Origin of the sequence: Rhizobium herbae (assembly GCF_017873135.1) — a bacterium.
In the GTDB taxonomy this organism is placed as follows: Bacteria; Pseudomonadota; Alphaproteobacteria; order Rhizobiales; family Rhizobiaceae; genus Pararhizobium; species Pararhizobium herbae.
The window spans coordinates 1-57,375 of the sequence record NZ_JAGGJV010000007.1; the positions used below are offsets into that span (position 1 = coordinate 1).

51 protein-coding genes and 2 pseudogenes (1 of these 53 only partly in view) are annotated in these 57,375 nt (G+C 59.7%); 23 read left to right on the forward strand and 30 right to left on the reverse strand.

All coding sequences use genetic code 11. The features are described from left to right. Positions 1-397: 397 nt before the first annotated feature. From J2Z75_RS29280 to J2Z75_RS18940, 6 genes and pseudogenes are all read right to left on the reverse strand, one after another. Positions 398-1,039, reverse strand: a pseudogene (locus J2Z75_RS29280) (DDE-type integrase/transposase/recombinase); the annotation flags it as partial. A 70-nt stretch (positions 1,040-1,109) separates the two neighbouring features. Continuing rightward, entirely contained in the window at positions 1,110-1,880 is a 771-nt protein-coding gene (locus tag J2Z75_RS18920; protein ID WP_209854620.1) for an ABC transporter permease, read from the reverse strand. A 4-nt stretch (positions 1,881-1,884) separates the two neighbouring features. Further along, on the reverse strand, positions 1,885-2,682 hold the full coding sequence (locus J2Z75_RS18925; RefSeq protein ID WP_234937446.1) for an ABC transporter ATP-binding protein: 798 nt from the start codon (positions 2,680-2,682) through the stop codon (positions 1,885-1,887). Continuing rightward, entirely contained in the window at positions 2,675-3,721 is a 1,047-nt protein-coding gene (locus J2Z75_RS18930; RefSeq protein WP_209854340.1) for an ABC transporter substrate-binding protein, read from the reverse strand. Before J2Z75_RS18930 ends, J2Z75_RS18925 begins: the two co-directional genes overlap by 8 nt. Positions 3,722-3,771: 50 nt before the next feature. After that, positions 3,772-4,212: a VOC family protein gene (locus J2Z75_RS18935; protein ID WP_209854341.1), complete on the reverse strand. Its 441-nt coding sequence runs from the start codon at positions 4,210-4,212 to the stop codon at positions 3,772-3,774. Between the two features lie 104 nt (positions 4,213-4,316). Next, the gene (locus tag J2Z75_RS18940) at positions 4,317-5,180 is read right to left on the reverse strand and encodes a helix-turn-helix transcriptional regulator (RefSeq protein ID WP_209854342.1); all 864 of its coding nucleotides are present in this window, start codon (positions 5,178-5,180) and stop codon (positions 4,317-4,319) included. A 75-nt stretch (positions 5,181-5,255) separates the two neighbouring features. Between J2Z75_RS18940 and J2Z75_RS18945 the strand changes: the two are divergent. Then, positions 5,256-5,438, forward strand: a pseudogene (locus tag J2Z75_RS18945) (transposase); the annotation flags it as partial. Between the two features lie 217 nt (positions 5,439-5,655). Here the strand turns inward: J2Z75_RS18945 and J2Z75_RS18950 are convergent. The 12 genes from J2Z75_RS18950 to J2Z75_RS19005 form a co-directional block, all read right to left on the reverse strand. After that, a complete protein-coding gene (locus tag J2Z75_RS18950; protein WP_209854343.1) occupies positions 5,656-7,221 on the reverse strand; it encodes an amidohydrolase family protein in 1,566 nt (521 codons plus the stop codon). Beyond that, entirely contained in the window at positions 7,218-8,267 is a 1,050-nt protein-coding gene (locus J2Z75_RS18955) for a questin oxidase family protein (protein ID WP_209854344.1), read from the reverse strand. Before J2Z75_RS18955 ends, J2Z75_RS18950 begins: the two co-directional genes overlap by 4 nt. Positions 8,268-8,350: 83 nt before the next feature. Beyond that, complete coding sequence (locus tag J2Z75_RS18960) at positions 8,351-8,833, reverse strand: nucleoside deaminase (RefSeq protein WP_209854345.1); 483 nt, start codon at positions 8,831-8,833, stop codon at positions 8,351-8,353. Next, entirely contained in the window at positions 8,823-10,511 is a 1,689-nt protein-coding gene (locus tag J2Z75_RS18965; RefSeq protein ID WP_209854346.1) for a CocE/NonD family hydrolase, read from the reverse strand. The genes J2Z75_RS18960 and J2Z75_RS18965 overlap by 11 nt, the downstream gene beginning before the upstream one ends. A gap of 3 nt (positions 10,512-10,514) precedes the next feature. After that, positions 10,515-11,333, reverse strand: a complete 819-nt coding sequence (locus J2Z75_RS18970; RefSeq protein WP_209854347.1) for a creatininase family protein — start codon at positions 11,331-11,333, stop codon at positions 10,515-10,517. Continuing rightward, on the reverse strand, positions 11,330-12,844 hold the full coding sequence (locus J2Z75_RS18975; protein ID WP_209854348.1) for an NAD(P)-binding domain-containing protein: 1,515 nt from the start codon (positions 12,842-12,844) through the stop codon (positions 11,330-11,332). Before J2Z75_RS18975 ends, J2Z75_RS18970 begins: the two co-directional genes overlap by 4 nt. Next, positions 12,841-13,638: an ABC transporter permease gene (locus tag J2Z75_RS18980; protein WP_209854349.1), complete on the reverse strand. Its 798-nt coding sequence runs from the start codon at positions 13,636-13,638 to the stop codon at positions 12,841-12,843. Before J2Z75_RS18980 ends, J2Z75_RS18975 begins: the two co-directional genes overlap by 4 nt. Then, positions 13,635-14,513, reverse strand: a complete 879-nt coding sequence (locus J2Z75_RS18985) for an ABC transporter permease (protein WP_209854350.1) — start codon at positions 14,511-14,513, stop codon at positions 13,635-13,637. Before J2Z75_RS18985 ends, J2Z75_RS18980 begins: the two co-directional genes overlap by 4 nt. Then, positions 14,513-15,598, reverse strand: coding sequence for an ABC transporter ATP-binding protein (locus J2Z75_RS18990; RefSeq protein ID WP_209854351.1), 1,086 nt, complete (start codon positions 15,596-15,598; stop codon positions 14,513-14,515). Before J2Z75_RS18990 ends, J2Z75_RS18985 begins: the two co-directional genes overlap by 1 nt. A gap of 2 nt (positions 15,599-15,600) precedes the next feature. Beyond that, positions 15,601-16,683 carry an ABC transporter substrate-binding protein gene (locus J2Z75_RS18995; RefSeq protein WP_234937447.1) on the reverse strand — a complete coding sequence of 361 codons (1,083 nt, stop codon included), beginning with the start codon at positions 16,681-16,683 and terminating at the stop codon, positions 15,601-15,603. Between the two features lie 139 nt (positions 16,684-16,822). Beyond that, positions 16,823-17,863: a LysR family transcriptional regulator gene (locus J2Z75_RS19000; RefSeq protein ID WP_209854352.1), complete on the reverse strand. Its 1,041-nt coding sequence runs from the start codon at positions 17,861-17,863 to the stop codon at positions 16,823-16,825. Positions 17,864-18,113: 250 nt separating this feature from the next. Next, on the reverse strand, positions 18,114-19,670 hold the full coding sequence (locus J2Z75_RS19005) for a gamma-glutamyltransferase family protein (RefSeq protein WP_209854623.1): 1,557 nt from the start codon (positions 19,668-19,670) through the stop codon (positions 18,114-18,116). A gap of 134 nt (positions 19,671-19,804) precedes the next feature. Here J2Z75_RS19005 and J2Z75_RS19010 point away from each other — a divergent pair, with 134 nt between their 5' ends. Then, complete coding sequence (locus J2Z75_RS19010) at positions 19,805-21,043, forward strand: amidohydrolase family protein (RefSeq protein ID WP_209854353.1); 1,239 nt, start codon at positions 19,805-19,807, stop codon at positions 21,041-21,043. On the opposite strand, the gene J2Z75_RS19015 is transcribed toward J2Z75_RS19010, so the two are convergent. Continuing rightward, positions 21,028-21,189: a hypothetical protein gene (locus tag J2Z75_RS19015; RefSeq protein WP_209854354.1), complete on the reverse strand. Its 162-nt coding sequence runs from the start codon at positions 21,187-21,189 to the stop codon at positions 21,028-21,030. The two genes, J2Z75_RS19010 and J2Z75_RS19015, sit on opposite strands and share 16 nt — an antisense overlap. A 208-nt stretch (positions 21,190-21,397) precedes the next feature. Beyond that, positions 21,398-22,312 (reverse strand): LysR family transcriptional regulator, encoded by a 915-nt coding sequence (locus tag J2Z75_RS19020; protein ID WP_209854355.1) that lies wholly within the window; start codon positions 22,310-22,312, stop codon positions 21,398-21,400. 172 nt (positions 22,313-22,484) lie between these two features. On the opposite strand from J2Z75_RS19020, the gene J2Z75_RS19025 reads away from it, so the two are divergent. From J2Z75_RS19025 to J2Z75_RS19060, 8 genes are all read left to right on the forward strand, one after another. Further along, positions 22,485-23,159, forward strand: coding sequence for a 4-carboxy-4-hydroxy-2-oxoadipate aldolase/oxaloacetate decarboxylase (locus J2Z75_RS19025; protein WP_209854356.1), 675 nt, complete (start codon positions 22,485-22,487; stop codon positions 23,157-23,159). A gap of 279 nt (positions 23,160-23,438) precedes the next feature. Then, a complete protein-coding gene (locus J2Z75_RS19030; protein ID WP_209854357.1) occupies positions 23,439-23,885 on the forward strand; it encodes an acetyl-CoA carboxylase biotin carboxyl carrier protein in 447 nt (148 codons plus the stop codon). Continuing rightward, a complete protein-coding gene (locus J2Z75_RS19035; RefSeq protein WP_209854358.1) occupies positions 23,885-25,276 on the forward strand; it encodes an acetyl-CoA carboxylase biotin carboxylase subunit in 1,392 nt (463 codons plus the stop codon). The genes J2Z75_RS19030 and J2Z75_RS19035 overlap by 1 nt, the downstream gene beginning before the upstream one ends. Then, positions 25,273-25,701: an acetyl-CoA carboxylase gene (locus J2Z75_RS19040; RefSeq protein WP_209854359.1), complete on the forward strand. Its 429-nt coding sequence runs from the start codon at positions 25,273-25,275 to the stop codon at positions 25,699-25,701. Before J2Z75_RS19035 ends, J2Z75_RS19040 begins: the two co-directional genes overlap by 4 nt. Positions 25,702-25,709: 8 nt before the next feature. Further along, the gene (gene pxpB / locus J2Z75_RS19045; protein ID WP_209854360.1) at positions 25,710-26,417 is read left to right on the forward strand and encodes a 5-oxoprolinase subunit PxpB; all 708 of its coding nucleotides are present in this window, start codon (positions 25,710-25,712) and stop codon (positions 26,415-26,417) included. Continuing rightward, positions 26,414-27,409 (forward strand): 5-oxoprolinase subunit C family protein, encoded by a 996-nt coding sequence (locus J2Z75_RS19050; protein ID WP_209854361.1) that lies wholly within the window; start codon positions 26,414-26,416, stop codon positions 27,407-27,409. Before pxpB ends, J2Z75_RS19050 begins: the two co-directional genes overlap by 4 nt. Positions 27,410-27,435: 26 nt before the next feature. Further along, positions 27,436-28,203 (forward strand): 5-oxoprolinase subunit PxpA, encoded by a 768-nt coding sequence (locus J2Z75_RS19055; protein WP_209854362.1) that lies wholly within the window; start codon positions 27,436-27,438, stop codon positions 28,201-28,203. 48 nt (positions 28,204-28,251) lie between these two features. Beyond that, complete coding sequence (locus J2Z75_RS19060; protein ID WP_209854363.1) at positions 28,252-29,454, forward strand: pyridoxal phosphate-dependent aminotransferase; 1,203 nt, start codon at positions 28,252-28,254, stop codon at positions 29,452-29,454. 10 nt (positions 29,455-29,464) lie between these two features. Here the strand turns inward: J2Z75_RS19060 and nac are convergent, their stop codons facing one another. Beyond that, complete coding sequence (nac, locus tag J2Z75_RS19065; protein ID WP_209854364.1) at positions 29,465-30,379, reverse strand: nitrogen assimilation transcriptional regulator NAC; 915 nt, start codon at positions 30,377-30,379, stop codon at positions 29,465-29,467. Positions 30,380-30,634: 255 nt separating this feature from the next. Here nac and J2Z75_RS19070 point away from each other — a divergent pair, with 255 nt between their 5' ends. From J2Z75_RS19070 to J2Z75_RS19090, 5 genes are read left to right on the forward strand one after another with little or no spacing between them, the layout of a single operon-like run. Then, positions 30,635-31,429: an SDR family oxidoreductase gene (locus J2Z75_RS19070; protein ID WP_209854365.1), complete on the forward strand. Its 795-nt coding sequence runs from the start codon at positions 30,635-30,637 to the stop codon at positions 31,427-31,429. Beyond that, complete coding sequence (locus tag J2Z75_RS19075) at positions 31,426-32,133, forward strand: amino acid ABC transporter permease (RefSeq protein WP_209854366.1); 708 nt, start codon at positions 31,426-31,428, stop codon at positions 32,131-32,133. The genes J2Z75_RS19070 and J2Z75_RS19075 overlap by 4 nt, the downstream gene beginning before the upstream one ends. Continuing rightward, a complete protein-coding gene (locus J2Z75_RS19080; protein ID WP_209854367.1) occupies positions 32,130-32,888 on the forward strand; it encodes an amino acid ABC transporter permease in 759 nt (252 codons plus the stop codon). The genes J2Z75_RS19075 and J2Z75_RS19080 overlap by 4 nt, the downstream gene beginning before the upstream one ends. Beyond that, the gene (locus J2Z75_RS19085; protein WP_209854368.1) at positions 32,885-33,649 is read left to right on the forward strand and encodes an amino acid ABC transporter ATP-binding protein; all 765 of its coding nucleotides are present in this window, start codon (positions 32,885-32,887) and stop codon (positions 33,647-33,649) included. The genes J2Z75_RS19080 and J2Z75_RS19085 overlap by 4 nt, the downstream gene beginning before the upstream one ends. Positions 33,650-33,677: 28 nt before the next feature. Next, positions 33,678-34,514 carry an ABC transporter substrate-binding protein gene (locus J2Z75_RS19090; protein ID WP_209854369.1) on the forward strand — a complete coding sequence of 279 codons (837 nt, stop codon included), beginning with the start codon at positions 33,678-33,680 and terminating at the stop codon, positions 34,512-34,514. Between the two features lie 437 nt (positions 34,515-34,951). Here J2Z75_RS19090 and J2Z75_RS19095 read toward each other — a convergent pair whose 3' ends face one another. After that, entirely contained in the window at positions 34,952-36,295 is a 1,344-nt protein-coding gene (locus J2Z75_RS19095) for an LLM class flavin-dependent oxidoreductase (protein WP_209854370.1), read from the reverse strand. A gap of 820 nt (positions 36,296-37,115) precedes the next feature. On the opposite strand from J2Z75_RS19095, the gene J2Z75_RS19100 reads away from it, so the two are divergent. The 3 genes from J2Z75_RS19100 to J2Z75_RS19110 all read left to right on the forward strand — a co-directional run bounded on the left by J2Z75_RS19100 (position 37,116) and on the right by J2Z75_RS19110 (position 41,560). Further along, positions 37,116-39,197 carry a carboxy terminal-processing peptidase gene (locus J2Z75_RS19100; protein ID WP_209854371.1) on the forward strand — a complete coding sequence of 694 codons (2,082 nt, stop codon included), beginning with the start codon at positions 37,116-37,118 and terminating at the stop codon, positions 39,195-39,197. Between the two features lie 344 nt (positions 39,198-39,541). Then, positions 39,542-39,757: a hypothetical protein gene (locus tag J2Z75_RS19105; protein WP_209854372.1), complete on the forward strand. Its 216-nt coding sequence runs from the start codon at positions 39,542-39,544 to the stop codon at positions 39,755-39,757. Positions 39,758-40,075: 318 nt separating this feature from the next. After that, positions 40,076-41,560: a glucosamine inositolphosphorylceramide transferase family protein gene (locus J2Z75_RS19110; protein ID WP_209854373.1), complete on the forward strand. Its 1,485-nt coding sequence runs from the start codon at positions 40,076-40,078 to the stop codon at positions 41,558-41,560. On the opposite strand, the gene J2Z75_RS19115 is transcribed toward J2Z75_RS19110, so the two are convergent. Together J2Z75_RS19115 and J2Z75_RS19120 are read right to left on the reverse strand one after the other, a co-directional pair. After that, positions 41,546-42,640 (reverse strand): glycosyltransferase family 4 protein, encoded by a 1,095-nt coding sequence (locus J2Z75_RS19115; protein WP_209854374.1) that lies wholly within the window; start codon positions 42,638-42,640, stop codon positions 41,546-41,548. The genes J2Z75_RS19110 and J2Z75_RS19115 overlap by 15 nt on opposite strands. Positions 42,641-42,650: 10 nt before the next feature. Beyond that, a complete protein-coding gene (locus J2Z75_RS19120; protein ID WP_209854375.1) occupies positions 42,651-44,048 on the reverse strand; it encodes a lipopolysaccharide biosynthesis protein in 1,398 nt (465 codons plus the stop codon). A 231-nt stretch (positions 44,049-44,279) separates the two neighbouring features. On the opposite strand from J2Z75_RS19120, the gene J2Z75_RS19125 reads away from it, so the two are divergent. The 3 genes from J2Z75_RS19125 (at position 44,280) to J2Z75_RS19135 (ending at position 49,156) form a co-directional block, all read left to right on the forward strand. Further along, on the forward strand, positions 44,280-46,430 hold the full coding sequence (locus J2Z75_RS19125; protein WP_209854376.1) for a GumC family protein: 2,151 nt from the start codon (positions 44,280-44,282) through the stop codon (positions 46,428-46,430). A gap of 95 nt (positions 46,431-46,525) precedes the next feature. After that, a complete protein-coding gene (locus J2Z75_RS19130) occupies positions 46,526-47,572 on the forward strand; it encodes a glycoside hydrolase family 5 protein (protein WP_234937448.1) in 1,047 nt (348 codons plus the stop codon). A gap of 60 nt (positions 47,573-47,632) precedes the next feature. Next, positions 47,633-49,156: a hypothetical protein gene (locus J2Z75_RS19135; protein WP_209854377.1), complete on the forward strand. Its 1,524-nt coding sequence runs from the start codon at positions 47,633-47,635 to the stop codon at positions 49,154-49,156. 143 nt (positions 49,157-49,299) lie between these two features. Here J2Z75_RS19135 and J2Z75_RS19140 read toward each other — a convergent pair whose 3' ends face one another. The 3 genes from J2Z75_RS19140 to J2Z75_RS19150 all read right to left on the reverse strand — a co-directional run bounded on the left by J2Z75_RS19140 (position 49,300) and on the right by J2Z75_RS19150 (position 52,533). Further along, positions 49,300-50,184 (reverse strand): hypothetical protein, encoded by an 885-nt coding sequence (locus J2Z75_RS19140; protein ID WP_234937449.1) that lies wholly within the window; start codon positions 50,182-50,184, stop codon positions 49,300-49,302. Between the two features lie 202 nt (positions 50,185-50,386). Continuing rightward, entirely contained in the window at positions 50,387-51,598 is a 1,212-nt protein-coding gene (locus J2Z75_RS19145) for an FAD-dependent oxidoreductase (protein WP_209854378.1), read from the reverse strand. After that, the gene (locus J2Z75_RS19150; RefSeq protein ID WP_234937450.1) at positions 51,595-52,533 is read right to left on the reverse strand and encodes a WecB/TagA/CpsF family glycosyltransferase; all 939 of its coding nucleotides are present in this window, start codon (positions 52,531-52,533) and stop codon (positions 51,595-51,597) included. Before J2Z75_RS19150 ends, J2Z75_RS19145 begins: the two co-directional genes overlap by 4 nt. A gap of 253 nt (positions 52,534-52,786) precedes the next feature. Here J2Z75_RS19150 and J2Z75_RS19155 point away from each other — a divergent pair, with 253 nt between their 5' ends. Continuing rightward, positions 52,787-53,158, forward strand: a complete 372-nt coding sequence (locus J2Z75_RS19155) for a hypothetical protein (RefSeq protein WP_209854379.1) — start codon at positions 52,787-52,789, stop codon at positions 53,156-53,158. 227 nt (positions 53,159-53,385) lie between these two features. On the opposite strand, the gene J2Z75_RS19160 is transcribed toward J2Z75_RS19155, so the two are convergent. Then, complete coding sequence (locus J2Z75_RS19160) at positions 53,386-54,219, reverse strand: helix-turn-helix domain-containing protein (protein WP_209854627.1); 834 nt, start codon at positions 54,217-54,219, stop codon at positions 53,386-53,388. 290 nt (positions 54,220-54,509) lie between these two features. Between J2Z75_RS19160 and J2Z75_RS19165 the strand changes: the two genes are divergently transcribed. Beyond that, complete coding sequence (locus J2Z75_RS19165) at positions 54,510-55,415, forward strand: helix-turn-helix transcriptional regulator (protein WP_327791275.1); 906 nt, start codon at positions 54,510-54,512, stop codon at positions 55,413-55,415. 161 nt (positions 55,416-55,576) lie between these two features. Here the strand turns inward: J2Z75_RS19165 and J2Z75_RS19170 are convergent, their stop codons facing one another. Further along, entirely contained in the window at positions 55,577-56,413 is an 837-nt protein-coding gene (locus J2Z75_RS19170; protein WP_327791281.1) for an alpha/beta fold hydrolase, read from the reverse strand. Between the two features lie 305 nt (positions 56,414-56,718). Beyond that, a protein-coding gene (locus J2Z75_RS19175; protein WP_209854381.1) for an MFS transporter crosses the window boundary here: on the reverse strand, positions 56,719-57,375 show its 3' end. The gene runs 945 nt beyond the window's last position; only the last 657 of its 1,602 coding nucleotides appear in the window; its start codon lies off the right edge, out of view — the gene reads right to left on this strand; it ends in the stop codon at positions 56,719-56,721.

The window sequence follows — 57,375 nt, forward strand, 5'->3', positions numbered from 1 at the left end:
GCGGCGCGGTGTTTACGATATCGGAACCGTTATCGTGGAAGAATGCGGCTCGGTCGGCGGCGTGGTTTTTGGAGTCGGTGATTTCGGCCATTGTCACAGTCAACAGCATAATGACCGATAAGGCAAGATTATCGTTCGTTTTTCATTTCCGACGAGCGGTGCGATTAATCCGATTTTATAGCCCATAACCGCACGGCCTGGTCTATGCTGTCATCCATGGCGTCGGTCGCGCTCATCACGGAACCAAACTCGACGTGGTCGTCTCGCCTTCCGGCCTGGGCGTTATCGCGTAGCCGAACCATCACCGAAGTCGACGCGGCATTAGCCGCCGGTATTGCGCTGAAATCGCTCTGAGAGCGAAGTTTGGACCGCCGGACATTTGAGTTTGCGGCTCCGATCACGCTGACGGGCTGGTTGCGCCACCGGGATTATGCATGGCAATCGGGACGTTATATCCGATTGCCGAGTGAGGACGATCCTCGTTGTAGCATCGACGCCAAGTCTCCAACTTTTCGCGTGCATCCGCAAGGGTCATGAACCAAAGCGTGTTCAGTCACCACCGCCAACAGCTTGCGGTTGAAATCCTCGATGAAGCCGTGGTCCGTCGGCTCCCGGCCGAAAGAAGTCCAGCGTAACATTGTTGGCATAGGCCCACAGGTTCAAGTCGCGGGAGATGAATTCGCTGCCGTTATCGATCCTGAACGTCCTGGGATAGGCGATCTCCTTGCAGATGCGTTCCAGCGTCCGGACGAGATCCTCACCGTAGTCGGTAAACCGTGCGTCGGTGGCTGGGCAGTAGCGGGAATGGGTATCCGCCACGGTCAGGATGCGCAGTTTCTTGCCGGTTGCGAGCTGGTCGTGGACAAAGTCCATAGCCCATCCGTCGTTCGGGCCGGCTGCAATCTGGCAATCATCCCTGAGCTTTGCCTCCTCCCGACGTTTGGGGGCGCGACTGAAGACCTAACTCGCTGTAAATCCTACGCGTCTTCTTCATGTTGATCCTCCATCCGTCACGACACACGTGGACATGCACGCGCCGCCTTTCGCTGATTGCGAGGCAATCACCTTACGGCCAGGGGATATTCCATCCGCAAAACGATCCACCTGGTTCAATTTCCCTGTGGCAAAAGTCGATGAAAGATTTGTTCAATCTGGGTAACGACCGTGAAAAACGTAATGCCGGATAAGGATGCCAGCAGCACGGCAGCGAACAGCTTCTCCGCCTGATAGTTGAATGTCGATTGGATAATTACGGCCCCAAGGCCCTGGTTGGACCCGATCCATTCGCCGACGATCGCGCCGATGATGCATGTGGTCGCGGAGATGCGCAGCGAGGCGAACAGGAGAGGGATCGACCGCGGAGCGCGCAAGCGCCAGAAGGTTTCCCAGTGGCTGGCCGACAATACGTGCATCAACTCCAGCTCGTTGACCGTTGCCAGTTGCAGACCGCGCGCCATGTTGACCAAGGTCGGAAAGAAACAGAGTAGAGCCGCGATGATCACCTTTGGCAACATACCGAGGCCGAAGATGAGGATGATGATTGGCGCCAGCGCGAGCACCGGGATCGTGTTGAACAACAGCACGACCGGAAAATAAGCCGCGCGGAAGCGCCGGCTGTATACGAAAACGATGGCCATCAGGACGGCGAAAGCATTACCGAGCAGAAAGCCCAGCACGGCTTCGAGCCACGTCGGAACTGCATTCTGCAACAGGAAGCGCCATTCCGTTGCGAAGGTGCGAAGCACTGCGGCCGGCGTCGGCACGATATAGGCGGGAACCCCAAGTGCCGGTACCAGCCATTGCCAGGCGGCCAACAGGGATAGCGCGCCGATCACCGGCAGGATCATCGTTTCGGCGGTTGACAGTCGATGCTGAAGCATCCGGTCAGGCTCCCCCGACCCGCAGCAGTTGGCGTAACTTCGCTGCTGTTTCCTGAACGTCAGGACCTTCGCGGCGAGGGGCACCATTGTCGTCCTTCAACGACGCAAGGTCGATCAAAGCTTGAACGCGACCGGGATTCGCAGCGAGTACCAGTACCCGCCCGCCGAGATAGATGGCTTCGCTGATGCTGTGCGTCACGAAAAGCACAGTTGTTCTCGTTTCGCGCCATATCGCCAGGAGTTCATCATTCAGACGGTCGCGTGTGATTTCGTCGAGCGCGCCGAAGGGTTCGTCCATCAGCAGGACATCTGGTTCACATTGTAGCGCACGTGCGATCGAGACCCTCTGGCGCTGCCCACCGGAGAGTTGGTGTGGGTAGCGATCGCCAAGTTGGGAGAGACCGACGAGATCGAGCCAATGATCCGTTCTCGGATTAACCGATCGTGAAACGCTTCCTTTTCCCACTTGAAGCGGTAGCGCAATGTTTTGTCTGGCTGTGCGCCAAGGCAGCAAGGTTGGCTCCTGGAAAACGAAAGCGACTTCCCGGCGCTGACGTGCCTCCGATACCGCCTTTCCGAGTACCCAAAGATGCCCGGCGATCGGCGGAAGCAGGTCCGCCACGGCACGCAGGAAAGTCGACTTGCCACAGCCGGACGGACCGAGGATCGTTAGGAATTCGCCTTTTTCAACAGTCAGATCGACATCGGAGAGAACTCGGACGGGCTTTCCGGATCCCGCATATCCAAGGGACAATCCCTCCGCTTTGATGGCCAGCGTTCCCCCCAACGTATCCTCACCCAATCTTCGGACGGTCCGCAGCCGTCATCTCCAGGATTTCCGTTGAATAGCAGTCTTCCAATTTCGGAGCACCGGATTTGAATTGACCGATTTTGTCATAGACCGAAATCTGCTCGCCGATGGCTGCGGGATCGAAGGCACCCCAACCATCCTTGCCGGTCATGGCGTCAAAGCTGAGAGACAGGATCCGCGGTGCCGTCTTCAGTTCGACCACAAGGTCGAGTTGCGGATAGGCCTTCACCGCAAGTTTGACTGCTTCTTCCGGGTGTTCGTATGTCCATGCCCATCCCTTTGCGATGGCACGCAAAGTCTTTGCCAGCGTATCGGAATGGTTTTGCAACGCGTCGTCAGTGGCGAAATAGACGTTGGCGTAAGACGGCAGCCCGGTGTCCTTCATCATCAGGTCTATGCGATCCGGACCGATCACCGATAGAGCCTGCGTGTTGGTAATCCAGCCTGTGACGGCGTCGACCTGCCCTGTGGTCAAAGGGGTCATATCGAAGCCGATATTTGTAATGGTCAGGCTTGAAGGATCGATATTGTTCTTGAGAAGGATGGCGTCCAGAACATAACGTGCCGTTGGCTGGATTCCGATCCGCTTGCCGACCATGTCGTGAACCGTGCGGATGGGAGCCTTTGGCACAGAATAGAAGGCAAAAGGCGCCATACGGAATCCACAAGCAAAAATCTTGATCGGAACGCCCGAAGCCCTGGCGAGAAGGAGCTGAGCGGAGTCCGAAAACTGGCCCGCCTGCGCCTGCCCGGTTACCACCGGTGGTACAGTCGCGGAATTGGGGCCACCGGGGGAAAATTCGACGTCGAGCCCCTCGGCTTGAAACAGCCCCTGCGTGGCCGCAACGATGTCACCGATTTGCCCATTGCTCATCAGCCAATCGTACTTGATGACGACCTTTGCGGTGTCCGCGTTCGAATTGTTAGGGGTGAATATCCCAATCCCGGCTGTCGCTGCAGCGAGTGCGTAGGCACCGCCTTTCAAAACCGTGCGCCTGTCTAAGTTTGTATTTTTTTCGCGTTGTTTCATCGCTTTGCCTTCCCCCTTTTCTGTTTCAGATGGCGTGAGGTTGGGACATGTCACTCGTCCGGATCGATGTCCCCGATCGGGCCGCCGTCAGACCACGCGTAAAGTTCCCAGAGGTTGTCGTCCGGATCGGCGAAATAGCAGCATCGCGCGTTCCAGCTGTATTCCTGTGGCTCTGCCAGAAAAATTACGCCGACTTTCTTCAGCTGTGCATAAGCGGCATCGACGTGGTCCGGCGAGGGGAGTTCAATCGCCGCACAGGCCTTGTGCACACCGGGGGACGCCCGGCGTCCGGAAATCCCCGTATGCTCGGCAATATGACCGATCTCCCAAAGCGCCAAGGTGATACCGGCTCCCTTGAAATCGGCAAAGCCTGGAGCGCGGCGACGCGGTTTGAAGCCAAGGCGATCGACGTAGAAAGCAGAGGCTTTTTCGACATCCTCAACCAGAAAGCAGATATCGGTGATTGGATTGGTTTGTGCGAATGCCGTCATATAAACTCTCCTGTGCGAAGGAATTTACCGACGACAGACCCGCGAAGATTTCAAATTCTTGCGGTGCTCTTACGCAAAGCTGCTGATTTCGGCGCACGCCACGATCATATGCGCACCGAGTGCCGGTACTCCTTCGGCGTCACGCCCATGAGACGACGAAAGACACTGGAAAAATGGGCCTGGCTGGAGAACCCTGTCGCATAGGCGATACTGGAGAGCGTTTCCTTCCCATCGGCGAGATACAGGCGCGCCCGTTCGATCCTGCGCACAAGAATGAAGCGGTGCGGGGCCATGCCGGCGGCTTTTTTGAACTCTCTGCTGAAATGAAAAGGGCTCATATGCGCCACACCGGCCAATTCTTCGACGCTGAGATCAGCCCGTCCCAGGAGATTCTCGATATGGTCGATCACGCGCCTGAGGTTTTCTGACGTCATGCGGTGGCCGATGAGCGCGGGCGCTGCACCCAAAAGCCTCACGACACAGCAGGCGAGGGCCATCCCGAGATGCTCGACCAGCAATGGATCGCTGCGCTCTTTTTGCTCGACGGCGAGAACAAGGGACAGGGCGACCTGCAATGTCGTCGGGTCCGTTATCGCGCTGAGCGCATCGCCCGCCAAATGCTCCGGATCGAAATCTCCATTGACGAGGCTGCTATAAACATTGGGCGATTGGAAGATGGAGATATAATCGGCCTCGTCACCATCGACTTCGAGGGCAATGCCTGCGGGCTGAAAGCCCAGGGTGAACGGCGCTCTTTTGACCTTGCGAAAGCTTCCTGTGCCAAATCGATAGGCATATCTGTTGTGGGCTGTGCGGTTGATGGAGATGCGATGGAGCGAACCTCTGGACACCATCTCGCCCGCAGAACTGCGGTACGTCTCGACGATCATATCCCTTTGAATGAAGGCCCGATAGTTTTCAAGCGATGGCCGGCTTATTGAAAAAATCTGCGGATCGATGTCGAGCATGTGCGTTCTCCATGAAAGAGAGAAGCAAGTTTCACGCCAAGCCCCATGACCTGAGCGGGGTTTACAGCGGACCACAGGGCCAGGGGCTTCGAGGTCCTGCCGCGTCGCTGGGTTGTGGAGTGCACCTTCGCAGGGCTTGGCAGATGCCGACGCTTGGCGAAGGATTGGGAAAAATCCGTCATATCAGGCGAAGCCTGGATCATTATCGCCCACATCCGCCTCCTGACACGACACTTGGCAAGGTATGGATATTGTTGAAACCCCTTCGAATCAGACTCTTACATGGGTGCCGCGGCCCTGATGTCACCATCGAAAGTTGTCTCCTCGTTCGATGCGAGTGTGGCTAGAGCCGATTGTGTGCGGGCCAACTTGCATCGAGGCAACGCTGTGGCGAGAATGGGTACGGGCTTCCAGAGGATGCAGCCAACGCCAGGCTCGCGTTTCGCAATTTTTTTGAAATGACCGGCGTCTACTCTTAGTCCGCCATCGCGTTATATCGATAGGGGCGATATTCCGGCGTCGGCGTGAAATTGCGGTGATATGCCTCGAGATGGGGAAGCAGGGCATCGATCGCATCCCAGGCTTGCCGTTCGCCTTGCGTTTCTGGTCGTTCCAGCCGCCCGGCGATTTCTGCCAGCACCGCCTCTCGGTCGATCGTGATGACTTTGCCGTCATTGACGACCAAGCGACCGCCGACGAACACCTGGGTGACGGCATGACGTCCGCCGCGATGCAGGACGCTTTCCACCACCGGCGTCCGCGCGTTCACGTGCGGTCTTCCGATCTTGCGGCGATCCATGAGTACGATATCGGCTTGATGACCTGGTTCGAGCCGGCCCGTAAAGCCGCCGAAGCCGACGGTTCTGGCGCCATGTTCCGTCGCCATCTGCAGCACGGCACCAGCATCAGGACGGTCGTTCCACAGGCCTGTTTCGCGGTGTAGTGCCCAGACGAGCTTCATTTCAAGCGTCATGTCGCGGTCATCGGCTATGTTCGACTGGTCTATGCCGAGCGCCACCGGAATGCCGCGGCGCCGCATTTCGTTGACGGGGGCGATGCCGCTGCCAAGCCGCAGGCCGGATGAGGCATTGTGGCACATGCTGCAGCCGCAATCGGCGATGATGTCGAGATCCGAGCGGCTCATCCAGTTGCCGTGTCCGAGCGTGACGTTCGGGCCGAGGCATTCGAGCGCCTTCAAATGCTGGACGGCGCTGTGGCCGAATTTGTTGTGGGCGAAGCTTGATTGCCGCTCGGTCTCCAGAAGATGCATGTGGACCTGCGCGTCTGTTTCTCGCGCCGTCTCGAAAATCGTCTGGAGGCATTCGTCCGTGCACCAGTGCAGATTGGCGGGGGCGAGATTGATGCGCACGTGATCCGGCCGTGCGTCGAACCAGCTTTCCCTGAGCGCACGATAAAATGCCATGAGGTCCGGGATAGCAATTTTCGACGCGTCGAGTTTGGGAGCAATCCAACTGCGAACGGCTTCGGGAAGGGCGGCCAGCACCTTGGCATCTTCGTCATAGGTCAGGATATTGCGGTCGCGGATCATGAAGGAAAAGCCGGCCCGCATGCCGATATCGGTATAGGCCTTGAGCGTGGCGTCGGCCGTTGCCATCCAGTTCTCCGGTGCGCCCGCAAGTCCGCTGTTGATATGCTGCACCATCGTCGTTCCGCTTTCCAGCATCTCGATCGCGGAATAGAGCGTATCCAGACGGACATCGACCTGCCGCATCGCCCGGAACTGCGGCAGCCATAATTCCAGCGGGGCAAAAGGTACGCCCTGCATCAAAGGCGTGATCCCGAAATGGTGGTGGCTATTGACCAGTCCCGGCATGGCGATCATGTCGGCCGATCCGAAGCGGGCAAGATGGTCGTTGCCATAGCCAACGGCGGCAAGCGGCCCGATCTGCGCGATCATGCCGCCGGCGACGCGGATGCCGACATCGTGGCGCATGGAGATGGTGCCATCGGCCGAAAGTCCGCACAGCACGGTCCCGGCTTCAATGATGCAGTCGCCTGTTGTCGGCTCTCCCGGGTTCATTTCGTGTAGTCTCCGATCAATCCAAGGCGACGGGCGACGACGACACGATAGAGCGGATCGCCATAGACTTTCATTTCCTCGCTGGCGGAAAAGGCGAGGCTGATATCGTGCTCGTCGTAGCTTTGCGCGGCGATCGCATGCATGGCGGGCCAATCCGGCACCTGAATATGACGCCAGCGATCGACCACTGCTGCGTTCGGCATCGCGGGAAAACCAAGCTCGCCCATCAGCGCGGCAATCCCCTGCCAGAACACCCGCAACATCCGGTGGAGCGTCGCTTCATCGCAATGCGGCTTGAGCAGACGGATCCAGTGCAGCCCGGTGATAATGTGCAGGGCGGCGAAATGCTGGGTCGCGGCAAATATGGACAGGGCGGTGGCCGCCATCTTTTCCATCGTATCCGGGCCGATGTCGAGCCAGTCGACGACGGGAGAAAACTCGGGCACGTTGCTGGCGTCGCGTATGTTCTGCCAGAGAAGGTCGTGAAGTTTCATGCCATGCAATGGCCCGATCGCAGCGGTAAGGGCCAACACTTCGGCGGGGTCGCGCGTGACCGGGGGCGTCCCCTGCGCTTCCGGGAGCGGCAGATAGGTGGCGGCCCAATAGGCCAGCGCAATCGCGACATCGGTCTCGTCCGAGCGAAGCACCCCGTAGGCTGTTCGCATCAGCGCGTGAAAGGCGCTGGCAGCTATGCCATCGGCAAGATCCGGGAGATAAAGCTGAAGAGCCTCGTGTATCCCGAGCCGCGCCAACTCGCCGGCAAAAAAATGGCGCAGATCAGGCTCGCGCTCACGCGTCCCGATCACGGTTTTCCAGCTTTTGCTATCCAGGCGCTTCAGTGGCTGGGCGAAGGGCAGAAGCTGCTTGGCGTCTCTGTAGTGATTGAAGAACCGCCGAAGCTGAGATGGCGCACCGCCGATCCGGTCCAGAGCGACGAGGACCATGGGCGCATGATTGGCGAATGTATGCGAAAATTCCGAACCCCATCCCGGCATGCCGGCCAGCAGAGTTTCCAGTCCTTCGGAAGCGTTCTCTTTTGGAATCATGGATATAAATTCCTCCTTGAAACCGGCGGCGACGCCGGGCGGTCTCATGCGGGTCTCATTGAAAAACGGAATGCCGGCTTGCCTCACGCCACGGGTTCCCAGGCATCCCGGTGAACAGCTTCCGCTTCCGTTTCGAGCAACGGACCGATGACCTCGATACTTTTCTGGCCCGCCGAAAAGACATCGCGGCATGGCAGATCCATTGTCGGATTGTCCGGGTGATCCCCTGTCATCGCCTTGAGCCGATGTTCGGACAGGCCATAAACGACCCGGCCGATGCCGACCCAGTAAATGGCGCCGGCGCACATGGCGCAGGGTTCCGCCGAGCTGTACATCGTGCACTCGGCCAAAAACGGCTCCCGATAGAGCTTCGAGGCACGTGTCGCCAGCAGGCGCTCCGCATGGGCCGTCGCATCGAGGTCGGGAAAATATCCGTTCTCTTCCTCAAGGAGAATTTCACCGCCGGGACCGGCCAGAAGTGCCCCGAAAGGCATATTGCCATGCGCTTTCGCCCGATGTGCAATCTCGAATGTCAGTCTGAGGAGGCTTTCGTGATCAAGGCTCATGTCGGTTCTCCTCGACAGGGATTATGTTTTCGGCATTCGGACCGGTCTGTGGCACCAGGGGCAACCGTATGACGCAGGGATGGCTATTGCCGGATCGAACCACGAGGGTCGTGACGAGCCGATCCGTTATGGCTGCGTCCTGGGGACGCGCGCCGGTGCCCGGATTGACGGGGAAAGCGGGAAAGGAAGCCGACTGTATGGACAAACGCAGGCAATGTCCCGCCGGCACCGTTACGTGGATGGGACGTAGCATGACGAGAACTGCCGATCCTTCGTCATCCGCCTTTACGGTTTTATGTCCCGACGTCACGCTGATAGCCTTCCCATCCGGGGTGAGCGTACTCAAGGTACAATCGAGGTCGAAACTCGGGCTGTCGGCCGTGACGAAGAGGTCCACTTCAGCCACGCCGGTCAGCAGGAGCGGCCGGTCGAGCGGGGTCGAGGTATAGACGAGTACGTCGGCCCTGTCGTCGATGGCCGCACGGTCGGCAAAATCCGGCGGCGTGCCGAGATGCAAGCCCACGCTCGGAGCCGGCCGCCACGGATCGTGGACAAGATAATCGGCGCTTGCAGGCCCCTGCTTCTCCGCAAGCGTCCCATCAATGCTTGTCGTGGCCGCCCGGCCGCCCGATGTGAGATGAAGCACCAGCGTCTCGGCTGTCGGCAGGGTTTCGAAACCGGCCCAGGCCTTTTTGCCGACATCGTAGAGCCGGATCTTCGGGTAAGGGTTTTCGCGGCCTTTAAGAACCTCGTCGAAAAAGGCGATGATCTCGCGGTCGATACCATCTGCCGCGCCGGCTCCGGCATCCAGGACGCCGACCCGTCGCCCCCAGGGGATATGCGACCATGGTCCGACGGACAGCCGCTGCAGACCGCCACCCTTGGAAAATGCCTCGAACGCGGCGAACGTGCCCTCGAGCATGATGTCGTTCCATCCGCCGACATGCAGGACGGGAACGTCGAGCGTCACGCCCTCAAGCAGTGATTGCGGCGACCTTGCCCGCCAATAGGACGGATCATCGGCGAGCCAGTCATGGTAATGCGTGTACCGCGATGCCTTCTCAAGCGCGTCCGGCCGTGCCGAAACCGGCCCGGAATGCAGAGACGGCAAAGCGGCATGCAACAGATGGGCGGCATCGAGGTCGCCGGCCAGCCGGGCATTTTCCGCGGCCATCTGGCATGCCCACATCTGGTTGGACTGCAGACGGAACCCGTCACCCTCGAATGCCCAGTGGTTGCGGACATCGAAAGCCGCCATGGCGATCGCCATCGCATCGGGCTCTTTCCCGCCGGATTTTCGAGCGCCGGCAAGGGCCAGGAACTGGTTCATGCCGTGATAGCTGAACCCGTAGCTCGCCACCATACCGTTGCCGCCGGCAAGATCGGCCGCCAGCGCGAGAGTTTGCGCGCCGTCGATTGCATCATCCTCGAGAATCCTGAAGATGCCCTCGGAATTTCCACGGCCGCGAACATCCTGCACCAGCACCACATAACCCTGCGCCGCATACCAGGCGGGATGGGCGAGAACGACCGTCGAGGCGACCTTTCGTCCGTAGGGCAAGCGCATAACCAGAACGGGATGGCGTTCCGGGCCGACGGGACGGTAGACATCGGCCGCGAGATGAACGCCGTCCGCCATGGGCATCCGAAGGCTTTCGATGTCGCGGAGTGCCAGCATGGTCTATCTCGCAGCCGAAAAGCGGGTTTCGGAGGTAAGCGTTTTCATATCGAAATTGCGCGTCGCCTCGATCAGGCGCAGCACGCCCACCGCTGCCCGGTCGAGCACGCGCGCGCCTTTGGCGGCATCGGCATTGGCGGCATTGCCGCTGACGCCTGCGGGGTGAAGGTCCTGCGCCTGCCAGCCGAAGCCGACCGCGCCTTCCGCCGTCAACGGGCTGCCGGACTGCTCGATTTCAACGGTCAGCGGCACGAAATCTTCAGCCTTGTCCATGGCGACCAACGCCGGCGCGATGGCCAGCATCATGCTGGTTTCGATATCGCCGCCGTGAATGCCGTGCACGATTTCCGCCGCCGAAAACAGATCGTCGACCGGCGCGATCCTGAACCAGGAGCAGGCGACCGCCAGCATGTCGAGCTCGACGCGGATATCGCGGCAGGTCATTTCCATCAGGGAGATCTGCCCGCCATGCGAATTGAACAGGATCATCTTGCGGGCGCCGGCCCGCTTCACGCTGCGGGCGATATCGAGCCAGACGAGGCGCAGGGTTTGCGCCGATATGGTCAACGTCCCCGGATAGGCCAGGTGCTCATCCGACTTGCCGACACTGAGCGCCGGCAGGATGAGAACGTCTGCGTTTGCGTCAAGCAGCGGTACCATCCGATCGAGGATGGCCGCATTGATCGCCGCGTCCACCTGCACGGGAAGGTGGGGACCGTGCTGCTCGACAGCCGCGATCGGCAGAATGACGACGGTTTCGCTTAAATCGCGGGAGGCAAAATCAGCGGTCGAATGATCGGCCCAGTAAAAGGAATGCATCATGCGCCGCTCCGCATGGCGGGCTTGCCCGTCTCGGGCGATCTTTCCGGTTGCCGATTGGCCTCGGCCAGGACCATTTCGAAATCGTCCGGGATCGGCAGATCCGCTGAAATATAGGCCTTGAGTTCCGGCAGGATGACTGCTTCCCGGTCAAGCAGCAGACGGCGCAGGACGCCGCGCACAAGCCGCGGAACGGCATGCTTGTGCCCGCTGATCGAGGTCGAGTGCGGACCGTGACTGACGAAACTGCTGCTATTGAAGGCAAATACCCGGCTGACCCACGCGTCACCCGGATCTTTTGGAATGAATCCGTAGAAGCCGTCGAGATAGGGAAACCGCGCGAGGCGGGCATCCTCGCTGCCGTCTTGCGGCGTGTAACGCTCGCCCCAAAGCGCCACCTTGTCGTGGATGGTCCTGAGTTCGGGCCTGACGGCGAGATCGACATCCATGCCTGTCGCAAGCAGCAGGTGATCGAACTCCAGAACGCCGTCGGAGGTGGTAACATGGATCGCGTCGGCCTGCTGGGAGACTTCCAGCCATGGGGTTGCGGGACGCAGCCTGAAATTTTCCAGGCTCATCGCGGTCTCGAAACTGCGCACCGGCGGCGGCTGGTCGGCGCTGCGGAAGAACCGGGCGATATCCCAGCGGATGTTCTCGGAGAGGTCCGGATAATGCGTCATCATGCCGGGCGTCTCGACCGCGCGGTGGGGATTGGTGCGCGGCAGCCGCGCGCGCCGGAAGCAGAGATCGACGGCGGCAGCACCGGCCTCCAACGCCTTGATCGCATTGTCGAACGCGGAGGCGCCATGGCCGAGCACGCCAACGCGCAATCCTTTCAACGCGTCGAAATCGACCGGACCGTTCGTGTGATCGAACCTGTCGGGCGAAAGAGCCGCACTTATAAACGGCGGTACCCGCCATACACCGGCGCCGTCGTACCCGGTGGCGAGCACCACGGTTCGCGCCAGGGATGTCTCGATCCGGCCTCCCATGCGGGTGGTGACGGCGATGAGGTCGCCCTGCGGAGCGACGTTCAGGACCTCGCAATGATTGGTGATGGCGATCTCGAAAACGTCGGCGTACCAGTCGAGATAGGCCTTCCAGTCCGTTCGCGGAATGCGGGACAGATCCGCCCAGGCCTGATGCCCGTAGCGCGTTTCGAACCAGCGGCGGACGGAGAGATTGACGACGTTGAACTCGTTGCCGACCTGGGTCTTCGGGGTGCGCAGTTCCTCCATGCGCGCGAAGGTCAGCCATGGCCCCTCGGCGCCCGGCGCGCAGCTGTCGAGAACGCGGATATGCCGCAGCCCGTCCCATTTCAGGGCGGCTGCGATCGTGATGCCGGACTGGCCACCACCGACAATAATCACGTCGGCGACATCAGCCGCGTCGGGTCGAGGCAGATCATTGAGCCATGGTGCGTTCGGATAGCCGAGCAAGGCAAGATCGGCAAGCGCTTCCTGCTTCAGGCCGTCAAGCGTCATGCGTGGTGTGTCAATCGGGGCAATCATCATAGGTCATCTCGCACGTGAGCCAACCGTCCGCGCAAGCGACGTCGGCGATTGATTTCGGTCAGCGCTACGATCAGGGCCGTCAATACGAGGACGGCGACCTGCATGGCATTGAGGTCGGGCTTGAGCTCGCGCCGGAATTCCGATGCAACGATCAGCGACAGGGGCTGGGTGCGACCGGCCAGGAACATGGAAATGGTAAGATCGGCCAGCGACAGGATGACCCCGATGGAATAGGCAGCACTCAAGGCGACGCTCAACTGCGGCAGCAGAACGCGCCTGAAACTCTGCCATGGGGTGGCGCCCAGATCCCGCGCCGCTTCCTCCAGCCGCGGGTCGAGCCGGACCATCACAGCGGCAAGGATTGTGGTGGTGAAGGGAATGACGACCAAAGTCTGCGCCAGGATGAGCGCCGTTGCCCCACGCCCCAGCCCCACCCAGCTCATGAGCATGGCTTGCGCTATGGAAAGCACCGTCTTCGGCACCAGAAAGGGTACAAGGACCAGTATGGCGAATGCAGCCCGCAACCGCATGCGCGGTGACGTCACGGCCAAAGCCGCCATCAGCCCAATCAGCGCGCCCAGCAGACCGACGGGTTGTGCGATCAGAAAGCTGGTGACGAAGCCGCCCAGAAACGCTTCGTTCCCGAAAAGATCGGCATACCAGGAGAGAGTAAAACCGCTCAAGGGGAAGGCCATCGTGCTTGCGGCGTTGAAGGAAAAAATTCCGAGAACGACGATCGGCAGATAGAAGAAACACACGGCAAGTCCGAGCGTGAGGATGACCAGGCGGCTCATAGTGCCCCCCGTCGAAAAACCGCGCGGGCACCATCGAACCGCAGAAGGATGGTTACAAACCCGGTGGCGAAGGCGAACAGAATGACGAGAAGGCTAAGCGATAGCGCGGAGGCCAGCGGCCAATCGAACGCCGTCCCGAACAGGTTGTCAATCATGGCCATCGGTGTCGCGCCCGACGTGCCGCCCAAAAGGCTCGGCGTCATCATGTCGCCGGCGGCCAGCGCGAAGACCGTAAACACGCCGACAGCCAGTCCGGGCGTTGTCAAAGGCAAAATGACCTTGAAGAACGCGTCTATCGGGCGAGCCCCGAGATCCCGTGCGGCTTCGATCAACCGTTTGTCGATCAGTTCCGCCGAGATCCAGATGGCCAGCACCATGAAGGGCAAATTGTTGTAGAGAAGCACGAGATGTGTGGTGAACGGCGAAAACAGCAGGAACTTCAACGGTTCATCGATCACGCCAAACCATTTCAGAGCGGCGTTGACCAATCCTTCGGAGCCGAGAACGACCCGCCAGGCATAAATCCGGACGATCTCGCCGGTATAGAGCGGCGTCAAGAGGACGATGCTGCCGACCCCCTTCCACAGAACGGGAAGGCGCGTCATCGAAACGGCGATGGGATATCCGATAAAACCCGCCAGCATCGCCGTACCCGCACCCGAGACGACCGCCTTGCCGATCAGAAAGGCGAAGACCGGATTGGTGAACATCTGCACCCAACTCTGTCCGGAAAAGGCCGGAACGAGCGTGAACGCATCGAGATCCACCTCAAAGACGCTGAAAACCACGAGCACGGCAAGCGGTAGAACGCACCCGAGGATCAACATACAGGCGACTGGCACCGCGAGCTGCGCCCGGTGAAAAACCAAAGCCATCAGTCGATCCTCGTGATGAAGGCGCGATCCTGATCGATGACAAGCCCGACATTCGCTCCAGGCGTCAGCGGGTTATCCGCCAGGAACCGCAAAATGACACCGTTAACCTCGGCCTCGACCAGGTAGCGATCCCCTTTGAACACCACATGCCGGATCGTCGCGTTCAGGCCATCCGCGCCAATGCGGACATGCTCCGGCCGGATGGCGAGCACTGCCTTGTCCCCCTTCGCCAATCCCTCCATTGCCGGGCATTGCATGATACCGATCGCCGTGTCGATCGCAGCCGATCCGGAGGCCCCGCCGCCATCGATGATTTCGCCTGGAATGAGTGTCGCCGCGCCGATGAAGTCAGCAACGAAAGCGTTGGCAGGACGGGCATAGATTGTCAGCGGCGCAGCCCTTTGAACGATGCGCCCCTTGTTCATGACAACGACGATGTCGGAGAGCGCAAAGGCCTCCTCCTGATCGTGCGTGACGTAGACGAAGGCGATGCCGAGACGCCGCTGCAAATCCTTGAGTTCGATTTGCAAATGCCCGCGCATCTTCTTGTCCAAGGCCGACAGGGGTTCGTCGAGCAGAAGCAGATGCGGCTCGGCGATGATGGCGCGGGCCACCGCGACCCGCTGCTGCTGGCCGCCGGAGAGCTGGTGTGGATACCGATCGCCGAATTCCGCCATATGCACGGCGTCCAGCGCTCTTTTGACGCGCGCGGCCACATCGACATTGCTGTGGCGCCGCAGTGTCAGCGAGAACGCGACATTTCCGAACACGGTGAGGTGCGGAAACAGCGCGTAGCTCTGGAATACGGTGTTGACCGGACGTCGCTCCGGCGGAACGCCGGAAAGCGACCGTCCGTCAAGCACGATCGATCCCGCGTCCGGCGTCTCGAAGCCGGCGATCATGCGCAGGATCGTTGTCTTGCCGCACCCGGAAGGGCCGAGAAAGGTGGTGAAAGCCCTTTCCGGAATGTCGAGATCGACACTGTCGACCGCGCGGTCCCTGCCGTAATTCTTGGTCAGACCGCGCGCCGAAAGCAAAAGCCCGGATCTTGACGGATCGGCCGCCCTGTCAGGCGTCGTCGTCATGATCAGCTTGCCTTGACTTCATTCCAGATCTTCAGCCACTCGGAATAATTCTCCGGGGCGACCGGCCACATGAACGACTTCATCACATCCATGTCGTCGACGAAGATCGCTTCCTGCTGCTCCTTCGACAGTTCGTCGCGGATGATCGAGGACGTGGTCGCATAGTTGCCGATTTTAGCGATCTGGGTCGCGAATTCCGCCCCAAGCAGATAATCGATGAACTTGTAGCCGATTTCGCTCTTTTCCGCGGACAACGTGGCCGGCATGGCAAAGCAGTCGCACCAGCCCATGATCCCGGCTTTCGGCTTGGCCATCCCCATCGCCAGCTTGTCTTTCAGCGTGTCGTAAGGTACCCGCCACGAAAACGCGCAGGAAACCTCGCCCGTGGCAAACAGATTGGTGAGATCGCCGATCGTTTGCCAATAGGTGCGCAGCAGCGGCTTCTGCGCAACCAGCAGCTTCTTGGCTTCCGCCAGCTCCTTGGTTTCCATGAGGAAGACCTTGTCGCGCGGCACGCCGGCGACCAGACCGGCGATGGCGATGGATTCCAGCGCATAGTCGCGCATGGCCAGCTGGCCCTTGTATTTCTCGTTGAACAACGTCGTGTAGTCAGGCTCGCTCTCGAACTTGTCCTTGCGGTAGACGATCGGGTTGAGGCCCCAGAGATAAGGAACCGCGAACTGCTTGCCCGAGGCATCGAGAACCTTGGGCGTGGTCTTGAAGACATCGTACATCTTGGCGGCGTTGGGGATTTTCGCCATGTCGATTTCTTCGAGCAGGCCTGCCTTGATGTAGCGCCAGCTTCCATTCAGCGACGGGTTGATCATGTCCCAGTCGGAAGCCGTGCCGGTTTTCAGCGCCGCGAACTGCGCGTCCTCGCTGGAAAGATAGGACAGCTTCACCTTGACGCCGGTCTGCGCTTCGAAGGCCGCAATGTATTCAGGATGCCCGTTGGAATCCCAGGTCGCCCAGACCATTTCGGAAACGGCAGCTTTGGCGCTGCTCAGTGAACCGAACATCCCTGACGCCGCGCCGGCGGCGATCCCTGCAAGCACTTCACGTCGGCTAATTCCTGAACCTGCCATCATGCCCTCATCTGGTTGCGAGTGAACTGCGACCAATGTCGTTTGTTTGGACAGGAAAGCCTATAACGGAACCCAAATAGACTATATTGCACTGCGCAAAAGCCGCGTGACCTCTCTGCCGCGATTCCGCGAGATAGGTTTAAACGAAGGCCGGCGCTCCGGACCGCAGGAACGTGATCGGTACCGACCCCGTCGGATCGCAGACGCGGACGCCGGCCGCAACCGACTTGATCATCTGCCGGAGCCAGACGTGATCGGGAGACTGGTGCTTGCACTCATGCCAGAGCATGTAGAACTGCATCTGCCCGAGTTCGCGCGGTGCCTCCAGAACGACGAGCGGAAAGGATTGAGCGATCTGCTCGGCAAAAATTCGACCCGTGGTGAAGACGAGGTCCGATTGCGTCAGCACGTAGGGCGTGATCGCATATTCCGGCACGGATACAGCGATATTGCGCTTGAGCCCGAGTTCAATCAGCCGCCCGTCGATCGGACTCAGTTGGGCCCGCTTGTCGGAGGTCGGAGAAAGATGTTTTTCCTTCAGGAACTCGCCCATCGAGATTGGCTCGCGTAGACTTGCCAGTCTATGGCTCGGGCGGACGACACAGACGATGTCGGTGGTTAACAGGGGAGACATCCGCAAATACTCCGGCGGATGCGGCCAATTGCCGATGACCGCATCGATGGACCCGTCCGCAAGTTGGCTGATCAGATCATCGTAGCTCGGCATGTGGGACGCATCGACGCCGACATTGGGTGCCTTTTGGGCAATTTTTCCGACCAGCTGAGGCAGAAACACGGCTCCGAGGCAATTGTCTGCGATAATGCGGAAATTTCGCGTCGCATTGTCCGGGTCGAAGGTGGCGTAAGGCGACAGGTGCGCGTCGATCTGGCCGAGAATGTCGCGCAACGTCTCCTTCAGGGCGAGACCTCGCTCCGTTGGTACCAGCGCCCCTCCGGACCTGACCAGAAGCGGATCGTCCAGCATTTCCCGCAGCCGTTTTAGCGTCAGACTGACCGTTGGCTGCGCCTGCCCCAGAATGTCGGCGGTTTTCGAAACGCTGCATTCCGTCAGCAAGGTCAGGAGCGTGCGCATCAGACGCACATCCATCATCCCATTCGCCTGTCGCATCATGATCAGCCTTCCCTTGTCGAACGGCGCAACAAGCTTGAGAAGAGGCATATTTCATGCCAACCGGGGAGGTCGATGGTCATGCCGCTATACATGATCATTGCAGTCAAGAGCGGTGAAAGCGGCTGTCAGACAGTCGAACACGATCCAGCAATCACAACGGCCGTCAGGGCTTTGCGCGGGTGGCGATATACGGGCTCTCCATGGAGGCGGTCGGGCAGGGGATCGCCCGATGCGGAAGTATCATGACGTGAGGAATTGTGCTTGCCTGCCGTGTCGGGCGCTACCCGAATGTCAGTCATCACGTCGGTTCTACGAGCAATGCGATCCCCTCGCCACGCGGATCGTGGGCGCCCGCAGTTGATCCGTCCTCCTGCCTGACAATGATGCCGGCCTGTCCTGCAAGCGGGCTTAGTCGGTCGATGGGCGAGAGCATGTGGCCGCGTGCAGTGAGCGCGGCGAACACGGCGTCGCCTGCGTCGACTTCCAGCTTCAGGGTATCGCGGCTGTCCGAGAAGGTTTTGCCCAGCAGGAAGCGCGGTCCCGTGAGCGCGGTGACCGGATCCTCGCCGAAATCGATCAGGCGCGTCAGGATCATCGACAAGGTCTGCGGCTGGCCGTCAGCTCCCTGCGTTCCGTAGATCAGGGCAGGTTTACCGTCTCTCAGCCCAAGCCCCGGATTGAGCGTGTAGAAAGGCCGCTTTGCCGGGGCGATCGCATTGGGATGCGTGGGGTCGAGGGAAAAGGCAGCGCCGCGATTCTGCCAGAGAATACCGGTGTCGCCGACAACCACGCCGCTGCCCCAGTCGAAGTAGGTACTCTGCAGCACGCTGACGCTTTTCCCCGACTGATCGGTCGCACCGAAGAAGACCGTATCACCGGGGCGAAATGACTGCGGCCAGTCCATGGCATGTTCAAGATCGATGGACTGCGCCGATCTTGCCAGATGCGCCGGGTTCAGCCAGTCCTCCACAGGCTGATTTATAAAGTCCGGGTCGGCAATCAGACCACGGTTCAGAAAGGCTCTTTTGACCGCTTCGACGCACAGGTGAATATGATCGACGCCGCCTGGAGCGAGTTCTTTCAGATCGAAATGAGACAGAATGCCCATGATCGCCAGCGTCGAGATTCCCTGCGTTGGCGGCGGCGGGGCCAGCAGTTCCATGCCACGATAAAGCAGGCTAGCCGGCTTGCTCTGGCGTGTCCGGGTTGCGGCAAGATCGGCGCTGGTGAGCGGCGATCCGGCAGCCAGCAACCCTTTTGCAATCCGCGCCCCGAGTTCGCCTTCGTAGAAGCTGCGCGGGCCGTCGCGGGCGATCAGTTGCAATGAATTCGCCAGCTCTTTCTGGCGGAAAGGCATTCCGATCTGAGGAGCGATGCCGCCGGGCATGAAGACCTCCCCGAAACCCGGCCAGCTCGCGACCTCCGACTTTCGGAAATCCAGCCAGAAGTTCTGGGATTTCGTCACGGGGAAACCGTCCACCGCGTACCCGATCGCATCGTCAAGCAGACTGGAAAAGGAAAGACCGCCGCCCCAGTTCCGGACGGAATAGTCATGGGCGTGATGCCAGGAATCCACCACGCAGGCGGATGTCAGCATCGACAGTGGCCCTCTCAAGGGAATGCTGCCGTCAAAGCCGGGCAAGGTGCGGGCCGACTGGCCGATACCGAGGAAACAGTCCTTTCGACCCTCTTCATCTGCGGCGATCCAGACGGCGTCCCCGCCAAGACCGCAGAAATGCGGATAGACCACCGCGATCGTCGCGCCGATGGCGATCGCCGCGTCGAGCGCATTGCCGCCCTCCCGCAGGACGCGGGCGCCGGATTCGCTGGCCAGTGGATGCGGGCTCGTCACCATGCCGCCCCGTCCCTGCGCAAATCCGGGTCCATTGGTCGACGGTTCGTTCGGCGTCATGCGTTCTTTCTTCCAAGGCTTGTCTTTTGGGCAAAACCGGTTTCAACCTGTCACCAATACGCTGCCAGGAGACAAGCATGGCCATCGATCTCGTGATCCGCAATGCATTTTTTCCGGGGTCCGATGGCTTGACGGATATTGCGTTCGCGAATGGCCGGATTGCCGCAATGGCGCCCCGCTTCGTTTGCGATGCGCCTGAATACGATGCCGGTGGCCGGTTGGTCAGTGGCGGTTTGATCGAAACGCATATCCATCTCGACAAGGCCGGGATTGTCGGTCGGTGCGCGCTCTGCACGGGGACGCTGGCTGAAGCCGTCAGCGAGACGTCGAAGGCAAAGGCCGCCTTCACCGAGGAGGATGTTTATGCGCGCGCTGCCGGGATCGTCGAACAGGCGATCCTCAATGGCACGAACCGGCTGCGCACATTCGTGGAGATCGACGGGCGTGCCGGGTTCCGGTCCTTCGACGCCATCAAGCGGCTACGCGCCGACTACGCCGCTGCCATCGATATCGAAATCTGCGCCTTTGCCCAGGAAGGGCTGACCAATGACCCCGGTACGGAGGAGATGCTGGACAGGGCGTTGGCCTCCGGCGCGGATCTGGTCGGCGGATGCCCCTACACCGACCCGAGGCCGGACGACCATATCCGCAGGATCTTCGATCTTGGTGAGCGTTACGGCGTGCCGGTCGATTTCCATCTGGACTTCGATCTCGATCCGGCCGGATCCAACCTTCCCTTGGTGATTGCCGAAACTCTGGCGCGTGGCTACCAGGGGCGCGTATCAGTCGGCCATGTGACGAAGCTCTCGGCCCTGCCGCCGGAAGCGTTCGAGGCTGTCGGCCGCAGTTTGGCACAAGCTGGCATCGCCGTGACGGTGTTGCCGGCAACGGATCTTTTCCTGACGGCCCGCGCGACCACCTATCTTGTCCCCCGCGGTGTCACGCCGGCACATCGGCTGGCGGAACTTGGCGTCCTCACGACGATCTCGACCAACAACGTGCTCAACCCGTTCACCCCCTTCGGCGATGTCAGCCTCATCCGCATGGCCAATCTCTACGCCAATGTCGCGCAGATCGGGACCGGGAATGCCCTCGAAGCAGTGTTCGGCATGATCACGATCAATGCCGCCCGGCTCCTGGGCTTGAAGCAATATGCGCTTGAAGTCGGCGGTCCCGCCACACTCGTTCTGTTCGATGCGGTATCCGGCGCTGATGCCGTCGCCAGGCTTTCCCCTGCCGTGACCGGCTGGAAGGATGGACGCCAGACGTTTCTGCGGCCGGCACCTCGACTGCTTTTCGGTCAATCAGCCTTGTGAACGGCAAGAATAGTGATGCTTTCGGCGTTTTCATCTAAATGAACTGCCGACAGAGACAGCGATAGCACCGGTACGCCTTTCTTTAACGAACCTTGTTTTCCGCGTTTGGCTGCAATTGTTCGGCGATGGATGTCGGTAGCCGGCATGTGGCTTTCGCCCAATGACGGTGGCGCGACGTTCGTCGCTGTGCACGCGGAGGCCCTCATACCTGTAGTTCACTTTTCGATAACTTCGCTGGTGTAGCGATCCGCAACTTCCAGTCCTTAATCTCCGCCGTCTGCCTGAAAAGTAATCGGCTGTCCCCGCTCGGATGGCCGTCTCGCGCGCGCCTATCGAGATATCGGAGGAGTTCGGCTAGAGGCAGGTCCAGTGCCCCTCGGCACCGAGCTTTCCGACGACGCCCCACAAAATCTTTCGCACCTCGATTACCGCCCGCGTCAGCGGATGGTTGACCGGAATATCGAGTACAAGGCGGCGGGTGAGGGCAGGGCGTGTCAGGGCGATTGCAGACAAAGTTCTGTTTTCGTGATCGGCATGGACCGCGCTGCGTCCAAGGATCGTCAACCCGAGGCCAGCGCGGACCGCCGCTTTCGTACTCTCCACGCCTTCGATTTCGCGGACGATATTGAGCTCCTGACCGAATATCAGAGCCTGCCGCTCAAGCAGAATACGGATGCCGTGGCGGCGTGTGGGAAGGATCAACGGCAGGCCGAGTGCCTGTTCCACCGTCAACGTGTCGTCGGGCGCAAATTTCCCGGAAGGGCCGACCACGTAGAGCATTTCTTCAAAGAGTGGCACGGATGTCGGTTTAGCGACACTGTCCAGCGTCACAGCAAGATCGTGGACACGCATATCTATCGCTGCCCGAAGCGCCTGGCTGTCACCCTCGCTGATCGTCAGGCGGATATTCGGAAATTGCTCGGAGCACTCCTCGATCACTGGAATGGAGAGCGTCGGGCAAATCGAGCTCAGAATGCCGAGCGAGACATCGCCCGTCGGGTATTTCGCCTGCTCTTTCGTCGCAGCTTCGGCCTGCTCAAGTGCGCGAAGGATAGCCTGGGCATGGGACAACAGCGTCTGTCCCGCCTCGGTGGCGATCACGCCTCGCGGTGTCCGGTTCAACAGCTGCACCCCCAACTGCTCTTCAAGCCCGCGCACATGCAGGCTGAGCGCCGGCTGTGCGACACCGAGTTCGCTGGAGGCGCGCGTGAACGATCCCAGTTCGGCTATCTTGGCGAAGTAGCGCATTTTCAACAGGTCGAGAGCCATGCCCTACTCCAGAAGATCATATATCAAATCGATATAACCAATATCTCCAATATATATTTGTTTGAATAGTCCTCCACGCCTAAAACATCCTGACAACGTGACTGTCGCCAGACCTGTTCTTTTCCCGCGATCCAAAAAACCACGACGGTCAACCCAGCGCGCAGAGGCAATCATGATCCACATCAAGCAGATTCCGGAACGCCCGAGCCGGGAGGCGATCGACGCGATCGCCAAATTCTCGCCGGCAACATTGCATGAGGCGCAGGGACGCCGGGGGGCGCTCTCTTCGCGCCTGAAGCCGGTCGATTACCGGATGAAGCTCTGCGGCCCGGCCTTCACGGTCAAGTCCGCACCACGCGACAACATCATGCTGCAGCTTGCCATCAACTACGCCAAACCGGGCGACATCATCGTGGTGTCGGCCGGCGAATACGAAGAAGCCGGATCCTTCGGTGACGTGCTGGCCAATGCCTGCCTCGCCAAGGGCATCGGCGGTCTGGTGACCGACACCGGCGTGCGCGACACGCTGCAGCTTCGCGACCTCGGCTTTCCGGTGTTTTCCCTGAGCGTCTGCATCAAGGGGACGGTCAAGGAAACACTTGCGGCCGTTAACGATCCGATCACCATCGGCGACGAGCTGGTTTTCCCCGGCGATATCATCGTCGGCGATGCCGACGGGCTTGTCGTCGTTCGAAAGGACGAAGCTCTTGCCGTGGCCGAACTCGCCCAGGCGCGCGAAGATGCCGAAGCCGGCTATATTGCCGCCTACAAGGCTGGCAAGTCCGTCATCGAAGTCAGCAACCTCGAGCCGGTTCTGAAAGCCAAGGGCCTCGTCGTCGATCTTTAGCCCGCCGCGTCGTCGGACGCTGTCTTCCAGGAAGACCTCTCGAAACGCTACAGCGCCGTGCGTCAACCATGATGCGCGGCGTTCCTTGTTTTGATGCATGCCGTTTTCGCGAAACCTCTGCACGCATTCGTGCGACATGCATCAGCGACCAGCCACGTCTCGAAAGCATGCTCCATCAAAACTTCGTCTGACCCCATCGCTTCCGTACTGATGTAGTCAGATTGAACGCCGACGCTGCTCCTTCAGCGGAACGATGGCGGACTTGAGCATGGGTGACGTATGGATCTTTCGAAAATAAAGACGTTGATCGACTTCGTCGGCCAATCGAACATCACCGAGCTTGCGGTCACCGAAAAAGACACGACGGTCCGGATCTTCCGGACTCGGCCGTCGAGTGAAAGCGCGTCGCCCTCATCTTCATCACATGTACCGGCTATCGATACGTCTTCGACCGCTTCAACATTCACCGAAATTCTCTCGCCGGATACGGCGTCCGTACCGGTCCATGCGCCGATCTTCGGCGTGCTGCACGCCGCCCCGGCTCCTGGGGAAAATGTGTTCATCAGGCTCGGCGACACGGTCGAGGCAGGCCAGACCCTGTTCATCATCGAGGCCATGAAGGTCTTCAACACGATCGTCGCGCCCCGCGCGGGCCGCATTCTCCATATCGCCGCTATCGACGGCAGCGAGGTCGAGGCGGGCGAGATGCTGGCGGAGATCGTCTGATGCAGAATGGTCAAGACAGTTCTGCGGAACGGGTGCCCGGTTTCGACACGGTATTGATCGCCAATCGCGGGGAGGTCGCGCTGCGGATTCTGAGAGCTTGCAAGGATCTTGGCCTGAAGACGGTCATGGTCTGCTCGCAAGCCGACAGGCAGGCAAGCTATGGCACTCTCGCCGACACCTTCCTTTGCATCGGTCCGGCGAGCGCCGGCAAGAGCTATCTCAACAGGGACGCCATCCTTCTCGCAGCGCGTCTCACGGGCGCCGGCGCGGTTCATCCCGGCTACGGTTTCCTGTCGGAAAACGCGGCCTTCTCTGAGGCTGTCGAGGACGCGGGCATGGTGTTCATCGGGCCGACGGCACAGTCGATCGCAACCATGGGCGACAAGATCGCGGCCAAGAGCGCGATGATCGCCGCGGGCGTTCCATGCGTTCCGGGGCCGGATTCCGCGTTGCCTGACGATCGCACTGCCGTCGAAGCCATCGCCTCCAAGATCGGCTATCCGGTCATCGTCAAGGCGGCGGGCGGCGGCGGCGGGCGCGGCATGCGCGTGGTTCCCGACGCCGGCGTGCTGCATGAATCCGTCTCGGTCACGCGAGAGGAGGCCCGCCAGGCCTTCGGATCGCCGGCGCTCTACATGGAGAAGTTCCTCCAGCATCCCCGCCACATCGAAATCCAGGTGCTCTGCGACGTGCATGGAAACGCGGTCTGGCTCGGCCACCGCGACTGCTCGATGCAGCGCCGTCACCAGAAGGTGATAGAGGAAGCACCCGCGCCCGGTATCGCACCTGATGTCATCGGACCGGTCGCGGAGGCCTGCGTTCGGGCCTGCCTGCAGATCGGCTATCGCGGCGTCGGCACTTTCGAATTTCTCTATGAAGACGGCGGTTTCTATTTCATCGAAATGAACACGCGGCTGCAGGTGGAACATCCGGTGACGGAAATGACCAGCGGCATCGACATCGTCCAGGCACAGATCAAGGCTGCGCAGGGCATCCCGCTGGACGTTGCCCAGGCCGCCGTCACGGTGGATGGCCACGCCTTCGAATGCCGGATCAATGCCGAAGATCCCACCACTTTCCTCGCGTCTGCCGGCACGGTTACGGCGTTGACGCTGCCCTCCGGCCCCGGCATCCGGGTCGATACGCATGTGCACGCAGGCTACAGGGTTTCGCCCTATTACGATTCCCTGATCGGCAAACTGATCGTGCATGCACCGTCGCGCGCCGAGGCGATCGTCATGATGCGCACTGCACTCGCCGGGACGGAGATCGAAGGTATATCTACCAATCTCCCCCTGCTGCGCATGCTGTTCAACGATGAGGGCTTTGCAGCCGGTGGAACGGACATTCACTATCTCGAAAAATGGCTGAAACGACGGAGCGCATCATGAGCAGGGTGAACTTCGGCGATCCGGCCGTGATCGCCTCCCTTGCCGCGGCGCTTGAAGCCGCCGGTGTCGATGGGATCGAAATCGAGCAGGACGCGCGCAAGGTGCGGATCGTCATTGAACGTGGGATCCTGGGCGCGGTCCCGCAGGTCGATGCATCGCAGCACAGCTCCGCCGCTACCCACGCAATCTCTGTTGCCGCGCCGACGGCGGGTCTCTTCTGCAGCGCCCATCCTGCGTCCGTCGCTCCGCCATTGGAGTTGCCGCGAGAGGTTGTGCCCGGGGAGATGCTTGGCTTCATTCGGGTTGGGCCGATCCTTCTTCCTGTCAAGGCGTCCGGGACCGGAATCCTGATGCGGTCTCTTGCCGGGGATGGTTCTCTCGTCGGTTATGGTGAGCCTCTCTTCGAAATCGAACCGTGCCCATGACCCAACCCATGCCTCATTCTACCAACGCAATTCCAAAACATTCGCGCAACACCCCTGCGCCGCAGCGGCAGCCCCAGATCTCCACGATAGGCGCCCGCGCCTTTCTGCTGGAGGCGCCCGGCGATTTCGATCTCCCGGCCCAGCGGCGGATCTGGGCACTTGCGCAAGCACTCCGGCAATGGGACGACCTTGGCGAGATCGTGCCGGGCATGACCAATCTTCTCGCCATTTTCAAAACGACGCCCGAAGATCCGGACGCCGTAACGGCGCGGCTTCGCGAGGCCTGGGAGCGGGCCGAAAGCATCGACATCCGGGGCAAGACGATCGAGATCGGCGTCATTTACGGCGGCGAGCATGCCACCGACCTGGCCGCGCTCTGCGATCACACGGGATTGACCGACCGGGAGATTGTCCGCCTGCATCACGAGGGCACCTATACGGTTTTCGCATTGGGAAGCGCGCCGGGTTTCGGCTATCTCCACGGACTGGATCCGCGCATCCATATGCCGCGCAAGACCGTGCCGTCGCTAAAAATGGCCAGGGGCTGCGTCACCATCGGCGGCATGCAGACGGGTGTCGCGGTGCTGACCGGTCCGAACGGCTGGAACTCCATCGGTTTCGCCGATCATCAGATGTTCGATCCCAAAGCGGCCGTGCCCGCAATCATGGCGCCCGGCGATACCGTGCGCTTCCTGCCGGAAAGGATCGAGCTTTGATCGAGATCCTGAACACCGGACCTTTGAACACGATCCAGGATATTGGCCGGCCGGGCTATCGCGATATCGGCGTCACGGCGAGCGGTGCCATGGACCCCATGGCGCTGAAGATCGCCAATCTGCTGGTCGGGAATGACGAAGGCGCTGCCGCGATCGAAGTGCAGACCTTTCCGTTCCGCCTCCGTTTCAGCGGAGCGACGGCCTTCGCGGTGACAGGTGGCGGGCGTGCGGCCCTCGACGGTGTCAGTCTTCCGCCCTGGTGGTCGCAAACGGCCGGTGCAGGGCAGGTTCTCGAACTCCTGCCGTCTCCAGCGTCGGCGCGCGCCTATATCGCCTTTGCAGGAGGGTTGGACGTTCCGCTCGTTCTTGGCTCGCGCAGCACGTCGCTGCGGGGTGCATTCGGCGGGATCGACGGTCGCTCCCTGACCAATGAGGATATCCTTCAGCTGGGTGAGCCTGCCCGGACGGTCTTCGCCGCCGACGGGCTGGGCGTCGTGCCACCGGCAACCGCCCTGTCCGCATTGTTTCCGGTCGCAGCGGACGGCACACTGCTTGTCCGGGCTTTGCCGGCTGGCGAACACGACCTTTTTGGCGCCGATGCCGAACGCTTCTGGAGCCAAAGCTGGAAAATCTCCGCTCAAAGCGACCGGACCGGCTATCGGCTTTCCGGCGAGCCCGTGCGGCCCACGGCGCCGGTGGAAATGCGCTCCTACGGGATCGTTCCGGGTGTCGTTCAGGTGCCGCCCGGTGGTGAACCCATCGTGCAGATGAGCGACGCCAATACCGCGGGCGGATATCCGAAGATTGCCGGCGTTCTCGAAGCCGATCTCTGGCGGCTCGGCCAGGCGCGCGTCGGCAGCCGTCTGCGTTTCGTCCGCTCTTCGCATGCCGAGGCGCGGACGCTCGACCGGGCCATTGCCGCCTATGTGGACGATATCAGCAACACCTCTCAGATGGTCGCGCGCGCGCTGAAGACGATGGCAGGACGATGAGCAAGCCTGGGACAAGGAAAGAACGGATGAAGATCGACCTGAATTCCGACATGGGCGAGGGCTTTGGCCCCTATCGTCTTTGCGATGACGAGGCTTTGATGAAGGTCGTCTCCTCCGCCAACATCGCCTGCGGCTTCCATGCCGGCGATCCCGACACGATGGCACGCATGGTTCGCCTCGCCAAGGAGAACGGCGTCGGCGTCGGCGCCCATCCGGGACTGCCCGACAGGCTGGGTTTCGGCCGCCGCGAAATGCCCTTTTCCGCCGACGAGCTGCGCCAGCAGATGCTCTACCAGCTGGGCGCTCTGACGGCGATTGCGAGAGCTGAACAGGTATCCGTCGCCCATGTCAGCTTCCATGCCGCGATGGGCAACATGGTCAACCGCGATCCGGTTCTGGCCGATCTGATGATGGACGCGATCCGCACGGTCGATCCGAGCCTGATCGTCTTCGCCATGCCCGATAGCATCATTGCGCAAGCCGCCGCTCGCGCGGGCCTGAAAACCCTGCTCCTGTTTCTGGCCGACCGCGCTTACGATGCGCATGGCAAACTCGTCGCCCGTGGCTTGCCCGGGGCCGTTATCAAGGAGGAAGACGCTCTTCGCGCCCGCGTCCGGCAATTCCTGAAGATCGGCACCGTAACGACCATCGAGGGCGAGACGCTTGCAGTTCCGGCGCGCTCCATCCTTGTTCACAGCGACACGCCGGGATCGTTGGAACTCGCGCAGATCGTGCGCAGCGAGATCGAGGCGACGGGCGCGACGATCGCCCCGGCGGCCGAGATCGTCGGCTAGTTCCAAACCTTCCTTGTTTCTCCTTCAACACCACGAAAGCCCTGTCCGATGCCGACAATCGCCGACCGCCTCAAGAACGTTTCCATCTCGGCCTCCGCCGCCATGACGCAGCGCGCCCGGGAGCTTGCCGCGCAAGGCGTCAACGTCATCAGCCTGTCGGCCGGCGAGCCCGATTTCGCCTCGCCGACGCACGCGGTCGAGGCGGCACATGCCGCAGCCCTTGCCGGTGATACCAAATATCCGACGATGGACGGGACGCCGGCGCTTAAGGCGGCGATTTCGCGCAAGTTCAAGCGCGAAAACAATCTCGACTACGATGCAAGCCAGATCGTCGTCTGCGGCGGCGGCAAGCAGGTCATCTTCAATGCGATGCTGGCGACCTGCAATCCCGGCGACGAGGTGGTGATCCCGGCACCGTCCTGGATCAGCTATGCGGATATCGTCAAGTTTGCAGGTGCGTTGCCCGTGCAGGTCGCCTGCCCGCAGGAAGCCGGCTTCAAGCTGCGCGCCGAGGACCTGGAGGCCGCGATCACGCCCCGAACGAAATGGCTGTTCCTGAACTTCCCGAACAATCCCACCGGTGCGGCCTGCTCGCGCGCGGAGATGAAGGCGATCGCCGACGTCATGCTGCGCCACCCGCATGTGTGGATCATGACCGACGACATCTACGAACACCTGATCTATGACGACTTCGAATTCTGCACGATCGCCGAGGTCGAGCCGAGGCTTTACGATCGTGTTCTGACCGTCAACGGCGCGTCCAAGGCCTATGCGATGACGGGCTGGCGGCTCGGGTTCTGCGGCGGACCGAAGGACCTGATCTCCGCCATTGCCAACGTCAACGGCCAGAACGGCGGCGGCACGGCGACCGTTGTTCAGGCGGCGGCCGCCGCCGTGCTGGATGGACCGCAGGACCTGCTTTTCGAGCGGGCCGCCATCTACAAGCAGCGGCGCGACTTTGTCCTTTCCGAACTGGCAAAAATCGATGGCCTCAAATGCCACAAGCCGGAGGGCGCCTTCTACATCTTCCCTAATATCTCGGGCCTGATCGGCAAGACGAGCAAAGGCGGGCGAAAGATCGAGAGCGACACCGATTTCGTCATGGCGCTCGTCAACGAGCATCATGTGGCGACGGTGCAGGGCGCCGCCTATGGCATGAGCCCGTTCTTCCGCATCTCCTATGCCACCAGCATGGAAAAGCTGACGGAAGCCTGTGCCCGGATTTCCCAGTTTTGCGCCGAGTTGCGCTGAACTTTCGGCGTCACCCGCGCGGCGGCTTCAGCCGCGCGGTCAGTTCGATCAGGATGTCCTTGACCGCTTCGGCGGGTTCTGAGAGCGGCGTGTGATCGGAGACGCACAGCGACAGCGTTTCCTCGATCCGAGGCGAGACCATGCGGCAGATCAGCGGCTCGCTCGCCTCCGTAATGATTCGGTCGGCGATGGCCCTGGGCATGATCGTTGCTCCAAGGCCGATGCTGACGGCTCGCGTCAGGGTCCTGACGATTTCCACTTCGCCGACGACTTTCAGATTGGTTCGGGTCCGCGTGAACGCCGTATCGACGGCGCGCCGGACGAAATTGTAGGCGGGCGGCATCAGGAACGGAAGGTTGTCCAGCGCCGTGATGGGGACCGGCTTGTCATCGGCCTCGATGGCGAAATCCGGGTGGGCCACCAGAAAGAATTCCTCGCTCAACAGGGGCTCGAAACGAACGCCCTTGATCGGCCCGGAACCATGGATCAGCGCCATCTCCAGACGGCCGGTCATGATCATCTGGCTGTAGGTCTGGCCGACGCTTTCGGTCAGATGCAGGAGAATGCCGGGGTGGCGCTTGCGCGTCTCTGCCAGGAGATCGACAGAGAGCGTGGCAGCGCTGCTGAAGGGCACAAGCCCGACCGATACGCGGCCGGCAAGCGAGTTTCCGGCCGCAGACGCATCAGCCTGGGCCTGGTCCATCTGGCGCAGGATGATCTGCGCATGACGATAAACGGCATGCCCGGCATCGGTCATGCTGACGCCCTGCTGGCTGCGGTTCAGAAGCTTCTGGCCGAAATGCTCTTCCAGTGACGCGAGTTGCTGGCTCAAGGCCGGTTGAGCCACATGCAAGATATCGGCGGCGCGCGTGATGCTGCCGGAATCGACGATGACGATAAAGGATTTGAGCCGCCTGGTGTCCATTGTGACGCAATCGATCCGATCATTTTAGCGGATATGGTACAGCCGTTCACTGCAATTGCAAATCGAAAAATACAATAAATTTCATGCGCTTACGGAATGACATGTCGATCGGCATGCCAAATTTCGGGGCTCCATCGGCCGGCAACTGCATAATTCTTAGGCGCCATAAGGCTTGCTTATTGCTCCAGAGATAATCGGTCTTAGGCAGGGCTTTGAAGTTCAACTAATGTTCAAAAAACAACAGGGGAATAAGAAATGTCGTTTTCCGATTACAGGACAGCGCTGGTCACGGGCGCCTCTTCCGGTATTGGCGCGGCCGTCGTCGAACGGCTGTGCCGGGAAAATATCGAGGTTCACGCGCTTGCCCGCAGCGCCGAGCCGCTTCGGAAGCTCGCAGAAAAGACCGGCTGCATTCCCCATGCCATCGACGTGACCGATCGCACGGCGCTTGCCGAACTGACGGCGCGGATCGAGTTCGACATCCTCGTCAACAATGCCGGCGTCGATCGTCCCAAGAAATTCCTGGAAGCCGACGAAGGCGATATCGATCTTCTGGTCGACGTCAATCTGCGTGCAGTCCTGCATCTCTGCCGCATGGTCGTGCCGGGCATGGTCGCGCGCGACAACGGCCATGTGATCAACATTTCCTCGATCGCCGGTGCGTATAACTTTGGCGGTAACTCCTCCTATCACGCGACGAAGGCGGCTGTGAGCATGCTGTCCAACCAGCTGCGTCTCGATGCCTTCGGCAAACGTGTGCGTGTGACGGAAATCTGCCCAGGCCGGGTCGCGACCGACATTTTCGCGCATGTCCATGGCGACGACCCCTCGATCCGCGAGCGCTTCATCGACGGTTTCGAACTGCCGGAAGCCGCCGACATCGCGGAGGCCATCGCCTTCGCCATCGCAGCACCCATCGCGGTCAATATCGGCCATATGGAGATCACGCCGACACTCCAGGTGATGGGCGGGCTCCAGACTGCCAGACCCGCAACGCCGCGCGCCGTGTCGTCTTCCAAAGGGCCGACCACCAAAGGATCGAAGCCGTGACGGGGTTTGATCTCTCAGCGATCCTGACCAACCCGGAATTCGTCGCGATGCTGCTGCACGGCATCGAGATGACGTTCGTCATCGCCATCGGTTCCTGGATCCTGGCGATGACGCTCGCCATCCTGCTGCTTGCGCTTCGCTTCTCGCCCGGTCGCTTTGGCAATGCCTTCGTCGCCGGCTATGTCTCCTATCACCGCAACGTGCCCACGCTCGTCCAGCTGATGCTGTGGTACTTCGGCATCTTCACGCTCTTGCCCGACTGGCTGACCTATTGGCTGGCAAGCCACAACGCCGAGGCGATCTTTGCGATCATCGGGCTCGGGCTTTGCCAGGCCGCCTATTTCAGCGAGGATCTGCGATCCGGGCTTCGCTCGGTGAGCCCCGGACAGATGGAAGCCGCCCGCGCCCTTGGCCACGGCTACATATCGGCGATGCGCTTCGTCATGATGCCGCAGGGGGTGCGCAACGCATTGCCGCCGCTGATCAACCACAGTGTTTCGCTTTTCAAGAACAGCAGCCTTGGCGTCGTCATCGGCGCGTCCGAGCTGACACATGCGGTCAAGGAGATCGAGAACCTCAGCTTCCGGACGTTCGAGATCTACCTGATCGGAACGTTGCTCTATCTGTTCTTCTCGCTTCTCATCATGGCCGGCGGCGCCTATGTGTCCATGCGCGCCGACCCCGCCACGAGGGCGCGGGCATGATCAACGATATCGTCGCCATTTTCCACGATTACTGGCTCCTGCTCCTGATCGGGCAGTATCCGAACGGACCGCTGGGCGGGCTTGCCAACACGCTGATCCTGTCGGCGCTGAGCATCGCTCTGGCATTTCCGCTCAGCATCCTGCTAGCGCTGGCGCGTCTTTCCAAATGGCCGTTCCTGCGCTGGCCGGTCACGGTGCTCGTCTACGTGACGCGCGGCGTGCCGCTCCTAATGCTCATCCTCTGGAGCTACTTTCTGGTTCCCTTGCTGACGGGCGCGGATGTCCCGAGTTTCGTGACGATGCTGACGACACTCGTCGTCTATCAGGCCGCCTTTCTCAGCGAGGTGGTGCGGGCGGGGATCGTCGCGCTTGGCCACGGGCAGATGGAAGCGGCCAAGGCTCTGGGACACGGTTATTTCGGTGCGATGCGCTTCGTGATTTTGCCGCAGGCGCTCTACAACATGATCCCGAGCATCCTGTCGACCTTCGTATCGACGATCAAGGATACGACGCTCGGCTATGTGATCAACGTGCCGGACCTCACCTTTGCCGCGAGCCAGGTCAACAACCAACTCCTCACGCAGCCCTTCCAGGTCTTCCTCATCCTGGCGGTTATCTACTACGCGATCTGCTGGTCTCTGACCCACGTCGCCTATCGTCTCGAGCGCCGGATCACCCGCAGGCGCGCCGGTCTTAACGGCGTCCGTGCGGCGACCGTGATCGCGCCCGTCAAAATCATATCGGAGCAGCTATGACCCCGTCAGTTTCACCGCAGGATGTGAATGCGATCCGGATTTCCAAGGTCTCCAAGCAGTATGGCGACTATCAGGTCCTGAAGGATATCGACGCTGAGGTTGCCAGAGGCGAAGTCGTGGTCATCTGCGGTCCATCCGGCTCCGGCAAATCGACATTGATCCGCACGATCAACCGCCTTGAAGAGATCAACAGCGGGGCGATCTCCTTCGACGGCCAGAACATTCATGCTCCGATGAAGACCCGCGATCTCAACCAGCTCCGCAGCCGGATCGGCTTCGTCTTCCAGAACTTCAACCTTTTCCCGCATCTGTCCGTGGTCGACAATGTTTCGATGTCGCCCGTCCGGGTGAAGGGCGTCGCTCGCGATATTGCCCATGATAAAGCTCTGCTTCTGCTCGACCGCGTCGGGCTGGTGGACAAGGCCAATGCTTATCCGGGCCAGCTGTCTGGCGGCCAACAGCAGCGCGTGGCCATTGCCCGTGCGCTCGCCATGGAGCCGCCGGTCATGCTGTTCGACGAGCCGACGAGCGCTCTCGACCCGGAAATGGTCGGAGAGGTTTTGGCCGTCATGAAGAGCCTGGCTGCCGACGGCATGACCATGCTGTGCGTCACCCATGAAATGGGCTTTGCCCGCGATGTTGCCGACCGGATCTGGTTCATCGATGCCGGCCAGATCATCGAGATGGCGACACCGGAAGAGTTTTTCACCAATCCCCGCCATCCCCGCGCTCAGCGTTTTCTCGCCGATCTGCGGCACTGACCTCAACAAAAACCAAAGGAGAACAGCAATGACCATGAAATGCATCGCCCTCAGTTTTGCCATCGCGGCGACCGCAGCCATCACTCCCGCCAAGGCCGATCGACTGGCCGATATCCTGTCCGCCAAGACCCTGCGCTGCGCGACCTTCGCCGACGTGCCGCCCTTCGCCTCTCCCGATCTGAAGACCCGCGAAATGGCCGGCTTCGATGTCGATCTCTGCAATGCGATCGCCAAGCAGCTCGGCGTGACGGCCGAGGTCAAGCCGGTCTCCGTCGAGGCGCGCGTGCCGGAAGTCAAGCTTGGCCGTGTCGACATCACGGTCGCCAACCTCGCCTACACCCAGAGCCGCGCCGAACAGATCCAGTTCAGCGACCCCTATTATCTCGCCAAGGAAATGCTGATCGTTCCGGCCGATGATGCCGGCCAGACAAAGGCCGATTTCGCCGGCCAGCGTATCGCCTCCACCAAGGGCTCTACCTCGGAAATGTCGATCAAGCTCAACAAGTCCGAGCCCCTGACGTTCCAGGATACCGCATCGGCCTATCTCGCCGTCCAGCAGGGCAAGGCGCGCGGCATGGTGGCCAATACGATGACGACGACGAAGTTCGTCAACGAGTCCCAGACCAAGGGCAAGAAGATGCGGATGATCCCGGATCCGATGCTCTTCCAGCCGATCGGCATCGGCATGGCCAAGGATGAGCCGGCCCTGACTGCCAAGATCAACGAAGCGCTGCATGCGCTCGACGCGGCAGGCGAAATCAATAAAATCTGGGACAAGTGGCTTGGCCCGAACACCGAATACAAAATGACCCGAACAGACAAAGTTGTTCCGATTGGCGAGCTGAAGTTCACGCCAATTCCGTGAGCGGCCGGTAGGCGAAGGATCGCATACTTCGCTTAACAGATTTGTCAGAGCGCCGAGGTTGTGATGGCACATCCTCGGCGCCTGGGTTAGGAGGCAGTACTACCGTCTGGGCTCTTGCAGGCGGCATTTCGATCTCTTTGTGAGCCAAAGATCAGGGGTTCAGGGATCCAAATCCCTTCAAGGCGTCCGGCGTCGATATTCAATTTGGAGAGATCGGTGACACCGCGCAAACCCCTTGCGTTGGCAGTATACAATCACTAGGCGCTTGCGGTTTCATCATACTCCCGGGCACCAACAGTCTTCAGTCGCATTCCTTGTTTGACGGTGCCATTTCGTGATCGGCGAGATCGACCGTCTAATCGTTTTTCGCAGCTGCTTTCGCCTCTTCGCTCAGGGTCTCACAGAAGGCGACGCACCGCTTGCCGAAATCTCGTCTGTCAGCGTCCAGTTTCTTCAATCTTGAAAAAACGGTTGTCGGGCCGGGGTAGTCCGAGATGTTCGCGCAGGGTGGTGCCCTCGTAGTCGCGCCTGAATAGCCCGCGTCTTTGCAGTTCGGGCACCAGCTTATCGGCGACGTCGGTCAGTCCTTGCGGAAGATAGGGGAACACGACGTTGAACCCGTCGCTGCCGTTTTCGAAAAGCCATGTTTCCATTTGATCGGCGATCGTGGCCGGTGTGCCGACGAAGGCAAGGCCCGAATAGCCGCCGTAGCGCTGTGCGAGCTGCCTCACGGTCAGGCCCTCCCTCTCCGCCAGCCGCAGAACATGCGCGCGTCCCGTCTTGCTGGCATTTGTGTCGGGAATATCGCGCGGCAAGGGCGCGTCGGGGTCGAATCCGGAAGCGTCGTGGCCAAGTGCAATGGACAGCGAGGCGATGGCGCTCTCGTAATGCACCAGGCTGTCGAGATGAGCCCGTTTCGCCTTCGCCTCCTCCACGGTATCGCCGACGACGACGAAGGCACCCGGCAGCACTTTCAGATGATCGCGATTGCGGCCGGTCTTTTCCATGCGGCCTTTGACGTCGGCATAGAAACTTTTCCCCGCCTCCAGGTCGGGCGATGAGCCGAAGATAACCTCGGCCGTTTCCGCAGCAAGCTGGCGCCCCGGCTCGGACGCGCCGGCCTGAACGATCACCGGCCAACCCTGCGGCGGACGCGCGATATTGAGAGGACCGCGCACCGAAAGATGCTCGCCCTTGTGATCCAGCACATGTAGTTTTGCCGGGTCGAAATAGAACCCGGACGCTGCATCGCGGATGAAGGCGTCGTCGGCGAAGCTGTCCCACAACCCGGTGACGACATCGTAGAATTCGCGAGCGCGACGGTAGCGTTCTGCATGCTCGACATGACCTTCAAGCCCGAAGTTCAGCGCCGCATCGGGATTTGACGTCGTGACGATGTTCCAGCCGGCACGCCCCTCGCTGATATGATCCAGCGAGGCGAAGCGGCGGGCGATGTGGTAAGGCTCGTCGAATGTGGTGGAGGCGGTTGCCACAAGCCCGATCCGGCTGGTGGCCGTCGCCAGGGCCGACAGTAACGTGAACGGCTCGAAGGACGTGACCGTATGGCTACGCCGCAGCGCTTCGATCGGCATGTTGAGCACGGCCAGGTGATCGGCCATGAAGAATGCGTCGAACTTGGCCCGTTCGAGAGTTTGCGCAAAGTCCTTGAGGTGGCGGAAATTGAAATTGGCATCCGGATAGGCACCGGGATAACGCCAGGCGGCCGTATGAAGGCTGACCGGACGCATGAACGCGCCGAGATGAAGTTGGCGGGATGACATGGACTTTGTCTTTCAAATGAACGTTCGTGCTTCCTGATGTGATGACGTCGAGTTCGTTGAACAAGACCCAAATGCCCCCGAACCGTATATCTTGGCACAGACGTTCGTTGGAGCGCCAACCCTTGCTGTAGCGTTAGCCGACCGTCAGACCGTAGCCTTGCCGGGTGCCGGCAGGGCAGGGGCCTCTCGCGCTGCTGGGAGGACCGCGAGAGGAAATCGTCGCTGCGCGCTTTCTGCGCCCCACCAATGTGGTATTGTCCATATAAATTGTAGAGTAAATTTCTTTCATAGATGGGCTGTTCTGGAAATAATTTTACCCTTTTCCAGGAGACCTTTTCCGCGACCGGTGACGAACGGGCGGTTCATCGCAGTTTTTCGAAACGCCCTGATTCTCGCGTCTTTTCGCCTTTCGGAAGAGCCAACACTCGGGCGATCTCGTCCGCAACACCTTGTATTGGCGCGTTGTAACCGTTGCGAAACAGTGCACGTAAACCAGGCTCGCAATTGTCGTATTCGGCTCTCGTGACGCCATAACCACCTGTTGCAGTCTCGCACCCTGGATGGACGGCGGCCTGAAAATGGGATGTTCTTCCAGAAAAACGCCAGGCATGACAATGGTCGTTTCGATTCCAGGCGGATACACCTCGCAGGCCGTGGTTTCCGCCATCGAATCAAGCGCGCATTTACCGGCGACATATGGCATCGTGAACGGAGCCAGAATGCGCGTCATGGTGCTGCCGACACAGTTGCCAAAGAATCATAATTGTTCCACCAACGTCACTCATCAACGACATGACATTAAGAATTGGATCACAGCTGAATGCGCATACAATACGCCTTGTTCGGTATGTTCCTGGCAATCGCACCATCCGCGTATGCTCTGGAAGTCGGATCGCCGCCCGTTTTGGCGCCACTACGGCAACAGGCGCAAGCCGCTCGTTTGAGCGCGCAATTTCTGACCCGTTTCGGCTACAAGCCCGTTCCGCTCGATGATGCCTTGTCTGCAAAGATTATGACCCGGTTCATCAAGTCCCTGGATCCGGACCGAGTGCTGTTCCTTCAGGCGGACATCGACAAGTTCATGACGAACAGCACCAAGATTGACGATGCCATCAAACGGGAGGACCTGCGGATCCCGTTTTCAATTTTCAACGTGTATGAGCAGCGTGTCGTCGGCCGTATGAAATATGCGCGCAACTTGCTCAAGCAGAACTTCGATTTCAGTGTGCGGGAATCCTATTCCTTGTTGCGTGACGAAGCCCCTTGGCCGCAATCTGAAGGCGAAAGCGATGATCTCTGGCGCAAACGCGTCAAAGGCGACTGGCTGCGGCTGAAACTGGCGGGCAAAACTGACGCGGTTATTCGCGATACGCTCGACAGGCGTTATCAAAATTCCCTCGAGCGCGCTTTCAAGTACAAGAGCGACGACGTTTTCCAATCGTTCATGGATGCCTATACGACGTCGGTTGACCCGCACACCGACTATTTCGGCGCAAGGGCGGCGGCTGAGTTCGATATTTCCATGAAGCTGTCACTGGTTGGTATCGGGGCGGTCTTGCAGGAGCGCGACGACTACACGACGATCCGTGAACTCGTGCCGGGTGGCCCGGCGCAATTGTCCGGCAAGCTGGCGGTCGGAGACCGCATTACCGGTGTCGGTCAAGGCAAGGACGGCCCGGTAAAGGAAGTGGTGGGCACGCGCCTTGATGAAATCGTACAAATGATACGAGGGAAAAAAGATTCTGTCGTCCGCTTGGACATCCTGCCGGCGGATGTCGGGCCAGATGGCAGCCATCGTCTCATCAGCCTGACGCGCGATAAGATAAGCCTCGAAAAACAGGCCGCGAGGAAGACCATCCTGTCCATAAAGGATGGCAAGGCAACGCGCAAAATCGGAGCAATTACCCTGCCAGCGTTTTATGAAGATTTCGAAGCGCGGCGGAAAGGCGACCCGGACTACAGAAGTGCAAGCCGCGATGTCGCCAAGCTTCTCGGTGAACTGAAGCAAGACGATGTCGATGGGGTTGTGATCGATTTGCGCGACAATGGCGGCGGGTCATTGACCGAGGCGATTGAATTGACAGGTCTGTTCGTCGGCAAGGGCCCGGTGGTTCAGCAACGCGGTGCTGACGGTAGGGTAGAGGTCGGAAGGGATGATCTTCCCACGCCTGCTTGGACAGGTCCGGTTGGTGTTTTGATCAATCGCGGTTCGGCGTCGGCTTCCGAGATTTTTGCCGCAGCGATACAGGACTACGGTCGCGGCGTGATCGTCGGCGAGCCCAGTTTTGGCAAGGGCACCGTGCAAACTGTGGTCAATCTTGACAAGGCTGCCCACAACAGCAAGCCGAAATTCGGCGAGCTGAAATTGACGATCGCCCAGTTTTTCCGTGTAAACGGCGGTACGACGCAGCTGCGCGGCGTGACGCCTGATATCAGCTTGCCGGGCCTTTCGGACCCGAAGAGCTTTGGTGAAGCAAGCTATGACAACGCTTTGCCGTGGACGCAGATCAAGCCTGTAAACTATGCACCTACCGATAATATGGCGGCTTTTCTGCCGAAACTGCGAAGTCTCCATGATGCCCGGGTGCGAAACGATCGTGATTTTCAACGCTTCGTGGAAGACGTTGCCGAGCTGAAAGCGCAGCGGGAGAAAGGCATTATCTCCCTCAATCTAACCGAACGTCGAAACGAACTAGCTGCTCGAAAAGCGCGTCTCAAGGCGCGAGCACAAATAAACGATGGTTTGGATCTTGGTGGAGATGATGGCCTGCAGGCAAACGAGCGCAGCCTGAGCGCTGATATTGCCATTGAAAATGCCCGCAAGAATGCAAAAGATGTTTTGCTCAATGAGGCCGCCGCCATTCTTGCCGATGAGGCGGATTTGCTGGAAGGAATGCAATAGGCAGCCGCCTTGTCCGGGCGTTGAGGAAACAACATGACATCGCCTTGCAGATTTCAAACCCGAAGACATCTCGCCCTGCTCCCCCTCACGCGGCAGGCTTTTCGTGCTCCGGAGGTGCCCGCTTAAGGCTGCGGCCGAGTACACTCAACGGACGCAGATTGTCACAGGGTTTGGTGGGGGCAGCCGGATAAAGCAACTCGCTTCACAGCCGCGCCGAAACGCAACAGCACTTCATGTATCAAAGTGGGAAATGATCGTTTACCAAAAATCCATGGTTGTAGCACTAAAGTACAATCTACCTATCGGTGATTGGATTGACTCATACGATCAAAACGGAGCCTGCCATGGAGAACCGCATTTCCGACCTGCTCACCGCGGCAAAAGTGCTTGCCGATCGCGATGGCAACGCACTGCTCGTATACCTTATCGAAATGGCGCTGATCGAGGCACAATCGACGGCGCGGGCTCAAGGAACCGTCAAAGCCACGAAACCCCAGGTGCTGGAAAGCGGGTCTGGATCGTCGCTGCGAAACGGCCGCCTCAAGACGAGTGCCCACTGAACAGTCCAGCCCCGTAAAGGCCATCCGGGTTTGATAAAAGCCCCCCGAAGGCCGCGTTCTGGAAGACGCATTCGCGGTCTGGTGCTGGAGCCTCACAGGAAAGTCCGGACGGGCAGATTGACGGACCCCCGATATCTGATCGCAGGCAACCGCCGGGCGCCCGATGCTTGTCTACGAGAGCGGAGATAGCTGGCCAGAATCACGCGCGCTCGCTTCGTGGTCGGACTTCAAGTGTAACCCGAATGTAAGCTTTTTGGCCAAATCATAACCTCTCTAGCCTCTGAAGCCCGCGTGATGCAACCGCGGATGGGAAGCGCCATGCCACCGATCGATATCATCGTTCCGCGATCCGCTCCTCGCCGTTGGCAGGGGATGGTGATCGACCGGCTTCAGGCGGAGGGATATGATGTCGCCGTGCTGCACCAGCCTGGCTCACCGACCTGGCCCGCTGCGGTGAACATAACTTTCGCTCTTGAACGGTGTCTCTTTCGCCGAACAGCTCCGGGTCTTGCGTCTCCCCAACCGGAAATTCCGGCGAGCCCGCGCAGCCGTGTCGCGGCCTTGCGGCTGGATCTTACGGGCGATGCCGCGCCGTCAGACGTCCCCACTATCCTGCTTACCTTCGACGGGTCCCGTTTCGACCTGTCGGCCGCCTTGGCGGTGGCGGCGGGGAATTTGCCGGTGATCGAGGCCGTTCTTAATCAAACGACCGTGGTGGGGCGGGCGTGGCCGATGATTGACAAGCGGGAATCCGCGGCGTTTGGCATCGAGGATGTCCTCGCCCGCGCGATAACGTTGGCTGTTTCAGTGGTTCATGCCTTTACCGAAGGTCGGCTCACTGGTGAGGAGCGCGCGCTTGAAACGACCCAGAACGGCAAGGGCACGGCAATGCGGTTCGCTGCCGCCTATTTGGCGAAATCCCTGCCGCGGCTCGGCCGGGAGGCCTTTCGGCGTATACGCTTCCGTCACGCACATTGGCGTGTCGGCTACCGTTTCACCGATGCACCTGGAGTGGCTGAAACAGGCCGGCTCGGGTCTGATTGGTCGGTTTTGCCGGATTCCGGCGATCGCTTCTATGCGGATCCTTTTCCTTTCCAGTGGCAGGGCCGCTTCTTCATGTTCGTTGAAGATTATGTCCATGCAGCCGGCAAGGCGGTCATTTCCGTTGTGCCGTTCGATTCCCACGGAACCCCTCAAGAACCGCGCGTCGTGCTGGAGGAGCCGCACCATCTTTCATATCCGCAGGTGTTCGAGCGCGATGGCGCGATCTGGATGCTTCCCGAGGCAAGCTCTGGCGGCAAGCTCACACTCTACCGGGCTGTCGGATTTCCGGACCGCTGGACCACAGAGAGCGTGCTCATCGAGGGCGAGATCTCCGATGCGACGCTTCTCGAGCATGAGGGCCTGCTTTGGCTCTTTGCCACCAACCGTGACGGCTATGGCAGCACCTCTGATACTCTTGTGGTCTTCTACGCTCCGGCGCTTACCGGGCCTTGGAAGCCGCATCCGCTGAACCCTATCCTCATTGACCGCCGCATGGCGCGCCCAGGAGGCGCTTTCGTTCATGACCGAGAACGTCGCATCTTCCTGCCGGTTCAGGACGGGACACTTGGTTATGGCGGGGGCCTCGGGCTCTGCGAATTGCTGACACTGGACATGCAGACAGTGCGTCTCTCGCAGCCCCGGTCAATTGTGGCGGATGGTGATTGGCCCTATCCGCGTATCCATACTCTGAATCGTTCGGGCAGACTGGAAGTGATCGATGGGATCGCGGCGGTGCGAAAGGGCTCAGGAAACAAGTAACGCCTCGTAGCCGGCACACATCCTTGCAGGCGAGTACTGCTCCTTGAGCCGCCGCCCCGCCGCCGCAAGCCTGGCGCCCAGCTCCGGCTTGGCGATAATGCTGGCAAGCCCCTCGGCGACACCCCGAGCGTCAGCCTCGACGAAGAGCGCGGCGGGTTCGCCGTCCTCCGTCGTCAGGACTTCCTGCAATACGGTAAGGTTGCTCGATACGATCGGCAGTCCGGAAATGGCGGCCTCAACAGCGGCGAGGCCGAAGGTTTCCGTTGTTGAGGAAAATGCGTAGGCATCGCCCGCCGCCAGAAACTCGAAAATGCGCGATGGAGGGACCTCGCCCACCAGATGCAAGCGATCCGCCACGTTTCGGCTTGTGGCAAAGGAGACAAGCGCGTCCCACTCTGGCCCCGTGCCGGCGATTGCCAGATGGATGTCGGGCAAGTGAGCAAGCGCACCGACAAGTGCGATCTGGTTCTTTGAAGGCGACAGTCGGCCGGACGAGATGGCAAGCCATGCTTGCGGGGGCAGGTCGAATGCGACGCGGGCCGCCGTCTTGTCGAATTTTTCCAAAGGCGCGGCAACGCCATGATCGATCCGCTGAATCCGCTTGCGATAGGCTTGCGGGTAGCGATCGAACTGCGCTTCGGTCCAGGCTGAGTTGACGACATTTGCGTGGTAAAGTCCGAGCGTACCCATCAGCGTATCGATCTGCGTGAGTACCCCCCTGACCCCCTTGGTCTGCGGCGCTCCGCTCTGGTTCGCGACGATCGGCCGGACGCCCGCCAGCCGTGCGCCGATCGTGCCAAAGATATTGCCATAGTGTTGGAAGGTAATGACTGCATCCGGCCGCGTTCTGCGTAAATAACCCGCGAGCCCAACGGCTGCCCGTGCCTGTCCCGGTAATCCCCTTGGTGGCTCGGGGAGAATGAAATCAGTATGAGGATCGCCGTCGTAGACGTCGGTCTTCCGGTACATGAACACGGTCCGAACCTCGTGGCCGCGGGCACGCAACCCTTCACCCACCATGTCGGAAATGCGTTGCGAACCTGCGGCTTCCGCCTGTGTCTGCACTTGGACGATTTTCACGTGCGGCCTCTCAAGACGTGCGGGCGACGAGTTCGTCTTTCCCGGCGAGGAGGCCAAAGATTGACGGGTTGATACCTATTCTTCGCCGGGCGATGGAGACCGCGATCACACACCATACGATGATTGTGCCCGCGATGCTGAGCGCAGCGCCGATGGGTCCAAAAAGATAGGTTAGTGCCACCGTCGCCCCGAGACCCAGAGTGTTGACGACAATGAGCAGTTTGAAAAGCGCATGCTGCAGGCCGGTCAATTGCAGAAGGATTTCGGTCGGGCCGCAGCCAGTTCCCACCGTTGCGCCAATGCCGAAGATGATCAGTGTCGCGTGCATTGTTGGCGTGGCATAAGCAGGATCGAAGATTGACAGGATCAGATTTCCGAAAATTACAAATGTCGCCAGCACGCAAAGGGCGATGGCAAATCCGCCCAGGGCAGCGAGGCTGGTGATGCGCTGCACATGTGACCTGTCGCCGCTGTAAAAGGCATTTGATATCTGCGGCGCAAGCGCTTGATTGATTCCGTTGAGAGCCAGTACCACGAGCCGCATGGTCCGGTCGGCAACGAAGATGGCGCCGGCAGCTTCGGGTCCGAGGATTGCGGCAACAAGCAGCGTCGTCGCCTGACCGAGCGCGGGCGGCAGCGCAGTGACGCCCCAAAGGCCAAGCGTCACGATCTTGAACTCTTCCTTCTGTTTTTCGCTGAGCGGGCCGCGCTTGGCGCGGGCTGTGTCGCGCAGCAAGAGTACGGTTTGCGGAACGATCGAAAGGAGCAGTAGTCCGGCCGTCAGGTAGGTCGCCGCGACGGCACTCATCTCGACATGCGTGAAGCGAATTGCGATAAAAACCGCTATGGTCGCCGCGCGCCATATGATGTCGCGCGGCAGCAGGCCGGTCACGAGCTTGTTTTTAGCGCGGAAAGCGCATGACGTGAATTCCGACCAGCCAAGTGCGAAGGCCAGAACGGCAGCGGCCGCACAGAGCGACCGCCATTCCGGTACGTCCCGGCCAATGAGCGGCAGAAAACCAAACGCCATGACAAGCAGGCTGAAAACGGCAAGTCCGGCCAGCGCAACAAGAATGGCGCGGGCCATCAGGCCATTCGCCGAGTTGAGATCGTCGTTTCCGGCATATTGGGGCCAAAACCGCAGCACCGTGCTGTGCTGGCCCACCAGGGAGAAGAAGGAGACAAGACTGGCACCGGCATAGACGGCGCTGTAAAGGCCGAATTGCCGCACGTCGGTCACCGTTGCCACCGCCACGAACATGAGGAACGACAGACCCGCGCTGGCAATCTTGATGAAACCTGCAATAGCGCCGCTTTTGGCCAGCGCACCGACAGACAAGCGCCCGCCGGCTGCAGGGCTGGTCGGTCTGGCGAGCGAGATCTCGTGGTCGCTTATATTGTCACCCAATTTTGCAATCCTGAGATGAACTGATTCCGGCTCGGCGGCCGAGAACCCTGCAGTGCAACATGTCTCTAAATAACGCAAAAGCACGTGGTCGCGCCACCACGAACTCGCGGCATGGTTACTGGCGGCCACGCAGATCGCGCGACCTATGGCTGCAATATTAACGGATGGCTAACGATAATCGCCAATACTGAGGTGGACGACCTGGAACCCGCGGTTGCGGAGAGGAAAAGGATGAAGCCATTTAGCCTTGATGAGCGCACCCTTCCGCCGTTGTTCGATTTGGGTGCCGTCTGGAACATCCTTTGGCAACGTCGAACGATGGTGCTGGCAAGCGTCGGGGCGGTGCTGCTGCTGGCGCTTCTTTATCTTGCCGTGACGAAGCCGAGCTATACGGCAACGGCCTCGATATTGATCGATCCACGCGATTCACACGCGACCGATTTCAACAGCGTCCTTCCCGGAATCGGGACTGACAGCGCTGCGATCGCCAGCCAGGTCTTCGTTATTGAATCACGCGATTTGCTGATGGAGGTCTTGGAAAGCCAGGGTATCGAAAACGATCCCGAATTTTCGAATCGCGGCCTCCTGTCGTTCCTGTGGTCATCCGGAACCCTCGAGAAAGATTCCATCTTCAAGCGCTTTCAACGCCGGGTCTCGGTGGAGCGGGCGGGACTGACCTATGTCATCAATGTCAGCTTTATGTCCGAGTTTTCCGACAAGGCCGCACGCATCGCCAATGCCATCGTTGACCGCTACAGAGCGGGCCTTTCCGGAGAAAGAGAAACCGCGAATAGCGATGTGAATTCGCTGCTTGCCGATAAGATCAGCGGCCTTCAGAAAAACGCCAGCGATGCTGAGCGCACGGTTGGTGATTTCAAAATCAAGCATCAGATCCTGGACGCTACAGCCGGAGGCACACTGCAATCTCAGATCGATCAGGTATCGGACCAATTGATCGCTGCGCGGGGCGACGCCGACAGGGCAAAGGACAAGTATGATCAGGCGCTGGCGGCGGGTACTTTACCAGCCGATCTTAGCAAACTCTCGGAAATACTTTCGTCCAGCACGACCGAAAAGCTACGCGACGATTATAATAAGCGCGCAGCGGAGCTTGCCAATAACGAAACCGTGTACCAACCCCGCCATCCGGTGATCCGGCGACTCCAGTCCGAATTGGAAAGAACCAAGGGGCTCATGGCTGTAGAGGCGAAACGCATAACCCGGGAGTTGAACGCAAAATATGATCTGGCGGTACAAAATGTCACGACGCTTCAAGCGAAGCTTGATGCATTACGCCAGCAGTCGAAGAACTCGGATGCCGCGCAGGTGCAATTGCGGCGACTGGAAGCGACAGCACAGGCTGCCCGCGCCGTACTCGACGATGTCTTGAAACGCGCCGAGGAAACGTCGCAGTTGCGGGGTCTCCAGCTCCCCGAGGCGCGGGTGATCAGCATGGCCGCTCCTCCGGTGCAACCGACGTGGCCGAAGCCGTTTCTGCTCTTGCCGGTAAGTGCTGTTCTGGGCCTTATCGCCGGATGTGGTCTTGCCTTGGTGAGCGGGCCGATTCATCAACCAAAAGATGGCTCGCCCCCCCCTCCAAGGGGACGCCTGCAGGCGATTGAAACGCAAAAAGACAGCGGAACTATGCTATCGCAGCCGGAACCCGCACCCGTCAACTTTGGAGAGTACCGCTTGCCCGCACGCGCGGGCTCCGGGGCGCATTCAAGCATCAGGGCGATCAGAAGGCGGTTTTTTCAAGCCGGGAGCGAGGCCTTCTCGCGCGACCTGCTGCAGCTCGTGCGGCGGATAATTCTCCACCTGACCGAGCACCCCAAGCCCTATGTGCTTTTGGTATCCTCGATACGCAACCCTTTCGAAGCAAAACTTGCGGGTGTGATGATCGGAATAGGCTTCCAACAGGCCGACCAGAAGGTGCTTATGGTCGAATTCGACGGTTCGGCGCGCCCCGGTACCGGCGTGTTCGTCAATGGGGCTAGCGGCCTCCAAACTGTCGTCTACAATCCCGTGACGAGCAGGGGAGGGGAACCCCGTAATCGCTTTACCATAGATGGTATTCTGGCCGACGCCGGGGCGTTCGATTTCGTACTCATGATGGGTCCTTCCGTCACCGACAGCGGCTGGAATCCTCAGCTTTTCGCGGACGTTGACCTCATGCTATTTGTGCTCGGTCCATCGGAGGAGGCGTCTGAAGCCGCCAGCCTGTTGCGGAAACATCTCGGTGCTGACCAGATCCAGCGAAGCGCCACGCTTGTCATCGCGCCCGAGGGAATAGGGGCAACCGAAAACCAGGTAGCGCGGTATGTCCAGTCGACCGGGGACGGCGAGCGGAGCCGCAGCGTCGTTGAGAAGCGTGGTCGATGATGCTTGCAAATAGCAGATGCCAATCGACGACCATGACACGCCGACACGCTCTCGCGCTTGCAGGTGGTTCACTCTTGGCGGCGCTTTCCCGTCCCATGTCAGGTTTGGCACAGGCGGCGAGCGGGCGGGCCGTTCCGTCACGCGGTTTCAATCTGCCGGGCTGGCTAGACCGCAAGGATGGACTTGCTCCGAGCGAGGCGGTGCTTGAAAAACTCCGCCAAGCAGGCTTCGAGACGGTTCGGTTGCCGGTAAACGATACTCTCATATCGGCAGGCGATACCGCCGGACTCCGTCTTATCCATGATGGAGTGACGACACTCGTCCAGCAGGGCTTTGACGTTATCGTGGACATGCATCCGTCCATCGATCTTCACACGGCTTTGCGAGACGATTTCGATACCGGAGCCGAGAGGACGATCCAGGCCTGGACGATTCTTCGCGACGTCATTGCCGATCTGCCGGCAAGCTCCGTTTATCCGGAACTCCTGAACGAGCCGCCCATGGAAAACACGGCGTGGCTCCCCTTGCGGGACAAGCTTGCCGAAAACTTGCGATCCAAATGTCCGCTTCACACGCTGATATGGGGGCCCGCTCCCTATCAAGGAATCTGGGAGATCGGCGATACGCCGCCCCTTGCCGACGACAACCAGATCGCTGCCATCCATTTTTATGCGCCGATGGCCTTCACGCATCAATGTCAGACCTGGGACATCTCATCGCCGCTTGCGCGTATCGCCAACCTGCCTTTTCCGGCAACGAAGGAAATGCCGCTCGTCCTCGAGCGTATCGCCGAGCTGCGGGCGGCCGGAGATGAGCAGGCCGCGGCCATGATCGAAGAGCAATTGTCGACTCCGTGGACGGAAGCGGCGATCGCGTCCGAGTTTGCCGGCCTGGGGCGCTGGTCTGCGGCACACGACTGCCCGGTGATTTTGAACGAGTTCGGCGTGCTCAATTTCTGCGTGGATGCCGAAAGCCGCACGTCCTGGGTCCGCGCCGTGCGTCAGGCGGCCGAGGCGAACCAGATCGGCTGGACCTATTGGGAGCTCGATCAGGGGTTCGGCGTCATTCAGAGCCGACAGAGCACCGAAGGGTTCGACAACTCGATGATCGCTGCCCTGTTCGGAACTGATGGCGGGGGCTGACATGCACGAAAGATATCGCCGCCCCGCACAGCCCTTTGCGCAGATCGAACGAGGCCGGAAATGAGCACCACCGGGGCGCCGATCAGGTTCGGCGCAAGAGATCCGAGTTTGATGCACACCGACGCTCTCTTTGACCTGTGCGTTGCTTTTCTCGCCGTCGTCGCGGCCGTTTCGGCCTTTGCCGTCTGGACTCCGTTCGGGATCGCTGCAACCTTCTTGCTGACATTGATCCTTTCAATCGCGCTGCCTGCGAGCATCCCCGTTATTATCGCGTGCGCCTTTCTGTACCAAAACCTTGTGGTCGCCTGGTTCACTCCTTTCGTACCCGATGACAATACGTTCGACGCACTGCGTGGTGCCAATTTCGTCATCCTGATGACCGCTTTTGGCATTTTCCTGGTGGCTTCGTTTCAATATCGCGTGCGCGCCCTGACCGACTTGCGCCCCTGGTTGCTCTTCAATTTCGTCCTATGCGGAACGGTCTGTTTCTATTTCGCCCTGGGGGTCCTCAACGGAGGTCCCAAGGACGCCGTCATCTATTTCCGCAATACGATCACGCCGTTGGCCTGTTTCCACATCGCGGTCCTGGCCGCCAGCCTCTATCCCCTCGACTTGCGTAAAAGCATATTTTGGCTCTGCGTCGGTGCGATCGTTTACGGCTATCTGGAGCAGATCTTCAGGATGGACTTCCTCAGCCTCTTCCATGGTGACCTTTACATTCAACGTGGCCTCAAGGAACAGATTGAGGCTGGCGTATGGGAAAAGGCGCTGAGGGAAACGGGCTTCGTACTGCGCGGCCTTGAGGATACAATGATGACGACCTTCTTCAATACGCGGTTTTTCAGCGACCTGCTCCCCCCCATCTTCCGGAACGGCGGCCCGAACTTTCATCCGATCAGCTACGCATATGGCTTGAGCATCATGTCGGCCTGGCTTCTCTTCAAGGGGCGCTGGCTGCTGCCCATCGCTGCATTGCCTCTGCTTCTTGTGGTCGGCTCAAAGGGCGCCACATTCATGCTGGTCGTCGCGCTCGGCGCCCGGCTGATCTACCGGCCGTCCCGAGCCGAACTGGCCCTCACGGCCGTGATAGCACTGGCTGTGAGCTGGACGACGGTGGCAGTTGTCTATGGTGCAACGCATGGTGACTATCATGTTCTCGGCCTGATTGCGGGTGTTCGAGAATTTCTGTCCAATCCATTTGGACAAGGACTAGGGCTGGGTGGTAACCTGTCCAGCACCAGCCTCAATCTTGATTGGGATCGAGCTCAGGGAGAGGGAGTTGCCTCGATCCCCGTCGAAAGTGCCGTCGGCGTTATGCTCTACCAAATGGGGATCGGCAGTTTCGCCTTCTTCGGTTTTCTGGCGGCGCTCGCCGCAACGGCGCGCAGGCAGCTGATAGAGACGGGTGAACCCGACTTCCTGTTTGCCTTTGTTATCATCGTCACGGTCTCGGCCAATGCCGTATTGCAAGAGGAGGCGTTCTTCTCACCTCTTGCTCTCGGCTTTTGTCTGCTCCTTGTCGGCATCTCGTTGGGTACGCGTTGGCGCGAAGCGGCGACGGCAAGAAGCCACATACCTGACTGAGCTGGGCAACAGCCGAGGATCTTGCTCACCGCACCGATCGCCGCGCGCCGTTTGCGGTGAAGAACACTGCCCGAGGCTACGTCCCAGTCCATCCCGCATAAGGCTGTCCATTCTTCAGGGGCGACTGCCTGCCCCTTCTGCATTCACGAGCCAAATATGACCAGTTCGGTGAATGCAAGGTCTCCAAGTGAAGGCGGTTTCGGACCTTTGAAGTACTTCGGTCCACTCTCCCTAAAGTACCGGCCCGCCAGGCCGGGGACCGGCTCGTTGGCATCGACGACACAAAGCAGGATTCCTCTTCGAAGAAGAAAGCGCCCGATTGCGCCCGCGCACTGGCCCAGTGCCAAAGCGGAACGGCAATAGATGACCTGACCACATGGAACGAGACCATGAAACACGCGGCGCGTCATAAACACGAAAGGGAAAGCTGTTCCGTCGCAAACACAAATCAACGAACGGCAACCGAGCGCAGAATGCTCCAGGAGTATGCCTCGTTCGCTGTCAGACAGCATCGTCAATTCGGGGAGATTGGGCCGAACTTCAAGCACGCGGTACGGTTGTCGAACCGACCCCAAGGCGGGCAAGAAGGCAAACTGCCCGTTGGAGTAGCGACGGAAACCGAGTGCTTCGTTGATCTTGATCGTTTCGGGCGCTGGTGAAACGTTGATATAGGTCACATTCTTTCGTCTGAGAGCCGTAGTGACCATCTTTCCCGCATAGGGTCGAAATTCCTCATCGACAGCCCAGCTTGAAAGATTGCAGCGGATTTCTTCGCCCTCCCGCCCTTGTCGGGAGTAGTAGAGCGCCAGCAAAACACCGACGATCCGCCCCTCCATGGCCAGAACGAATCCATACTGCGGGAAATCGGCGACGGCAGACCGTTGTGCCATACGGGCCAGAGCCCTCACCCAATGGCTCCGGTGACGTTGCGGAAAGCCTCTGCTAAGACATTCGACGACGCCTTCCCAATCATCTTCATGAATCGGTCGACAGACGAGGCCTGCGGGGAATGCTCCTAAAACAGCCATGTTCAACTCCGAAATATTATTGACAAAGTGGCATTTTCTGCATGATCCAACTTTTGCTACCGTGCCGTTGTTGGCAAATTTTGCCGTAGTTCCTTTTGCGGACGTTCGGTTCGGGACAATACTCACTGCGTCGGCCGTCGACTGAAATGCGAGTGCCTCAAATGGCAAGGGATGTACCCTTCATCGAGACTGGGCCGTCGGTTTAGGTTGCGATCTTGAGCTGACGCCATCTATCTGCAAGGGCAGGGCTCAATTTATCGATCCCATGCATCACACGGCGCCGAGCGAAATGAAATTGCCGCCGGGTAGTCCATTTCAGGCCGGTCTCGGTCGTCAGGTCATGGCGGTAATCCGCTAACTGCAATGCACGCTCATCCATTTCCTGCTTTTGTGCATCGTCATAAAAGGTTGCGATCTTGGCGGCCGTCATGGAGTCTTCTGCAATCCATTGCGGAACGTAGGCGGTACACAGGCGCTCTACATCTGTTAGCAGCCGGCTGACGCCGGTTCCCGCAGCCGGGCACGATGTCTGATAGGCATCCCCGATCAGGACGACGCCTTCCCGGCGGCATTTCTCTGCAACAGTGATGTCACTGAGCCAACTGTCGATGCGGCCGATAACCTCGAAATCGCCGAAAGTATTGACAAGGCCCGGTAGCGCCGCGGTCAACGTTTCCTTCGGGCGCTCGCGGAACGCCTTCGCCCAAGGATCGCGGTGATCGCGGAAAAGGAAGAGGTTGGCCCGGATAATGTCGGAGGCAGGGAACAGGCTGAGATGGTCGATGCCATCGGAAACCCGTTCACCGTAGTAGGTGAGAGCAGTGTGCTTGAAGCGCTTTGCTCCTGCCGGACGCAGATTGAAACCGAACGTAAGGGATTGCCTTGGGCGGATGAACTTGCGGGAAATGCCGAGATCCCGTCCCAGAATGTCGCCCATTCCGGTCGCGAGGACCAGGAGTCGTGCCGTCATTTCGCCATGGCCAAGGATCGCAATGCGTTGGCGGCTCGTGCTGGTTTTCACCCCATCGACTTGGCCAACGACAAAACGGACCGTTTCGGGCAACTGGGCCCGCATCGCAGCAACGAGATCATTGTACAGGATTCCGTAGTGCCTGGCGTATGTTCGGTCCAACACGCGTCCTGCGCGTATATTGACGATTTCATCAAATGCGATGGCGGCGGCGGACAGCGGGTCGAGGAGGCCGAGGCGGCGCAATTTCTCGATCTGGTCGCCGCCAATTTTCTCGACTCGGAACTCTTGGGGAAAGAGCAGGTGACGGTCGATCAGCGTAACGTGATAGCCGGCTCGCCCCAGTACGCAGGCCGCGAGTGTCCCCGCGAGGCCTGCTCCGACGATGGCTATATCGGTATCGGTTTGGATGAGCGGCGAGCTGATGAGGCGATCGGCGGTCATTTCGAATACCTCCAGATGAGGTAGAGGGCTTGAGGATTGGTTGTCATGTAGCGCCAGAACAGCCGGCGCGGCTCCATCAACACGCGCCATAACCACTCGAAGCCGGCTCTTTGTGCCCAAAGCGGTGCGCGCAGGGTCTTCCCAGCCAGATGATCGAAAAGCCCGCCCGAGGTTTTCACGACGCCGACATTTGTGAGGCGGGCTGCAAAGTCGCGCACGAAGATCTGCTCGCGCGGCACGCCCAAGCCCAGCCACAAAATATCGGGTGCAAGCGCATTGATTTCGTCAAGCTTGGCTTCCAGAGCATCGCCGGCAAGATAACCGTGACAGTGGCCGATGACGCGCAGGTTGGGGTAGCGCACCCGAATTGCGGCGACGGCCTTGTTGCTTTCGGCCTCGGTCGCTCCCAACAGGTAGAACGTTATGCCCACAAATTCAGCGAGTCTCGCGACGTCGTGAAAGAGGTCGGTGGTGGCCACGCGCTCTGGAAGCTTTATCCTGCACAGCCATCGGGAGGCAAAGACGAGCGGTTGGCCGTCGGCAAAAATCTGGTCGGCCTCCTGGAAGAGACTGGCTATTCGGGCATCTGTGTGTACGCGTGCGATAACCTCTCCATTGGCGGAGGTAAAATAGTAGGGACGCTTGTCGGGACGACGTTTCCGCGCAGCTGAAATCATCAAAAAGGCGGCACTTTGCCGATCGAGCACAGTGATGGGCAGCCCCCCGAGCAGGATGCTGGGGAATGTGAAGAGGTTTTCCTGAAGAAACGAGACGGTTTCGCGCGGCTGCGCCGTGTCTTCCCCGTTTACACGGAGGTCACTCCCCGTTGTGGACATGGGCAATCCAGACCGCTCAGCACGATCGGCCTGATACCCACCCTTGATTGTATTTGTTCCGTCAAAATCTTCTTCCGGGCTTCCATTGATGCCAATCATTCCAAGTACCTCCGGTTGAAAGGTACATATCAATTCCCGTTAATGAAGTTAAGTTGTTCATTAATATTTAGTTAATACATAAACTTTTAATAAAATGCATTAGTATCGTCATAGTTGTGTCCGATTCTCCTTCGCCCCACGCTGAAGGTACGCACCGACGGCCATGTTCCATGGCGTTCTGATCCGCTCCAAACACGGTTTTCCTCGCGAAGGGACCGTATTGCACAGGTCAGGCCGCGGGCAAGACACGCCCTTGGCGACTATACTTTCATGCAACACGTTGAAATTCTCTGCGTCCGAGCTCGGCCATTTCGATCCAGAATATCTGTCGTGCCACTGCTCCCTTCTTCACGTCCGAGGCGTTGATTACCAACATGCGGTTGTGGAATTGGGTGTGATTGACGCGTTCACAAGAATGCGACCCCTTTTTCAGTTTGCTCTCGCCTGGCTTCCGGCGGAACGGCCTTTCATCTTTTCAATCAACTACACTGAAAAGTTGCATAACCTCGAAGAAAATCTTGGTGCGCAGCGTGTTCCCATCATGCCGGATGAGTTGCGGGAGCTCCACTCGGATATAGCCGTCTTGGGCACCCGCTCGCATGACGAAACGATGCGTGATGCCTGATACGCTGGTAACGGTAGGGATATTGTGGAAGACCAAGAAGCCGTTCCGAAAGATCGCAGGTTCGAACCCTTTCAAGAGTTAGACACGGGACGCGAAACAATGACGGCCAGAAGCGTCGCTGGCAGGGCAAGTGCGGGATTTGCCTGAATGACGCATAGGCAAAATTCTGTCAGACCCGTTCAACCGACAGCCGCAAATCCATCGCATTTATAAAGCCACAAATCGCATCAGGAGTTTCGGCGCCAATTACCAGGTGTCAGGCCGACGATATTTGAGAAAACCCGGGTGAAATGGCTCTGATCCGCAAAGCCGCAGGCAATGGCGATCTCGGCAAGCGGCGCGTTCGAGGCTCGAAGCAATTCTCGGGCGCGGTTTATCCGTTCGTTGAGAAGCCACTGATAGGGTGTCATCCCGGTCGTTTGCCGAAAGGCGCGAATGAAATACCCGCGAGACAGGTCGCAAGCCTGCGCAACGTCCAGGATCGAGATGTCACCTTCGAGGTTCTCAAGAAGAATGCTTTTCGCCAGATCCTCATGCGAGCGTGAAAGGATTCGTGTTCGGCTGGCCGTCGCAGTCGGCCGGCCGCCATAACGTTGGACCAGGTACGTGCCGATGGCAGTCGCCATCTGGTCGACAAACAGGGCGCTTGCTTCCTCCGGTCTTTCGAGCGCTGGGATCAGCGCGCGAGCAAGATTGGCAAGCACAATATCCTTTGAAGCGGTTTCGGCCGACAGCGACGTCACGCCGGACAACTCCGCCTCGTCGGCGATCCTGTTGAGCGACGCAGGCGAAATCTCGAACAGCACGAAATCAAAGGGACTGCTGAAATCTGCTTTATAGGCTTCCGACAGATCGCGGATATAGATCGAGTTCTCACCAAAGTCGTGAGTGGTCGCATGATGTTCATGGAAGATGCGCCGCGTGTGACCACCGAGCGAGGAAACTCCGACGACGAAACCGCGATCGCTGGCCGATGTCTTGACTTGATCGAGCTGGATATCGCTTGTTCCCTTGCGGAATATTCCGATGTCCGAACCGGCAAGGCTCTGGTTGATCGACAACTGCTTCAAAGGGCACCCGAACCCGTCTGTCACATGTCCGGCGGAAGATCGGTTTTGACTGGTGGAAACAAGGACCAAGACGCACAACTTTCATCTCGAAGACCATGGATGCCGGATCTGGCCCACCGCAGCAGCACACGCTCCGCGCCGTCTTCTGGTAACCGGTCGAATCTCTTCGACGAGGATGCTTTTGTTCAAGATAGACATTCCAAAGACGTATAGAAACCTTCAAAGCGCGGGATCTGAGCGGTATTTTTATACAGCCCCCGGTTAACATGATCGAGACACATGTGAGTGAAGTGTTGACGGCCAGCGAGAGACTTGCGGCATGTTTTGGTATCGAGGCGGCAAGGGCACTGGCGATCAGACCTCTTCGCGAGGCGATGCTCTCCGTTGTGCATCTTGGCCATTCCTATGAGGAAGGCCATGATCCGATCGTCCTTCCGCCGGACGACGCGTTTCTGGTGATGCTTTATCTTACCGATGTCGACCATTCCGACATCTGGCCGGACCGGCCTCCGGCACCTTTGAGGCGATATCCCAAAGGCTCGATCTGCCTGATCGGCCTGAAGGATGGTGCCGCTATTTCGGTTCGCGGTCATTTCGAAGCGCTCGCCTTCCATATCCCGATCGCGCATCTCGCCGAACTCGCGGAGGAAGCAGCAGAACCGCGCGTGGATGATCTTGCGACCTGCCGTGGAATCGACGATCAGGTCATCCGAAATATTGGGGCAGCTCTCATGCCGATGTTCGACATGCCGGACGAGGTAAGGGATACGCTGTTGCCGCATGTCGGGCTGGCGTTCAACGCCCATCTTGCGCATCGCTACGGGCGGTCCCCCGCCCAGCGCCTTTCGGCCACCGGTCGGCTGTCTCCCATGCAGGAAAAGCGTATCAAGTCCTACGTAGTTGCGAATTTATCGCGAGATATACCGATCGATGAGATTGCCGATGCAAGCGGATTTTCCGCGGATGAACTCTGTTCCGGCTTCATGGAGACGTCCGGACATTCGGTCCTCGAATGGATTTCGTCATGTCGCATCAGCAAGGCCCAGTCGCAACTGAGCAGGAGCGGTGAAACCATCGCCCGAGTGGCCGGAATGTGCGGTTTTGCGGACGAGAACACATTCGTCGAAAACTTTACGAAGGCGGTAGGAATTACCCCGGCCGAATGGCGCGCGCGCAACCGGCATTAACACGCTTCGCGCTCAAGCAGCGATGTAATCTGTTCCACGGATATTCGCAGTCGATTTCCGCTTCGCCTACTCCCTTCTCCCGAGGCCCCGAAAACGGTTGGATGAAACCGCCAACGTTGTCCGGATGCGGCTGGAAACCCCGCCGCACCCGGATTGACAGTTCAGCCCTGGACGAAGGCGAGGAGGTCGGCGTTCAGGACATCGGCATTGACGGTCAGCATTCCGTGCGAGAAGCCGGGATAGGTCTTCAGCGTGCCGTTCTTCAGGAGCTTGATAGCCTTGTACGCAGCATCTGCGATCGGCACGATCTGGTCGTCCTCACCATGCAGAACCAGCGTCGGGACCCCGATCGCCTTCAGGTCTTCGGTCTGGTCGGTTTCCGAAAAGGCCTTGATACCGTCGTAATGGGCCTTGGCGCCGCCCATCATGCCCTGACGCCACCAATTCTGGATCACGCCTTCGTGCACCGTCGCACCTTCGCGGTTGAAGCCGTAGAACGGGCCAGCGGGGACATCGCGGAAGAACTGCGCGCGGTTGGCGGCAAGTGCGGAACGGAAACCGTCGAAGACTTCCATCGGCAGGCCGCCCGGATTTGTCTCGGTCTTGAGCATCAGCGGCGGCACTGCGGAAACCAGGACTGCCTTGGCGACGCGCCCTGCCGGTTCGCCGTGCTTGGCCACATAACGAGCAACCTCGCCACCGCCCGTCGAGTGGCCGATATGGACGGCATTCTTCAGGTCAAGCGCTTCGACGACTGCGAAGGCATCGGAAGCATAGTGGTCCATGTCGTGACCGTCGGAAACCTGCGCCGAACGGCCGTGACCGCGGCGGTCGTGGGCGACGACGCGATAGCCCTTTGCCAGGAAGAACAGCATCTGGGCATCCCAGTCGTCAGACGAGAGCGGCCAGCCATGATGGAACACGATCGGCTGTGCGTCTTTCGGACCCCAGTCCTTGTAGAAGATTTCGGTGCCGTCCGTGGTGGTAACAAAGCCCATGGTATTTTCTCCTGTGTTTGCCTGGGTGGTGGTTGCAGCGGATGCTGCGACGGTGGAACGGATTGGAAGTGCTATGCCTGCGGCGAAAACAGCGCCGGCAAGAAGGGCGTCACGGCGGCTGATGGCGAAAGGTCTGTCGGTCATATCGGCTCCTGCATAGTTCGATGCGATTGTTTTGCGGCGTTGCGATTGTCTGTGAAGGCATATTGGACCCCGCGAAGATCGCTAACAATCACAATAAAAATTTCTATTCTATTGTGAATTTCGTAATTATCGGCGCGAAAGCACCGCCTCCTTCTGGTAATTCAGCGTGCCCTTCCAGGCTTGTTGATCGACAGGAGGTGGCGCACGGCGGGCTTTTCCGAACCAGTATGGAGTGCCAGGACTTTGCTCTGCAGATCGGCGTCGGCATTCGACACCCGCTTGTGCTGCCTCAGATGCTCCGCCCAGGATTCCACCATGAACCATTCGGTGATCTTTTCAGGATCGGCGGAATCTTCCGCCACTCCCCAGCCATAGGCACCGTCGCGACGACGTTCCAAAGACATGTCGTCGATGGCATGCAGGAATTTCGTGCGGTTGTGCTTCTCGACGTGGTAGTCGATGAGGATCAGAACTGGGCCGCGGTCGTTTGCCACCGGCTCTGCGACGAGAGGTTCCGGCCAATGGTTGGACGACACGAGATCGGCTTCTCCAGCGGGGAGCTTTACCCGATGCATGATGAAGCCTGCGGCGAGAAGTCCTGCGGCCCCGATCAGCAACGTGCCGGGTATGCCAGCCGCTTCGCCGACGGCACCCCAGCCAAGGCTGCCTGCGGTCATCGCACCATTGAATACAGTCAGATAGACCGCGAGACCACGTCCTCGTACCCAGTTGGGCAGAACGGCCTGTGCCGCGCCGTTCAAAGTGGTAAGGACAGTGATCCATGCCGCTCCGAGGAACAGGAGGATGACCACCGCCAG

Excerpts from the sequence above, each read along its gene's own strand:
- J2Z75_RS18920 (WP_209854620.1), bottom strand. The coding sequence starts at position 1,880 with ATGCTTCAGCATCGACTGTCAACCGCCGAAACGATGATCCTGCCGGTG.
- J2Z75_RS18930 (WP_209854340.1), bottom strand. The coding sequence starts at position 3,721 with ATGAAACAACGCGAAAAAAATACAAACTTAGACAGGCGCACGGTTTTG.
- J2Z75_RS18935 (WP_209854341.1), bottom strand. The coding sequence starts at position 4,212 with ATGACGGCATTCGCACAAACCAATCCAATCACCGATATCTGCTTTCTG.
- J2Z75_RS18940 (WP_209854342.1), bottom strand. The coding sequence starts at position 5,180 with ATGCTCGACATCGATCCGCAGATTTTTTCAATAAGCCGGCCATCGCTT.
- J2Z75_RS18950 (WP_209854343.1), bottom strand. The coding sequence starts at position 7,221 with ATGAACCCGGGAGAGCCGACAACAGGCGACTGCATCATTGAAGCCGGG.
- J2Z75_RS18955 (WP_209854344.1), bottom strand. The coding sequence starts at position 8,267 with ATGATTCCAAAAGAGAACGCTTCCGAAGGACTGGAAACTCTGCTGGCC.
- J2Z75_RS18960 (WP_209854345.1), bottom strand. The coding sequence starts at position 8,833 with ATGAGCCTTGATCACGAAAGCCTCCTCAGACTGACATTCGAGATTGCA.
- J2Z75_RS18965 (WP_209854346.1), bottom strand. The coding sequence starts at position 10,511 with ATGCTGGCACTCCGCGACATCGAAAGCCTTCGGATGCCCATGGCGGAC.
- J2Z75_RS18970 (WP_209854347.1), bottom strand. The coding sequence starts at position 11,333 with ATGATGCATTCCTTTTACTGGGCCGATCATTCGACCGCTGATTTTGCC.
- J2Z75_RS18975 (WP_209854348.1), bottom strand. The coding sequence starts at position 12,844 with ATGATGATTGCCCCGATTGACACACCACGCATGACGCTTGACGGCCTG.
- J2Z75_RS18980 (WP_209854349.1), bottom strand. The coding sequence starts at position 13,638 with ATGAGCCGCCTGGTCATCCTCACGCTCGGACTTGCCGTGTGTTTCTTC.
- J2Z75_RS18985 (WP_209854350.1), bottom strand. The coding sequence starts at position 14,513 with ATGGCTTTGGTTTTTCACCGGGCGCAGCTCGCGGTGCCAGTCGCCTGT.
- J2Z75_RS18990 (WP_209854351.1), bottom strand. The coding sequence starts at position 15,598 with ATGACGACGACGCCTGACAGGGCGGCCGATCCGTCAAGATCCGGGCTT.
- J2Z75_RS18995 (WP_234937447.1), bottom strand. The coding sequence starts at position 16,683 with ATGGCAGGTTCAGGAATTAGCCGACGTGAAGTGCTTGCAGGGATCGCC.
- J2Z75_RS19000 (WP_209854352.1), bottom strand. The coding sequence starts at position 17,863 with ATGCCTCTTCTCAAGCTTGTTGCGCCGTTCGACAAGGGAAGGCTGATC.
- J2Z75_RS19005 (WP_209854623.1), bottom strand. The coding sequence starts at position 19,670 with ATGGTGACGAGCCCGCATCCACTGGCCAGCGAATCCGGCGCCCGCGTC.
- J2Z75_RS19010 (WP_209854353.1), top strand. The coding sequence starts at position 19,805 with ATGGCCATCGATCTCGTGATCCGCAATGCATTTTTTCCGGGGTCCGAT.
- J2Z75_RS19015 (WP_209854354.1), bottom strand. The coding sequence starts at position 21,189 with ATGCCGGCTACCGACATCCATCGCCGAACAATTGCAGCCAAACGCGGA.
- J2Z75_RS19020 (WP_209854355.1), bottom strand. The coding sequence starts at position 22,312 with ATGGCTCTCGACCTGTTGAAAATGCGCTACTTCGCCAAGATAGCCGAA.
- J2Z75_RS19025 (WP_209854356.1), top strand. The coding sequence starts at position 22,485 with ATGATCCACATCAAGCAGATTCCGGAACGCCCGAGCCGGGAGGCGATC.
- J2Z75_RS19030 (WP_209854357.1), top strand. The coding sequence starts at position 23,439 with ATGGATCTTTCGAAAATAAAGACGTTGATCGACTTCGTCGGCCAATCG.
- J2Z75_RS19035 (WP_209854358.1), top strand. The coding sequence starts at position 23,885 with ATGCAGAATGGTCAAGACAGTTCTGCGGAACGGGTGCCCGGTTTCGAC.
- J2Z75_RS19040 (WP_209854359.1), top strand. The coding sequence starts at position 25,273 with ATGAGCAGGGTGAACTTCGGCGATCCGGCCGTGATCGCCTCCCTTGCC.
- pxpB (WP_209854360.1), top strand. The coding sequence starts at position 25,710 with ATGCCTCATTCTACCAACGCAATTCCAAAACATTCGCGCAACACCCCT.
- J2Z75_RS19055 (WP_209854362.1), top strand. The coding sequence starts at position 27,436 with ATGAAGATCGACCTGAATTCCGACATGGGCGAGGGCTTTGGCCCCTAT.
- J2Z75_RS19060 (WP_209854363.1), top strand. The coding sequence starts at position 28,252 with ATGCCGACAATCGCCGACCGCCTCAAGAACGTTTCCATCTCGGCCTCC.
- nac (WP_209854364.1), bottom strand. The coding sequence starts at position 30,379 with ATGGACACCAGGCGGCTCAAATCCTTTATCGTCATCGTCGATTCCGGC.
- J2Z75_RS19070 (WP_209854365.1), top strand. The coding sequence starts at position 30,635 with ATGTCGTTTTCCGATTACAGGACAGCGCTGGTCACGGGCGCCTCTTCC.
- J2Z75_RS19080 (WP_209854367.1), top strand. The coding sequence starts at position 32,130 with ATGATCAACGATATCGTCGCCATTTTCCACGATTACTGGCTCCTGCTC.
- J2Z75_RS19085 (WP_209854368.1), top strand. The coding sequence starts at position 32,885 with ATGACCCCGTCAGTTTCACCGCAGGATGTGAATGCGATCCGGATTTCC.
- J2Z75_RS19090 (WP_209854369.1), top strand. The coding sequence starts at position 33,678 with ATGACCATGAAATGCATCGCCCTCAGTTTTGCCATCGCGGCGACCGCA.
- J2Z75_RS19095 (WP_209854370.1), bottom strand. The coding sequence starts at position 36,295 with ATGTCATCCCGCCAACTTCATCTCGGCGCGTTCATGCGTCCGGTCAGC.
- J2Z75_RS19100 (WP_209854371.1), top strand. The coding sequence starts at position 37,116 with ATGCGCATACAATACGCCTTGTTCGGTATGTTCCTGGCAATCGCACCA.
- J2Z75_RS19105 (WP_209854372.1), top strand. The coding sequence starts at position 39,542 with ATGGAGAACCGCATTTCCGACCTGCTCACCGCGGCAAAAGTGCTTGCC.
- J2Z75_RS19110 (WP_209854373.1), top strand. The coding sequence starts at position 40,076 with ATGCCACCGATCGATATCATCGTTCCGCGATCCGCTCCTCGCCGTTGG.
- J2Z75_RS19125 (WP_209854376.1), top strand. The coding sequence starts at position 44,280 with ATGAAGCCATTTAGCCTTGATGAGCGCACCCTTCCGCCGTTGTTCGAT.
- J2Z75_RS19130 (WP_234937448.1), top strand. The coding sequence starts at position 46,526 with ATGTCAGGTTTGGCACAGGCGGCGAGCGGGCGGGCCGTTCCGTCACGC.
- J2Z75_RS19135 (WP_209854377.1), top strand. The coding sequence starts at position 47,633 with ATGAGCACCACCGGGGCGCCGATCAGGTTCGGCGCAAGAGATCCGAGT.
- J2Z75_RS19140 (WP_234937449.1), bottom strand. The coding sequence starts at position 50,184 with ATGGCTGTTTTAGGAGCATTCCCCGCAGGCCTCGTCTGTCGACCGATT.
- J2Z75_RS19145 (WP_209854378.1), bottom strand. The coding sequence starts at position 51,598 with ATGACCGCCGATCGCCTCATCAGCTCGCCGCTCATCCAAACCGATACC.
- J2Z75_RS19150 (WP_234937450.1), bottom strand. The coding sequence starts at position 52,533 with ATGATTGGCATCAATGGAAGCCCGGAAGAAGATTTTGACGGAACAAAT.
- J2Z75_RS19170 (WP_327791281.1), bottom strand. The coding sequence starts at position 56,413 with ATGGGCTTTGTTACCACCACGGACGGCACCGAAATCTTCTACAAGGAC.